We start from the raw sequence: 57671 nt of genomic DNA, 5'->3' as shown, positions 1-57671 counted from the left end.
AAGACAGAGAAAAAAGAACTGATAACCTATGTTTCACCAGATGAGCGGTATGCCATTACTAATGGACAAGGTAAATTTCAAATAACGTTTAATGATAACGGGGAATGGACAAAACCGAAAGAAATACCATTAAAATACGAAAGCAACTGGCGCTATTATTGCCCGTATATGTCTTCTGATGGAAAATATTTTATCTATTCCAGAAAATATAATAACCCTGAAAAAAAAGGATGGGCAGGTGTTGAAAAAGGAGAAGTGTATTGGGTAAATGCGGACTTGCTTTTCAATACAATGAATAATTAACTATTTGCTGGCAAATTTATGAATCGATTTGTTTTATGAACTTACAAAGGTGCAATGTTTGCAGAATGTAAAAGTTAATAACCAATGCTAAAAAAATCGAAAAAAGGTAACTTTTTCCTCTACTACAACATATACATTAAAGTTAACACTAAACTAAAAATGAATAGAAAAATATCTTCTGATATAACGAGAATCTTTCAGATAGCATTAATGGTGAAATTTATCATTTTATCAATTGTAGTTTTTATCCTGCTATTCATTTTTGACTTAAAAATAAACTTGATATTGTTTGCTTGTTGGTTGATTGGTATCTTCGTCTTACGTCAAATGGGGATTACCAAACTCAAAAGCGTCTATTGGAATGACCAATCTTTAATCATTGGACATGTGAAATCTAAACATTTAGTTCCATTAACTGATATAAAAATTGTTGAACGGACTTTTCTTTTTGACGACTTTCCTTATAGAATAAAGTATGAAGCATCTGGACAATTAAAAACATTATACTTTCTTCCGAAAAGTAAATTTTTTCAAGATTTTATCAGTGAAAATGAACTAATTGAACAACTAAAAAAGGAAATTAAAAGATCTAATACTAATAACATATAAACGTATTACAATAGGGTTTACACAAAACGTAATAGCTAATTATACCAAAGCAAATTATGAAAAGAGCATTCTTCATCACAATCGTTACTTTTTTTGCGTGCGCTATAAGTGCGCAAACCACAAAAAATCCTTCATTTGAAGAAGTGATTTCTTTGAGATCAGTATCCAATCCTGTCATATCACCTGATGGTCAACATATAGTGTTCGAATCACAATCTGTGGATTGGAAAGAGAATAAATATGATAGGGAATTGTGGATATCCAAAAATGGAGATACCCCTTTTCAATTGACAAACAATGCTGAAAGCAGAAGTAATAACCCTAAGTGGTCGCCTGATGGCAAATGGATTGCTTTTTTGTCTAAGAAAGGAAAAAACACGCAAATACAGGTGATTAGATCGGCAGGAGGAGAATCTTTTCAGGTAACCCATACCAAAAAAAACATTTCTAATTTCGAATGGTCACCAGATGGACAAAAAATTGCTTTTCTTCAATCCGAGGATAAATCCAAAGAAGAAGAAAAACGAGAAGACAAATATGGTGGCTTTGCCGTAGAAGATGCCGAATATAGCTTACGGCAAATTTGGGTTGCAGATTTTAATCCTGCGTTGTTAACTCAAATGCCGCTGCCAGAGCAGATTAAGGACACCGTGTATTCTGAAAAGTTAAAAGCCAAGTTACTAATCGATAGTGTTGCGTTTTCTATAAATAGTTTTAAATGGTCGCCAGATGGGCAGAAAATTGCTTTTGGACATCAACCTAACCCTACTATAAATGGCTTTTTTAAAGCGGATATCTCCATTTATGATATTGCCTCCAAAAGCCATAAGGTTTTGGTAAATAATCTAAGCTATGATGGATTGGAGGGGTGGTCTCCGGATAGTAAGTCAATACTGTATGAATCAAGTCTAAACGATAGTACTTCTAATTATTACAAAAACGGCAAGCTGTTTAGAATCGATTTGGATGGATCCAATACCAAACAATTAGCTAAAGATTTTGATGAAAATATCAGTAGAATTGTTTGGAATAAGAATGGAATATTTGGATTAGCCTGGCAAAAGACAGTTAGGCAGATGGTAAGAATAGATCCCAAAAATGGAACTACGACAATACTAACCAATAGCCCCAAAAGAATATGGAGTTATTCATTCTCTAAAGACGGAAAAAGAATAGCATATTCTGGAGTAAACGACGAAGATCTATCAGAGATCTATCAGAGCGAATATCCTATAAAAAACCCAAAGCGATTAACTCAATCCACACAGCAAATCCAGAATTGGTTAGCAGCAAAGAGTGAAGTTGTCTCGTGGAAAAGTAAAGACGGAGCTATAATAGAAGGTGTGCTACACAAACCTATGGATTATGATCCAAACAAGAAATATCCACTTTTGGTGATTATTCATGGAGGACCTACAGGAATTTCAACGCCAAGTGCTACACCTGCTTATGTTTATCCTATGATTCAATGGCTTAATAAAGGTGCACTGATATTAAGACCCAATTATAGAGGTTCTGCAGGTTACGGTGAAAAGTTCAGGTCATTGAATGTCAAAAATTTAGGAGTTGGAGATGCATGGGATATAATTTCTGGAGTGGATTACTTAGAAAATAAAGGTATCATTGATGGGAATAAGGTAGGCGCCATGGGATGGAGTCAAGGGGGATACATATCGGCTTTTCTAACGACAAACTCTAATAAGTTTAAAGCTATTTCTGTCGGTGCCGGCATTTCTAACTGGATGACCTATTATGTAAATACCGACATTCATCCGTTTACAAGACAGTATCTTAAAGCAACACCCTGGTCAGATAAAAAGATATACGAGAAAACCTCACCAATGACAAACATACGTAGCGCTGCAACACCAACACTAATTCAGCATGGAGAGTTTGATAGAAGAGTTCCTACGGCAAATGCCTACGAGTTATTTCAAGGGCTTCAGGATGTAGGAGTACCAACAGAGCTTATCATTTATAAAGGATTTGGACATGGTATCAATAAACCAAAAGAAAGGCTTGCTGCTATGTGGCACAACTGGCAATGGTTTGGTAAGTATATCTGGGATGAAGAAATTGAATTACCAGAAAAATAAAAAATGATATAGAACTAATGTATCAGGAAATAGAAAAAATGTCCTGAAACCTAATGTAACCATTAGATGGTATGGTTTAACAAAATTCGATATTAAGATAAATGATACTCAATATTTGGAAATGAACATTAGAGCAATTTGGAAATACTATGTAGACATTAATATGTTTAATATACCTTTTTCTCTGTTTTTTGGATTTACGTCCGGTATTTTCTGGAGCTTAATTATGTTTTCTTCCTTCGGTATTTTAATGGGATATATCGGATTTCATGCGTTTAAAAAGAATGAGTATTTTGGATATTACAATTTAGGTTTTACTAAATTCAACTTGATAAAAAAAGTATGGTTGATAAATGCTTCTATATCTTTTTTAGGGCTATTAATTTTTATGATATTCAGATAAATGAATGTGTTAGAAGTCACTGGTCTTAATAAATCCTATGGTAAAAAAGTAATCTTAAAAGACATTTCTCTTCAATGTAAAACAGGAGAAATAATAGGGGTTTTTGGACGAAATGGAACTGGAAAATCTACCTTGTTACAAGTGATTTTTGGTACGGTAAAAGCTGATTCAGTTCAGATCAAAATTAATTCGGAAATAATCACTCCCAAAGAAATTATTCCGTCCAAACAAATAGCCTATTTACCTCAAGATACATTTTTGCCCAAAGAGAAAACAGTACGAGAAATTATACCCATGTTTTTTCCAAATGGAGACGATCAGGATAAGATTTTTTATGCTCCAAAAATCGCAAGTTTAGAAAAAATAAAAGCAGGAAAATTATCTATGGGACAACTACGATATTTTGAGTTATTACTTATTGGAAATCTCAATCATCCATTTATGATGCTGGATGAACCTTTTTCAATGATCGAACCTCTCTATAAGGATATCATCAAAAACCTTTTGTACGAACTTAAAGAAACAAAAGGAATAGTTTTAACCGATCATTATTACAACGATGTTTTACAAGTAAGTGATCGAAATTTTGTCATCAAAGATGCTCAAAAAATTGAAGTAAGGTGTAAAGATGATTTGGTCAAATATGAATATTTAAACTCCAAATAGGAAAAGAAATTTTGCCTAACAAATCGTATCTTGCATAAGCTTCTTTTAGAGAGCAAACACTTCTTATGATATACTTTAAGAATAATTCGAATAAAGGTAACAACAGGATTACATACATCAGCAAACATGAAGAAAGACAATTGGCAGTTAGAGAACACTTATACCGAATTACCGGAGATTTTTTATAGCCTTCATCAGCCTGTACCCGTAACCAAGCCAGAACTGGTGTGTTTTAATGAAGTACTGGCTGATCAATTTGGTCTTGGGTTTTTAGATCAGGAGAACGAAAACATCGCAGATTATTTTTCAGGAAACGTAATCCCTGATGGAGCAAAGCCTTTGGCCCAAGCTTACGCTGGTCATCAGTTCGGCCACTTTAATATGTTGGGAGATGGTAGGGCTATTGTATTAGGCGAACAAATTGACACAACAGGCAAAAGGTTTGACATACAGCTAAAAGGATCTGGACAAACCCCTTATTCAAGACGTGGTGATGGTAGAGCAACTTTATATTCTATGTTACGAGAATACCTGATTAGTGAATCTATGTTTCATTTGGGGATACCGACAACCCGTAGTTTGGCGGTTGTTACTACTGGAGAAAAGGTTTTTCGTGGGCAGATGCATAACGGAGCTGTGCTAACACGCACAGCAGAAAGCCATATACGAGTGGGTACTTTTGAATATGCACGTCATTTTGGTAGTACAGAAGACTTGCGTGGGCTAGCTATGTATACCATAGAAAGACATTACCCAGATAAAAAAGATACAGACAATCCAGGGCTTGAGTTGTTAAAGACCGTAATGCACAAACAGATAGACCTGGTTGTGGATTGGATGCGGGTAGGATTTATTCATGGGGTGATGAATACCGATAATATGAGCATTGCCGGCGAAACCATTGATTATGGTCCCTGCGCTTTAATGAATTCTTATAACCCGAATACGGTATTTAGTTCAATCGATACACAAGGGCGATATGCTTTCGGTAACCAAGCTCATATCGCACAGTGGAACTTAACTGCATTTGCCAATGCATTGTTGCCTATAATTTCAGAAGATCAGAAAAAGGCTGTACAGCTTGCTCAAGAGGTTATAGATGGATTTCAATATAAGTTTACTGAAAGATGGTACAAAATGATGTTTGATAAGTTGGGTATTTCACATCCTGAAGAAAAGGATAAAGAATTGGTGGATAACCTACTCGCCCTAATGGAAACTCATAAAGCGGATTATACACAAGTGTTTTTAACGCTACAACAAGATACACTAATAGAAAACGCTCTTTTTAAGTCCGAGGATTTTAAAGATTGGAGACAAAAATGGGAAGCTACCTACTTACGTGAAGGTCTTGTAGGGCCTAGCCTAGAACTTATGAATCGATCGAACCCCAAAGTGATCCCGCGCAACCATTGGGTAGAACATGTACTGAATACAGCAGCTAGAGGTGAGATGGAACCCTTTAATGAATTATTAGAAGTACTCTCCAAACCCTATGATGATCACCCGGAGGATCTCCAATTTCAGCAAATACCAGAAGACTTCGATGCTGGTTATCAAACGTTTTGCGGAACCTAAAAAATAATCAGATAAAAAGATAAAAGTAGATGCCAAACTCTTTGGGTACTTATGTTTAAGTAATGGGAAAAAGGAAAAAATCAAACTGTATATTGACCCCATAATGTTAAAATAATATTTGGTATTTTTAGAGAGGTTATAATAGACACACTTAATGAAATACTTTAAACTTCTCATTTCCTTTGCACTCACCATTGGAATTTTTTACGTTTTAAATACCAAACTCGGCGCCATTCCTCCCTTAGGTAAATTTTTGAATCCAAATTCGGGCATTTGGCAAAATGAAACCGATGAATCCTTAACAGGAGAAATAAATGTCCATGGCCTAACAGATAAGGTAACAGTGCATTATGATGAATTAATAATTCCGCATGTTTTTGCTCAAAACGAGCAGGACCTGTATAAAGCCCAGGGCTACCTCACCGCAAAGCACCGTTTGTGGCAATTGGAGTTCCAAACCCATGCTGCTGCTGGACGCTTATCCGAGATTTTTGGTGAAAGAGCTTTAAATTATGACAGAACAGAACGCAGACGTGGTATGGGCTTTGGTGCGGATCAGGTGATGAAGTATATGGAGGACCATGATCCCAAAACCTTAAGTTTTGTGCAGAGTTATGCAGATGGGGTAAATGCATATATTGATCAACTTGATCCTAAAGATTATCCTGTAGAATACAAACTTTTGGATTATCAACCAGAAGCCTGGACAGCAAAAAAAACAGCCCTGTTGTTAATGTATATGACCAAAATGCTGGCAGGTTATGATGATGATCTTGAATACACCAATATGCTACGTATTGTTGGAGAAGAGAATTTTAATTTGCTCTTTCCTGACTTTTTTGATGTTACTGATCCGGTAATTCCCAAGGAGACCGATTGGAGTTTTATTGATGTGCCTCAGACAGAGTTGCCTGCCAGCCAAGCAGTTTTGGATACCATTGCCGAAACTATAGAAAAGCCTCATCCCGATAATGGAAGTAATAACTGGGCGGTTTCTGGAGCGAAGTCTGAAACTGGTAACCCGATACTAGCGAATGATCCGCACTTAGGGCTTAAATTACCTGCTATCTGGTTTGTGATGCAATTAAGCACACCAGATCACAATGCGTTTGGGGCTACGATTCCTGGTGCATTAGGAGTAATTTCTGGCTTTAACCAATATATTGCCTGGGGAGAAACCAATGCTACAAGAGATGTTATCGATTGGTATAAAATAGAATTCAACGAGGATCGTACGAAATATAAATATGACGGTCAATGGAAAGATGTTTCGGTTAGGATAGAAGATATTAAGATCAAAGGTCAAGAAAGTTATAAGGATTCTGTGCTTTATACCCATCATGGTCCTGTAGTGTATGATAAAAACTTTAAATCAGATAATGAGCGCTCAGGATATGCGATGAGGTGGATAGGTCATGATGGGGGGAATAACCAGAAAACATTTTTAGAACTCAATAAAGCAAAAAATTATGAGGACTACGTTAGTGCTTTACAATATTGGAATGCACCCGCTCAAAACTTCGTATTTGCATCAACCGAAGGAGATATAGCGTTATGGATACAAGGGAAATTTCCAAATAAATGGGAAGGGCAAGGGAAATTTTTGATGGATGGTAGTAATCCAGAAAACGATTGGCAATCCTATATTCCACAAAAATTCAATGCACATACCAAAAATCCCGAACGTGGTTTTGTGAGCTCTGCTAATCAGCATCCTGTAGATGAAAACTATCCCTATTTCGTTTTTAATGATGGGTATGAAACGTATAGAAATCGTGTAATTAACACCTTTTTTAATGCTAAGGATAAGTTTAGTGTACAGGATTTTAAAGATTTACACAATAATAATCTTAATCTTAAGGCTAAGGAACTCCTTCCATATATGTTTATACATATGGATATCACTTCCTTGTCAGAAGATGAAATAGAGATCTACGAAGAAATTAGAGCCTGGAATTTTAATAATGATATAGATGAGGTTGGGCCAAGTATATGGAGACAGTGGTATGGCAAATTGTACAAAATGCTTTGGGACGAATTTGATGTAGAAGATATGGCTTTGACTTCGCCGTATACCTACCAGACGATTTATCTGTTAAAAAACCATGGTCACCACGAGTTTATGGATATTGTAGCCACTAAGAATACCACTGAAACAGCAAAAGATTTATTCCTATTGGCTTTTAAAGAAGCGGCGAAACGTTTGCAAGAAATAAAGGAAGAAGAAGGAGACTACACCTGGTCCAATTACAAAGGAACTTATGCAGGTCACTTATTACAAGCCCTGCCGGCCTTTTCAAGATTTGATATACCTATTGGGGGAGACCGTAATATTGTCAATGCCACTTCTGAAGATCACGGACCTTCGTGGAGGATGATCGTAGAGATGACCTCGCCCCCAACAGCTTTGGGGATATATCCAGGAGGGCAGTCAGGTAATCCCGGGAGTAAGTACTATGATAACTTTATCGACGACTGGGCCGCTGGGAAGTACCACAGCCTGAATTTTTTACAATCTAATGAAGCCACTAGTGCGATTATTGGGACACAAACTTTAATACCAGCCAGCAATGACTAAGAATATCATCAATTTTATAGCCACTATTATATTGGGAGTAGTATTATCATTATTTCTACCGTGGTGGTCGGTAATGACAGCGGCTTTAGCTACATCTTTATTTATACCGCTTAAAAAAGCAGCTGTATTTTTTGTTCCCTTTTTGGCGATATTATTTTTTTGGGCTGTGTATTGTTTTATGTTAAGTAGTGCTAATGACTTTACACTGGCCAAAAAAATATCACAATTGTTACAGATAGGAGGTAATCCATATCTACTTATTTTGATTACAGGAGTGATAGGAGGATTAGCAGCTGGTATCGCCGCCGTTTTCGGAAAACAAGTCGTTGCAATTAGTAAAGGTAGATAAGGCTTTTAGAGAAACTGGCAATGCTACTTCAAAAGTAATCAAAGCGGTTTTTGTTTAAAGAGTGTAATAGTAGACAGGAATGAAATGAACGAAACAAACCGAGAGTACCTTAAAAGAATAAATGGAGTATTAGATGTTATTGAAAAAAACCTCGATACAGAGCTCTCGTTAGAGTATTTGGCTAAGAAAGCTAATTATTCGCCATATCACTTTCATAGAGTTTTTCTAACTGTGGTGAACGAAAGACTCAATGCATTTATTAATAGAAAACGAATAGAACGTATTGCTTCCATTCTACTTACCGAACCGGATCTTCCTTTAAAAGAATTGATTTACAAATATGGTTTCAATAGTGACAGCTCGTTTTCAAGAGCTTTTAAAAAATACTATAGGGTTACTCCAACTAGATTTAAATCAGAAGGTAAAAAAATACTTAGCAAGATTGGTATAGTTCCTTTTTCTTCTGAAAAATACATTTGTTCCATTGATAATAGTAAACAATGGATTAAAATGAATGGAAAAATTAGTATACAAGAGCTTCCCGAATTACAACTTGCCAGTATATCCCGTATAGGAGAATTTGATAAAGCAGGTGATATGTTTCAAAAATTGATGGAGTGGGGACATCAAAAAGGAGTATTAGATATTTCAAATTTCAAAGCAGTTACGGTCTATCACGATAACCCTAATGTTACAGAAGGATCAAAAATAAGATTCAGTACAGGTGTTACTATTAAGGAGGGTATCAAAACCGATGGAGAAATCAGACAGCTAACATTGAATAAAGGGATTTATGTCGTTGGACATTTCGAAATTAAGGCCGAAGAGATTTCCAAAGCCTGGAAAAGTATGAATGTTTGGGTCCTTGAGCATGATTATAAATTTAGAGATGGGGATTATTTTGAAATCTATCATAACGACCATAACACACATCCTGAACGGAAATTTATCATTGATATTTGTATTCCATTGGAAAAAACCGAGAATGTTAAACTCGAGGAAACTAAAACTATACATTTTTCGAACGGTAACGTCAATAATGATCACCAATACGCAGAAGGTTTAGATTATCATGAGTTAATAGCGTATATGAAAGAATTAAGAGCTTTTTTTGATAAAGAATATGAGGCCTTATTTAAACTCGGAAGTATTTATAAAGGAAACCCAGCGTATTCCTATTTTTCGTTAACAACAGAGCAGTTAAAAAAACAAAAACTTAAATTTGTTATGGTCTTGGACCATAAAACCTTATGTTTTTCGATTTGCTTGTCAGGTCAAAACAAAAGTATCCGGAAGAAGTATTGGAAAATTTTTAAAGACAGTGATTGGAATACTTATCATTTGGTTGAATCGATTGATAAAAGTTTATCGATCATAGACCATATTATTGTTAAAGAACCAAATTTCAGCAATAGAAGAAATTTAACCGAAAAGATCGAAAAGGAATCGATGAAGTTTATTCGGGAACTCAACGATATACTTGATTAATACAATATGATCATCTATCATGATGTCAATGTTTTTATCCAAAATTTCTCAGCACAAATGTTAAAAATACTTTCCAAAATGAATAGTAAAAAATTAATACTTGCGATCTGTTTATCGTACGGCATCACCTTTTCTTGCGCGCAGACTAAAAGTTCGAAAGATAGGTATAACGCTACCGCATTAGCTGTGAGCAAAGATAGCCTAAAGATATCGGCACAACGGCTTATGAAAAAACATAAAATCCCTGGGATGAGCATGTTATTGATGAAGAGTTTGGATACTATACAAACCTTAACATTTGGAGTACAACAAAAAGGAAAAGAAACACCGATCGACCAAGAGACGGTATTTTCGGCGGGCTCTGTCAGTAAAGTAGTTACCGCAATTTTAGCACTAAGGTTGGTAGATTCTGGGAAATTAGCGTTAGATACTGATATCAATACCTATTTAAAAGATTGGAAAGTCGAGAAAAATCAATTTAATAAAGATCAACCAGTAACTATAAGACATATCTTGTCTCATACAGCAGGATTTTCGGTCCATGGTTTTGCTGATTATTATCCGGGAGAAGCACTGCCAACATCAACGATAGCTATTCTGCAAGGTAAAAAGCCAGCAAAAAATAACGAAGTAAAATTAATCTTTTCAGTAGGAGAAAAATATCAATATTCTGGTGGGGGAACAACGGTCTTACAGAAGATCATTGAAGATGTTACCGGTTTACCTTTTCATAAGGCTGCCGCAAAAGAAATATTTGAACCATTAGGACTTAAAAGGTCAAGTTTTTTAAATCCGCTTCCAGAGGCATTTGGAAATATTGCCAAAGCCCATGACGAAAAAGGAAAGCCAGAAGCTTTGCCACGAGGTTATCAAGCCATGCCAGAAGCAGCCGCTTCTGGGTTGTGGATAACTCCTACGGATTTGTATGTGATTTTGAAAGCAACGATGACATCTCAACAAGACACTGGTTCCAAATTTTTGTCAAAGGGATTAGTTGAAGATATGATCACAGCAGAAGAAAATTCACATCATGGACTTGGCCCTAGAATCAATACAGAAAATGGGAAACATATCGTCGAACATGGAGGAGCAAATGATTCCTATAGATCTCTTTTTTATTTATTTTGGAAGCAGAAAGTGGGGTTCATTATAATGACCAATGGTAATAAGGGGAGAGACCTTATTTATGAGTTAAAACCATTAATAGAAAAACATTTAATGAAAACAAAAGTGAACACTTTGTAATATTGATTTTATGACAACAGTTATCAATCAGTAGGTAATGAACGATATAGAAGACTACATACCATTTATCAAAAAAGTTCTGAATACATACAGTGCGGTAAGCGATACGAATGTCTCATTGATTGCGTCAATTTCTGAAATAAAGCATTTAAAGAAAGGAGAAATGTTACTTGAGATCGGGAAGACTTCAAAACAAAAACACATTTTGTACAAAGGAGTCATTGTCTCGTATTATATCAGTGATGAAGGAAGTTTGTACCATAAAAATATCTTCCTAAAAGAGAATTTTGTGGGTTCTATGGTTTCTGCTTTAATAAATGAACCTTCAAATTTTGCGCTCGAGGCAATTGAACCTTGTATACTCATTAGTTTTGATTACAAACAATATCGCCAACTTATTGAGGAACATACTGAACTCAAGGACTTTTATATAGCCTATCTCGAAAAAAAATGGGTGCTCGATAAAGAAAAACGAGAGATCAATATTGTTTTAAAAGATGCCGAAGAACGATATCTTGATTTTATCAATGCCCACCCTAAGATTGAAGAGCGTATTCCTTTACATTACATAGCTTCTAATCTGGGGATTACCCCCACGCAATTAAGTAGAATTCGAAAAAAAATAAAAAAACACACCTGAATCAACATATGTAAAGGAAAAAGAACTTGTTCTTCTTGAACTTTGCAATATGAAATCAATATTAATATACACACTTGCATTTACGGGCGGGGTTTTTCTTGCCGTTCAAGCTGGATTCAACACACAGTTGGGTTCAATTCTTAAGCAACCTATTATTGCAGTAATATCAACTTCTATAACGAGTGTTGTTTTTGGTTTACTTATTTTGTTAGTTATCAGTAAAGGAAATATTCAGCTTCAAATCTTTGGCCAAGTACCTTGGTTTTTATGGTTTATCGGCGGATTATTTAGTATGATTGGTATAACACTTTATTTCTATACCATCCCAAAACTTGGAATTTCAAAAATGATTGCACTCGGTCTGTGCGGACAACTTATTTTTTCGTTAATAGCAGGGAAATTTGGTTGGTTAAACCTGCCTGTAGAACCCTTAACTGCAAAACGTCTGGTAGGTGCATTTGCAATGATTGTAGGAATCATCTTAATCAATTCAAAATGAAAAACGTAAAACGAAATATCAATAATTTGACCCGTTTATGGGGATTAGCAGGGAAAGCTTTTCAGGGATTTGAAGAAAAGTTAACGTATACCATTGCTAAAATAAATAATACGGAATGGCCTAATAGAATTTGGTCGACTTCAACACTATCTGAAGAGTCATTAAAAGAAATAAGTGTAAAAATGAAAGAATACCCTGAGTTGACCTTCTCCTGTTTTAATGAAATTCAGGAAGATAATTCCTTAGAGACTCAGCAGCTTTTTGCACTTAAATCGCTACAATACGGTATGAGTTTGCCTCTTAACGGAAAAAATGAAATCAAAAGAGAGCTAGAATGTATACTAGTAGATGATGAAGCCAAAGCTTTGTTATGGAGTACTGCTTTTTCTGAAGCTTTTGGATATCAAATCGCAGCAAATGTTGTAGTAAAAACTTGTGATGATGTGCGCTATTTTCTGATATATGATCATGGGAATATTGTAGGAACTGTAATGCTGGTAATCACTAACAACGTAGCCGGAATCCATAGTTTGGGCATTATTCCTGCTCAAAGAAAAAAAGGTTATGCATGGAATATCATGCAATATGTTTTGAATAGGGCAATTGACCTTAACTGTAATATAGCTACGTTACAAGCATCAGAGATGGCAAAAAACATGTATTTGAACATGGGATTTACAATTGATTTTTTAATGCAGAATTATACGCTAAAGGAATGAATACTGAGCGATATCAAAAACCCAAAATGCATATATGTTACAAAAAACTGCTATCTGAATAAAAAAGTATCTATTAAGCATTTAAACGGAAATGAATTTAATAAATTTATAATCCTATAACATTGAAAAGTTAGTGAAGGGAAACCCCACTGTTTTTCATATGCTAGTCCGTTATAAAACTTTGGATGCTATTTATTGAATATGGAGGTTGATCACATATTTATATTTTCCAATACCGGAGATAAAGAAGCAGATAGCTTGATTGATTTTGGTTTGACCGAAGGTAGTAGTCGATTGCATCCTGGACAAGGAACAACGAATCGAAAATTCTATTTTGAAAATTTCTTCCTCGAGATTTTATGGGTGGTTAACGAAAAGGAAATTCAAAGTGAATTGACTGCTCCAACAAAACTATGGGAACGCTCTCAATTCGAGAACAATGAACATTCACCGTTTGGCTTGTGCTTGGTAAACGATGCATCCACGGATCAACTTTTTGAGTCCAGCAAAATTTACCAACCGAATTATTTTCCCAAAGGAATGTCAATAGACATTATCCCCAACCAAGAATATCCAAAATTACCTTGGACTTTTAGACTTCCTTATCGTGGCGAAAAGAAACCTCATACAGAACCTACGGGACATGCAAACCAAATTGAGTTACTCACTCGAGTGGAATTTGAAATGCCCACTCTTAATTATGGAACCAAATTTGTCAACTATTTTCAAGATGTAGATCTCATCGAATTTACAACAGGAAATAGAATGCACCTAACTCTCGAATTTGACAATATACGTCAAGGAAAATCAAGGGAATTTTTGGAGTTGAATTTGACGATTAAATATTAAAACATTATCATCATAAAAACAGAAAGCAATAACCATGGAAATTATTACAGCCGATCTTTGGGATCAACATGCAGAACGACTTACCCTACTCAATGTAGATTTTAAACATTTTGGTAAAAAAGAAAGTTTTGCAGGAGAGGTGGTCACCTTAAAAGTCTATGAGGATAATACCTATGTTAGAAAAATGCTTGAAAACGATGGAAGTGGTAAGGTCTTGGTGATTGATGGAGGAGGATCTCGGCGTTGCGCCCTGGTAGGAGATAATATAGCAAAGCTGGCTATAGATAATCATTGGGAAGGAATATTGGTGTATGGTTGCATTAGAGACTCTAAGGAAATTAATACTATGGATGTTGGCATTAAAGCAATAGGAACATGTCCAGTAAAAAGTGTCAAAAGAAATGTAGGTGTATTGGGTGAAGAATTGATAATCGAAGGCACTAGAATTAAGAATGCACACTACGTTTATGCCGATTTGGATGGGGTGTTATTATCATCTGAAAAGTTGGTTAACAATATATAATATGATGGATTATCAGACATTTAAGCCACATCCCGATCTAAGTGCTTTGGTCAAATTTTATTGGACTTTGGAAGTCCCTTTTGATCCAAATAATGAAAAGCAAAAAATCATTCCAGATGGATGTATCGAGATGACCTTTAACCTGAAGGACAAAATCAAAAAATATATCTCTGAAGATGAATTTGTAGTGCATCCTGACGCCATGATAATGGGACAAAGAACAAAATCCTACTTTATAGAACCCTTGGGTGATGTCAAGTCATTTGCAATTTGCTTTTATCCACATGGGTTTGCAAATTTTGTGAATACTCCTCTCGAAAAGCTTGTTGATAAAGAGACCCCGATCAAAGATTTGTTTGGAAAGATGGATGGGCAAGTATTGGAGCAGAAGATAGATAATGCGTCCGATACCGAAGAACGTATAGAGATTATTGAAACCTTTCTTTTTGACAAATTGAATCAGCATTCAACTATTGAAAACTTAGTGAAAACTACCGTAGATGCCCTTCTTATTACCAATGGAAGTAGTTCTATACATCAAATATTGAAAGAAGATCTATCAAAAAGAAGACAGCTCGAAAGAAATTTCAAAAAACAAATAGGTATTAGTCCAAAACAGTTGGGTAGGGTATTGCGTTTACAATCGGCTTTACAAATGTTGCTCGATGATAAAGAAAGCTTGACCACAATTGCCTATGAAAGTGAATATTTTGATCAAGCCCATTTTAATAAGGACTTTAAAGAATTCGTTGGGACTACGCCAAAGGAATTTTTAGGAAACAAAAACATGGAGCTTTCAACCCTTTTCTACAAATAGGAGGTAGGTGTCGCATTTTTACAATTTCAAATTGTTGATTACCATTAATTTTATGATATAAACTTATTTAAAAGAATGAAAAGAAAAATACTAGGGGTTTCAGTTTTTTTGATCTTAAGCGTTATTAGCTGTAAAGATCAAAGCAAGTCTAACCCAGAAACCGAAATCCAGCCGACAACAGCAGAAAAAAATGTAAATGATATGAATAGTTTTGTTTCCCTTTTTGAGATTCCGGCTACAGATATTTCGCGAGCAATTCGTTTTTATCACACAATTTTGGAGTTGGATATCGAAAAAATGGAAATGCCAGGAATGGAAATGGGTATATTCCCGTATCAAAACCAAACGGTGATGGGAGTCATCATGAAAGGAGAAGATTTCAAACCCTCTGCGGATGGAGTAACTATATATCTAAATGGCGGTAATAATCTTCAAACCATACTCGATAAGGTTGAGAAAAATGGTGGCAGCATCATTGTCCCCAAAACTGCTCATGCAGATGAAAGTGGATTTTTTGCCTTGTTTTTGGACACGGAAGGAAATAAACTAGGGCTACATTCTCCTCATTAAAAGATCGTATAAAATTTATAACCACAATGACGGTTCGGGTGTAAACTCGAACCGTTGTTATATCTAATATTTAGTATCTTGTTATCAAAAAACATCAGTTTTTAGTATGTTTTATATTTATTAGGAAACGTTCTAAAAGTTGACAATTGCTAAATCATGAAGTATTTAATAACTATGATTATCATGTTTGCTTCGCTATCATCACAAATCATTTTTGATTTTAATCCAAATACGGATTTAAAAGACTGGCTAGTAGTCGATGATGTGGTGATGGGAGGAAGATCATCAGGCTCTTTAGAGTTAAGTCCTGAAGGTCATGGAGTTTTCAAAGGAAATGTATCCCTAGAAAATAATGGAGGGTTCTCTTCTGTAAGACATAGATTCGAAAGAATATCGGTGAAGGGTTACACTAAGATTGTTCTTAAAATAAAAGGAGATGGTAAAAAATATCAATTTAGACTAAAAGCCAATTCGAGAGATTATTATTCTTATATCTCTTACTTCTCTACAAATGGTGATTGGCAGGAAATTCAAATCCCTTTAGAAGTTATGTATCCAACATTTAGAGGGAGAAAACTTGAGCAACCAAATTTTTCGGGAGAGTATATTGAGGAAATTGCTTTTTTAATCGGGAACAAAAATGAAGAAGAATTTCAGTTGTTCATAGATACCGTAGCATTGAGATAATTCAACTTATGAAAAAAATAGTTATAAGAAGATTAGTAGCGTACATGATTGATTATATCATCATCGCCATCTATGCCATTCTTTTATTTGGTATCGCGACTATCTTCAATTTTAAAAAAATCCCTTTAACACCTATTAGTGCTCAGCTGGTGGGGTTCATTTCATTAACATTGCCAGTGTTCTTTTATTTTTTCTTGTCAGAACAAAGCAAAACTAGAGCTACAGTTGGAAAAAGAATCTTAAATATTTCAGTTCGCTCTGATTCTCAAAATAGTAAACCACATGTTCTTACAAGAAATATCTTAAAGCTGTTGCCTTGGGAAATTGCGCATACTGGGGTACATTGGATTGTTTTCTATTCAAAATCTGATCAAAACCCTCCGGTTTGGGTTTGGATTACTCTCATATTACCCCAGGTTATTATTGTGATTTATCTAATCAGTATTGTTATTTCGGGAGGGAAAAGTAGTTTATACGATAAAGTATCAAATACAAAAATTGAAATGAATCAGCCCATAGAATAGTCAAAAGAACAACGTAACATTTTAACTCGTTACAACACATATATTAAACATCAAAGCCAATAAAACTGAATTAAAAAATGAATCTAAAAAGTGTTGTTATAACTGTTTTCTACCTTTTGGTAATTAGTCATTCTTCCTGCCAGGAAACACCTAAGAAATCATCAAATAATCATCTAATCTCAAAAGAAAAAAAATTATCCAACGAAGAACTACAAAATTGGCATCATAAGGATTATGAAAATGACACAATACCGGGAGTTGGTTTAGATAGGTTATACGAATCAGGTTTGTTGGATAAGTATCCAAAAGGAGATGAAGTTATAGTAGCTGTAATTGATACCAAGGTCGAGATAGATCATATTGATTTAAAAGAACATATTTGGGAAAATAAAGATGAGATTGCTAATAATGGAATAGATGATGATAACAATGGTTTTATAGATGACAAAGTGGGTTGGGACTTTTTGGGAAATTCAAATGGGAAATATGTTAAGTTTCAAAGTGCCGAGGTCGTAAGAGTCATTAAAAAATATGAACAAGTATTTGAAGGAAAGGATTCAACTGATATTGACAAAGAAGAGTTATCAAACTATAAACTTTATGTAAAAGCCAAAAAACAGCTTCCAAATGACATTAATAAATTAAAGTCTTCAATAAATTATTTTAAGGAATGGTTGAAAAGGCATGAATCAGCTTCAGCGAGTATTAAGCAACTAACAAAAAAAGAGGAGATTAGCGTTGCAGATTTGGATAAAGTATTGAGTTCAACTAATGACTCTATTACTAATGACCATGCAAAATTTCTTAAATCTGCAAAACAAAATGATCGAACAGAAAAAATGTTTAAACATTACATCCAGTGGTATAGCGATATGCTTGAAACAACTTACCATCTGGATTACAAGGAACGAGAAATCGTTGGTGATAATCTCAATAAGATAACGGATTCAATTTATGGAAATCATATTGTTTCTGGGGAAGTACCTTTTAATCATTCAATAGTTGTTTCTGGTGTTATTGGTTCTGATAGAAATAATAGTTTGGGAGCTATGGGCTTTTCAGAAAACATTAAAATTATGCCTATTGTCATGGTTGCGTCTGGGGATGAACATGATAAGGATATCGCAATGGCAATTCGATATGCAGTAAATAATGGGGCAAAAGTAATTAACATGAGTTGGGGCAAGCAATTCTCTTTACATCAAAATTGGGTCATAGATGCTATTAAATATGCCGAAAGTAACAATGTACTCGTTGTACATGGAGCAGGAAATGATGCAGTTAATACAGATAAACACTTATATTTTCCAAATGATTATATGGACGGTCCAGAATTAGTAAATAATTTTATCGTTGTTGGGGCTAGCGGTTATGAAGTCAATGAAAATCTTGTGGCCAGTTTTTCTAATTATGGTAAAAACACTGTAGATGTTTTCGCTCCTGGAGTAAAAATTTATACGACTAAAGAAAATAATAATTTTGGGTTTTCTAGGGGGACTTCTTTGGCGGCACCTATGGTTTCAGGATTGGCAGGGCTTCTATTATCTTATTTCCCTAACTTATCTGCAGCCGAATTAAAAAAGATTATTATGGAGTCTGGAACTTATTTTGAAATTCCAGTGAAAATAAATGATGATGATAATACCCAAAAAGAGGTTTCTTTTACAGAATTGAGCAAATCAGGTAGGATAATAAATGCTTATAACGCCTTTTTGATGGCATCCAGGTTGCAAACCACAAATTAAGCTAGGATTGGCTTACTTAGAAGTTACTCCTATTGCATACACTTACCCTGAGACCACGAACTGTAACAATTATCTAAATAATGGATCTATACGTTTGAACACTAATCATCAAAAAATGAGAATTGTAACGTTATGGGCCTTGGTGCTTTTTCAATTGGGCGTATTGTTTGGACAAACTTCATTAGAAAAAATCAATTTAAATCCAGGTAAGTATGCTATAGGATTTAAACACTATACCACTGTTGATAGTACAAGGACCTATCAAATCAAAAATGAGTTTAATAATCAATTCATATACAGGCCCATTCCTGTTAGTATTTGGTATCCTGCAGATCTCAAAAAAGAAAATATCAAGCCACTTACTGTTTTAGATTATTTGGAAGTGTTGAAAGAAGAGGAAGAATGGGAAAACTTACCCAATGAGTTTCTGCTAGATTGGTTTCCTTACTTGTGGAATACACCTCAAAACAAAGCGCATCTATCCGAAAACGCGAGAGCTTTTCCTGAAGTCCATTTTTTGGACGATACATTTCCTGTAGTAGTGTACGCCCCTAGTTATCAGGCATCATCGATAGAAAATTTTGCACTTTTTGAGTATTTGGTGAGTAATGGATTTGTAGTAATATCAAGCCCATCCAGAGGTACAGATACCAGACAGTTAGAAGGTGGAACAACCAAAGATATGGAAACGCAATCTCGTGATGTGGAGTTCCTGTTAAAAGAGATTCATAAATATAAAAGCATAGATCCAGATAAAATAGCATTAATGGGATTTAGTTTTGGCGGGCTCTCTAACGCAATTACGGTGATGAAAAATCGTAACATCAAAGCCTTAGTAAGTCTTGATGGAACTGAAAGATATCGATATGATGTATTGGAAAAATCTGCTTACTTTAATTTAAACAGATTGAATATTCCCTATGTTCATTTTGCCCAAAAAGAAATTCCTGAAATCGTTTTGAAGGAGGATAAGATTCCAGAAGAATTGAACTATAAGTTTCAACTGTATGATTCTTTACAATACAGCAATGCGTATAGTTACAAATTCCATGATCTATCTCATTCTTATTTTAGTTCCTATGGCGTTTTGTTTGGGAATAGAGATAAAAGGCAAGACAAAAGTGATGATAAAATAATGGCCTCTTACAACCTGCTTTCGATGTATACCTTGCAATTTCTCAATGCTACATTAAAAAATGAAGTTAGCGCCAAGAAATTCATTGAAAACACCCCGGAAAGCAATGAGATTTCAAAAAAAATGAAGAAATCCCTCACAAAAGAATTCAACTATAAGGATTTTAATGATTTGGCATTGGGTCAAGGATATCAAGATTTGATTCCTTTGTATCAACAAACTTTGACAAAACATCCAAACCTTGAACTACAAGAATGGATGCTCAATAAACTAGGGTTGAGATTGTCTTTTGGCCAAAAAAGAATAGAGGATGGGATCAATGTGTTTTTGTTAGCCTTGCATATATATCCAAATTCGGCAAATTTGTACGATAGTTTAGCCGAGGCTTATTTGATCAAAAAGGATGCAAAAAATGCCATTGCGAACTTCAAAAAATCCCTGGAATTGAATCCCGAAAATCAAAATGCAATTCATAGACTACAGCAGTTAAAGAATTAGGAATTTTGGTACTACACATACCTAATGAGATAGCTAAAGGTAAAAAATAATTGTCGGAAAATTATATCTGGCAAGGTCTCCCATTTGATACTTTATATTTAATGCAACTTTGTTGCTTTTAATGAAATTAGTTTATCTTTATAAGATCTAATAATTAAAACATCGTAAAAAAATCACTGAAGCATGTTACAAAGAAAATTTGACGAAGTAGTAAAAAAGGAATTCCCTAATGCCAAGGATGCAAAAGATACTTCTATTCACTATTTAGGGAAAATGCAAATTGAGCATCAACTTGATATTTCAAAGGTACTTATGGCAACTTCTGTATGTTCTGACGATATCAATGTGCCATCAACTACGTTCTTTAATGTCTTGTTTGGACCGTTTGTAATGGGAGGACTTGGGGGAGTCCCTTTTGTTGGACAAACTGGAATGACAGCATTTGCCCATCATATACCTGATAATGGAAGTGCTTTTATTTTTTATGGCCCTCATATAGGAATTACCTTAGAAGGAGATTTAGGTAAGATGTATCGACCAAGAATGGAAGAAACAGGAAACTCTTGTGGAGCTTTGATGCTTGCTTTAAGCCGTTTACAGGATAATGACTACACTCCTGTGATCAATGATGATGATTACCAACAAATGAAGTTGGAAGAGAGTTTATTGCCATACAGAGACGAAATACTGGGTAGTGATAATCAGGCAAAAGCCATTACAGAAGCTACTTACAAGATTATTGATAAGAAGATCCATGAGTATATAAAAACCTGTAAAAATGAATTCCATGTAGACAAGGTAACCTTATTGGGAGGGGTCATCATTAATACCGATTATGGATTAGATGATTATTTTGATGCAAGAAATTTTGAAGTAATCGATTTGAAAGGTCTATAACTTGAATGATTCATGATGACGTAATTTCATCTTGAAGAATCAGTTTGAATTAAAAACGCTGAAGATCACATTGTATAAAGGGCATTTAATGCCCTTTATTATTTATATTACATCAAATTAAAAGAGAATGAATAAAATCCTGGTTGTATTAATACTGATAATCATAGGATGTACATCCTGCAATACTTCTGAAAAGAAAAAGGGTAAAGAAATTACCAAACTCGAAATTGCAAAGCAGTATTATAAGGCTCTTGATCGTTCTGATGTCCCCGGAATGGTAGCGATACTAGGTGATAGTATTGTGATACGAGAAAATGCAGACAACTACGAAGAGCGTTTTTCTCAAGAAGCCTATACTGTATGGTTAGAATGGGATTCGGTATTCGAACCCACTTACAAGCTCCTTGAAATTGAACAAGAAAATGATGTGGTGAAAGCCAAAATTTCAAAAATTGATAAAAGAATCCTTTTTCTTACCGAAGAACCAATAGTATGGCGTGAAATGGTACGATTTGAGGATCAAAAAATAGTCAAGGTTGAAAGGGTGGAATACGAGGTTTTTAATGTCGCAAAATTTCTTAAAAACAGAGATATCCTGGTAAATTGGACCAAGGCAAACCATCCTGAACTGGATGGATTTCTTTATCCGCAAACAAAGGATGTAGGAAAGAAATACTTACAAGCAATCGAATTGTACAATACTAAAAAATGATAATTGTATCTCGATTTGACTGTTGACGAGGTAGAAAAATCAAAAAATAGAGGTAACACTTTGCTTTGGTAGAACATTTACCGAAAACGTTAGCCACACTCAAGGAAATGAAACAAAAAATAGATACAGTTAGCAAAGAACAATACCAAGAAGTAGTAGAGGTTTGGGAAGCTTCGGTTAGAGCTACACATCACTTTTTAAAAGAAGAAGATATAACCTATTTTAAACCATTAATCTTAAATACCTATCTGGATGCGGTAACATTAAGATGTATCAAAGATGAAGATCAGAACATAGTCGGGTTTTTGGGGGTCGCCGAGGGGAATTTGGAAATGTTATTTATAGCCCCTAAGTATCGAGGAAAAAGAATTGGAAAAACATTATTGGATTATGCGATCAACAATTTGGGCGTAACCAAGGTAGATGTGAACGAACAAAATGAACAAGCTGTTGGTTTTTACAAGCATTGTGGGTTTGAAGTTATAAATCGTTCAGAATTAGATTCTACGGGTAAGCCTTATCCTATTTTACATATGAAGTTAAAAAAATAATACTACTTCAAAAGAGACAAAGCTCCTCTCAATTTTGTTATTTTAGTGCTCAAGGGAAGTAACTTAATCATTCTACGCGTTAAAGTTACTATTGATAAAAAAACAAAAAAATGAATACTATTCCTGATCAACAACAGTGTGAGGAACATAAAAATTTAGAACCTTTAGAGAGAATCGATGGTGCCTATATCCTAAAAGAAATTGGTGGTGTTTTGAACTTTGAAAAGGGAGTGTTATATACCATCAAAGAGTTGTTTTTAAGACCGGGAAAAGCCGTCTTGGAATTTATTTTATATGATAGAAAAAGATTGGTAAAGCCTATCATTTTTGTGATTTTCAGTTCGTTGTTTTTTGTGATTACTCAACAAATATTAGGTTTTAATACAGGCACAACACCAGAGAATATACAAAGCCCTGGGGTGCTAAAAGCATTTGAATGGGTTGGAGAAAATTTTGGGGTTGTAAATATTCTATTGGGTTTTTTTATTGGGCTTTGGACTCGGTTATTTTTTTTAAACTCCAAGTATAATATCTATGAGATATTCATTTTGATATTTTTTACTGTAGGAATCGGAAATCTAATTTTCACATTCTTTGGAATCGTAGAAAGTATAACAGGTTTTGAAAGTTATAACTTTACTTATTTTGTGGCACTTGCATATTCTGCCTGGGCTATTGGAAATTTCTTTAATAAAAACAAAGCGATGAGTTATTTCAAGGGCTTGTTAGCATATGTTTTTGGAACAACAATGGGTTCATTCGTTATCGTCTTGATTGGAATTTTAATAGACGTGTTTAACAAAATTAAATAGTACAATGTATAAGCTAATTAAAAAAGGAAGTATGAGACATAAAATATATTTATCACTCAAAAATTAATAAGTATATATTCCTACCAATCATAAACTAAATCTCTACATTCACACAAAAAATATGACAAATAAAAGATCACTTATCTTCTTCATCCTTTTCTTAATTTTTACACAAGGATATTCTCAAAAAATAGAAACATTACGACATAAATTAGGAGATATTATACAGTCCAAAAACGTTGTTGTTGGAGTGGCAATTCATGGAATGGATGATAAAGACACATTGAGTATCAATGGGCACAAACACTTCCCGATGCAAAGTGTATTCAAATTCCCAATTGCGTTGAGGGTGTTATCTGAAATCGATAAAGGAAACTTTTCTCTGGAGCAAAAAATCAATATTAAGAAAAGTGAATTGTTGCCAGGTTTATGGAGCCCAATACGAGAAAAATATCCAGAAGGAGCTACACTAACCCTGGCCGAAATTATGAAATATACGGTTGCTGTAAGTGACAACGTAGGGTGTGATGTGCTATTAAGACTTATGGGAGGTCCTGAAGCAATAGAAAATCATTTTTCTAAGCTTGGGTTTAAAGATTTTGAGGTTAAAATCAACGAAGAAACTATGCAAAACAATTGGGATCAGCAGTTTTTGAATTGGACAACGCCTCAAGAAGCAAATAGGATTCTTAAAGCATTTTACGAAAACAGCAATAGCCTGCTCACCAAAGAAAGTCACCAATTTGTATGGGATGTTATGAAAGGAACCAAAACAGGTAAAAACCGATTAAAAGGCCAATTGCCAAAGGAAACTGTAGTGGCGCATAAAACAGGTTGGTCGGGAGCGGATAAGGAAACAGGGATAACCGCTGCAGTAAACGATATTGGACTCGTTTTTCTTCCCAATGGAAAGTACTTTGCCATAAGTGTCTTTGTCACCGAATCGTCAGAAAATTTTGAAACCAACGAGAAGATCATCGCTGATATTACCAAAGTAGCTTGGGATTATTTTGTAAAAAAATAAGTAGTATTCAAGACTTTAGTAAGGGGTGTTTGTATCTCCATCTATGTATTGGTAAATGTATTGAGTAGAGGTGCTTGCTCAAGATAAAAACGAGGAATCAAAGAGTAGTTTTCTCTAGAGTGAGGTAACACTTCACTTTTCTAAGACATATATGTAATATTGAATCTCATTAATAAAGGAATAAGTGAAAGAACAAGTATTGAAATTCTCGGTTGTACTATTTTTGATCCTTTCTACCAAAAGTATTCATGCTCAAAAAAACATAACGAATCTTGCAGGTTATGAGGTTGCTATCGATTCTATAAATGAGTTTTTGAAGTCCCGGATGGATTCATTAAATATTCCTGGACTTTCGATTGCTGTGATTAATGAAGGTAAAGTAGTTTATCATAAAACATTTGGGTATGCTAATCTAGAGAAGAAGCTTCCTGTTACTCATAAGACCATTTTTGAAGGAGCATCGATATCAAAATCTGTATTTGCATTTTTTGTGATGAAATTTGTAGAAGAGGGGAAATTGGATTTGGATAAACCTTTATATGAATATTTGCCGTACAATGATATCGCTTATGACGATAGATATAAGAAAATAACGGCAAGAATGGTTTTAAGTCATAGATCGGGTTTTCCAAATTGGCGAGAGAATGAAGAAGATAAAAAATTGAAAATAAAATTCAATCCGGGAACTGGTTATGAATATTCTGGAGAAGGATATCAATATCTTGCTATGGTATTGAAACATATTGATAAGACCGATTGGAAAGGACTAGAAGCACTTTTTCAGGAAAAGATTGCACAACCTTTAGAAATGGGAAACACTACATTTATTCCAACACCAACTATTTATAAAAACAAGGCAGAACCGTACACCAATCAACGGGAATGGATCGATTTGAAAAACGATTATTGGTATAAAAAAGAACTTGGAAAATTTATTGCCCCATCTTCTATTCATACTGAACCCATAGATTTCTCGAAATGGATGATTGGGGTGATGCAAAAGAAAATCTTATCCAAAAATAGTTATAAAGAATTGTTCAAACATCATTCAAAAATATCTACTTCCTCAACAGGAATCAATGTGTATTACACTTTGGGTTTTTTGACTGCAGATCAAGATTATAGTCAAACCTACTTCCATAACGGGAATAATGCAGGATTTACTTGTGGTTATCTCATGGATGTGGAAAAAGACTGGGGCTTTGTGCTCTTTACCAATTCAGAATATGGTGAAAAACTTACCGATGAAGTATGGAATTATTTTGAACAAGAAAATTAATTTATAATCAAAAATGGAGTGTGATGCAAAATGAATTTTGCAATAGTATTTCAGGAAACTCTATCAACTATAATTCGAATTAAATTAAAAATGATTTCAGAACTTTTTGTAGAAAACAAAAAAGCGCCTCAAAAAACCAATATATATATATCCAAATCTTATTATTACTGGCAAATCGCGTTAGCGATATTTTGGATCACTGTTGGGGTTTATTTCCTATTTGCTGTCCACTGGATAATTGGGGTGGTGGTTATTTTATATATGCTATTAACGATGAGAGGCATTCCGGGGTATTTAAAATTAGCAAAAGAGAATAGTATACAAATAGAACTATCCGATAAAGGAATTGCATTGGAAGGGAGAAAGGCGATAAGTTGGGAAGCTATCTCTAAGGACCAAATCATAAATGAAGCTAATTACGCTTCTCCATGGAATGCTGATGAATATTTGACATTTACAGCCAGATCCAAAGAATTTAAAATATTTCTGAATCATCTGGATACAAATTCATCAAGGATAGAATACTTATTAAAGATCTATCGTAAAAGAAGTGAGAAAAACTAAAACATTACTTTACAATAAGCATAACTTGTCTCAATTTCATTACCTTAGTATTGATAAAACTTCAAAGGATTTAATACCCTTACATTAGTCAAAATCAACAGCCGAAAATCAAATAGTTTATGCCACACTTTGTTATTGATTGTTCACATCACATTATACAACTAAGGCCTCCACAAGAAATTATTCAAAAAGTCTATGACACTGCAGTAGCATCTGATCTTTTTGATCCCGGAGATATTAAAGTTAGAATCAATCCTTTTGAATATTATATGGTTGGCAATACTCAAGATGATTTCATCCATATTTTTGGTAATATTATGGAAGGGCGAACCGTTGCTCAAAAAAAGAAATTATCGGATAGTATCATCATCGAGTTGAAATTGCTATTTCCAGACGTTCCGATTATTTCAATCAATATCAGAGACTTCGAAAAGGCTACCTACTGCAATAAAACAATGGTGTAAGAAAGAATGAATACGTATTTTTTAATTGCTGGAAGCCTATGTTTTCTTTTAGGATTTGTACACTCTATTCTTGGAGAGTATTTAATATTTAAATCCAAAAGAAGAAAAGGGCAGATTGTTCCTACAATAGGAAATACCGACTTGAAAGGAAGACATTTAAGAATACTTTGGGCGACCTGGCATTTAGCTTCATTCTTTGGATGGTGTATTGGAGCCTTTCTGGTAGAAATAGCATTGGTACAAGAGCAATGGAATGCAGAGGTTGTTAGTTTTACGGTTTATGCTACTGCAATAACCATGTTTGTTTCTTCACTACTGGTGTTTGTGGCTACCAAAGCAAAACATCCGGGATGGATAGTGTTGTTATTGATTGGGATTTTGGTGATTGTAGGGAATTAGAAAACATAACTGCTCACCAATTTGATATACGTTTCCTCAAAGAATAATTACAAAAGCAACAAAGTTGTAAAGGAAAAACCATAAAAATTCTATAGAGAAAATAGGGTGGTAACTCGTTGAAATTTATTAACTTAGAGTTAAGCAATCGTCAAATACCCCGTATCCGGAACTAGTAAGGATATGGGTTTTTTATTAATTGCTAAACCCTTTCAATATGTTTTTAACCATATGTTATATCAGTAACGCCTCCGAAAAGTTAACTGATCAAGATATAGAAACATTGTTGCTAGATGCCAAGGTATTTAACAATCAAAACAATATTAGTGGAATTCTTATTTATTCCGATTTCACCTTTTTCCAGGTAATAGAAGGTGAGTACAATATCATTAAATCATTATTTGAAAGAATAGAACAAGACTATAGGCATTATAACATTTTGAAAATTTTAGAAATTAAATCAGAAAAAAAGGAATATCATAAGTACAACACAAATTTCATTACGCACAACAAGAAAAAGGCCAATCAAGAACTTCTAAAAGTGATTGAAAACAATCAACATATATTTAGTCAAAAACTACATAATTTTATTGTATACCAGTCCAAATCACTTATGAGTATCTATTGACCTTTTTTAGGCTGTAATTTTCTATTATTATCTAGATTTATCGAATACTTAAAAATTATACTTCAGCCCAAACTGTGCTCTCCATCTCGAGTTAAACAAATCAGTTACGTAAGGTTCTGTACCCTCAGGGATGTTAAATTGAAATAAAGGTTCGTTATTTTCGATTCCTCTAAAATTTAAAAGACTAAAACTGGAGTTCACTACATTAGGTACAAACACCAAACGGCCCCAATCTCTATTGATAAAGTTGAATACATTAAGCATATCAAAAGAGAAAGAAATGCCATCCCCGTTTTTCAGCTTCATTGCATATTCCAGTTTCATGTCTAATTCATGATTCCAGGGAGTACGGGCTCCGTTACGTTCTGCAATTTGCCCTCTTCTGTCCCTTAGATAAGGGTCTGCTTCTATAAACGCATTAAGACGTTGCCACTGTTCTGCAGCACTTACCGTAACATTTCCAGCACTATCGGTGATATCAATCAAATTAATTTCTGAAGCATCTCTTGGTACATAGATCACATCATTTCTGGAGGAACCATCACGGTTCAGATCCCCTTGGTATACATAAGAAAAAGGGGTTCCAGCTCTTCCATTATATAAAAACGAAATGAAGCCTGTACTGGATTTTCCTATGTTAAAATTATAAGAATGACTGCTTACAAATTTATGTCTGAGGTCAAAATTGGAATAAGACAAGCCAGGATCGTTTGCCACTAATGCTTGGTTCCACTCAAAATTAGCCGCAGGAGAACTACGTACTGTACTTGAAATATCTCGACTACGACCATAGGTATAGCCCAAATATCCACTATAATTTCCTGCTTGTTTGCTGAGTCCGAAAGTTAGGTTATATCGAAACCCTTTGTCGGTATTGGTGAGTAAAAACACGTTGGTGAAATTTGGATTAATTTTGATGGCATCACCCGTTTCTAAAAAATAGGGTCTGTTGTCTGCTCCATCAAAGTTACCGACATTATCTCTTCTGTTGATCGACTGGAAAAGGAGTCCATTAACTACTTCGGTATAAGTGCCTTCTACATCCACGGTCCATCGATGAGGTAATTTTGCTTTGAAAGCGATATTTGTTTTCCAATCTCGAGGTAGACTAAAATCTGGATCCAATAGATTGATTTCGGTCAAATTGGGCTGTACACTTCGCAGATCTTCCAGGTTTTCAGTGAGTGCAACAGTATTGTCAGGTCTTAGATCGATATTGAAATATTCTGTACCCGAAATATATTCTGCATAAGCAAACCACAGATAGGGGATACGTCCAGAGAATAAACCGGTTCCACCTCTCACTGTGTATTTGCCATTGGCATCTATTTTGTAGTTGAACCCAATTCTTGGATTAAGTTGTGGGGCTTTGGATATCGTATTATCGAATCGAGAAAACTCTGGAGTGTTGCGTACGGCTGCGCTGATGGGTAGTTTTTGAGTCAGATACTGTCCGTCAAGTCGCACTCCGGCGATTACCTCTAGATGTTCACCAATCCGAAAATTATCCTGAAAGAAAGTCGCAACTTCAAAGACTCCAATGGTAGCAGAAGGGCGACTACTCACAAAGCCGAAGTCATTGTTGTTGATGTTATAAACTCCCCGTATTCGAGCGGGGCGATCATTCAAAAAATCATCTACAGAACGGTATTCCCAGCGACCATTCCATGCCGAAAGAAATCCATAATCTACATCATGCAACTGTCCAAATACCCCTGCAGTAAAGTGATGCTTATCGATATCAAAAGTATAAGTGTCGGCAATCTGAAGTGTTGAGAAATCGGTATTGTAAACCGAAGCTTCTCGATAAGTCCCGGCAAATATACGACCCGCAGACGAAGTTGCGATTTGAATATGCGGAAACACGCGTCCGTCAAAATCCCGATCTTCTTTTACAATATTATACCCAATAGAAAGCTTGTTGGTCGCGCCATTAGAAAAGTTGGATTTAAGTTCTAACGCCAGACTATTGGCAACGCTATTATGTCGGTATCCCTGGTTTCCAAAATTAAAGAAAGTGCTATTCCACTCTAAATTATCTGCAAAACTGTTTACATAATTATTACGAAGTGTCAACTTGTGTATTTCAGAAAGGTTATAGTCTAAACGAGCAAATAGTTTGGTGCTTGCGGTTTGTAAATCAGCACTCTCGAATGCACCAGGATCATAATTGTATACGTTGAGTAATCTGTTTCGGATTGCAGTAACATCATCCAGCGAAATGTTTGAAGACTCGCTTCCTGGAGCATTTAATACAGGGGCCTTGGACAACGCCTGCTCAAAATTTACGTAGTAAAACAACTTGTCTTTGATAATAGCACCACCAATTCCACCGCCAAACTGAACATCGTAAAAGGATTGTACATCTTGTTCTATACCACGGGCAAACTCACCTATTAGATTTTGATTGTTACCATAACCATATACTTCTCCCTTTGTGGTGTTTGTACCATTTTTTGTAACTAAGTTGATACTTGCTCCGTTAAAATTTCCGATGCTTACATCAAACGGAGATAGTTTTACACTTACTTGCTTTACTGCTCCAAGTCCAATAGGTTGACTCCTGGACAGACTACCCGGAGTCCCATTAGCCGACGAACCTGATGCTCCGCTAGCAGGTTCCTGAAATCCAATAATATCATTGTTTGCAATCCCGTCAATATTTAAATTATTAAATCGGTTACTGGCACCCCCAAAAGAGTTTAGATTGTTCTCGGGTAAGTTTTTAGTAAGATCCTGGATGCTTCTATTGATGGTAGGAGTAGCTTTAATAGCTTTGCGATTGAGTAAAGTTTCATTACCATTTTTTTTGGGTGTAGATTCTGCCAGAACAACCACTTCCTGTAGTGCAGTACTTTCTTCTTGAAGTATAAAGTCTCTTATAGTTGCGCTCCCCAAATTGATGACGAGATTACGCTCTTCAACGGTTTTAAAACCTAAAAAAGAGATGGTAACAGTATATTGACTTCCAGGGGGTATATTGTTAAATCTATAAAACCCGTTTTCTTGAGAAATAGCACCATAGTTAAAATTCGTTTCAGTATCTGTTAATATAATATTGGCAAAGGGTATGGGATTATTTTGGAGATCTTTTAAACTTCCTTGGAGGCTACCCGTAGTCTCTTGGGCAAAAGTAAACAGGTTAAAAAATAGTATTGTAATGATAATGAAAAAGCGATTCATGCGGTTATGCTGAATTAATACTTATAAACACTAGAAAAAAAGTATCTAGAGTTTAAAGTAGATGATTAAAAAATAAATAGGAATAACTAGAGGGAGTATTTAGAACAAATGACCTCTTCTTATAACTGAATTAAAAATGGCAATGGAGATCCCTTATTAAAAGGAGTTTGTTGTAAAAATTGAAGTGTAGTTAGATCACTTGGACTATAAAATGGTGAGGCAAACTTTTGTATCGCATGTATACTTTTTCGTAATGCCTCATTAAGAATATATCTAGTGGATATGTTATAGATGTCCGATAGGAAATCAATATCCTGAAGCTCTTCAAGTACGGTACAAGAAGGATTGCTATAGATGATGTTGTCCAATGCTTCCTGATATACCAATGCTGTATTCCAGCTAAAATCCAAAAAAGAATGGTAATCAAAGTCATCTTTGGAAATACCCAATAAATAAAAACCACCATCAGTAGTTGGACCTATAGCATTACCATTATTGTCTAGCGCTTTTTTTGCCTGTTGGATATGCCTTACATCAAGTAGAGGGCAATCATTACCAATAGTGATGATTTTATCGTATCCAGCTTCAAAGACATCTTGTAATGCATTAGAGAATCTTTCTCCAAAATTAACACCTGATTGTTGCTTCTCGTCAAAATAGAGGACAGGTAACCCACTCTGATTTGCAATTTTTTTGGTGTTGTCGCTTAGGGATTTCCCTAAATTATGTTGTCCAAAAAATGCTTTGTTTTTCAATTCTTCTTGAAGCGAAAGAGAAAAAACAAGTAATGCTGTGTTTGAATTACGCATGCAGTAGGAAACAATAATTTAATGATATAAGTAATGCTAAGTCGTGTAAAAATGAAGATCATTACAAAACTTCCCTATAAAATACATATTAATATTTTAAAATTTTGTTAAAGAAGAAGATTGTGTTTCATTATTTCTGATCTTGCAAGCTATGTTTCGACGCGGGCTTACACATATTGCTATGATATGGTTTGCAGTGGCTTTTCTTGTACCTAGAATAGCTAATCTGCATGCGTTGAGTCATTTGTCTGAGGATGAAGACACACCAATTTCCTGCGAACTTTGTGATTTTGTGATGCAGTCTGATCAATTCGATTTGATCAATACTAATTCATCATACTCAGAAGTTGAACTTCACAGCGTTCCAAGTACTCTTGTAGTATTACAACACTATCATACTCCAAAGGAAAAGATTGCTTCCCCTAACTACATTTATAATAAGCCTCCACCTCTTTTATAGGAAATATCAGTTGTAATCTTTTGTACGATAACAATTCGCACTTACGATTTGATGTTGTTATTCTAATTTGTTTGATCCAATAGATCATTGTGGTTAGAAAGGATAAATGACAACCATATCATGTTATTTTAAGAGGTGTATTACTATTGAGATATTTCTTCAAATCCCTGTTTTTCTTGGTTTCTGCCAAGATAGAAAACGCATATCGTCAGTTTTAATTTTTACGTAACACATTATGCTTAAAGCAGTAAATCTTACCAAAACATATGGTAAGCACGAAGCACTTCGTCAGTTAAATTTATCAGTTGATAAAGGTGAAATTTTTTGTTTACTTGGTCAAAATGGAGCGGGTAAAACCACGACAATTAATCTCTTTTTAGGTCTTATTGAAGCGACCAGCGGTGAAGCTTTGGTAGATGGCATTGCGGTACAACCCAACAATAATAAAACTACTCAAATGATCGCGTATATTCCCGAAGTGGTCCAATTGTACGGTAATCTTTCTGGAGTAGAAAATCTTAATTTCTTTAGCAGATTGGCTGGATATAAGTATGATCATACAACGCTAACCGATTTTTTGTCAAAAGCAGGGCTTCAGGAAAATGCTTTTCACAACAAATTGTCTTCTTACTCTAAGGGAATGCGTCAAAAAGTGGGTATTGCCATTGCTCTAGCCAAAAATGCCGATTACATTTTTATGGATGAACCTATTTCAGGTTTAGATCCAAAAGCCACGCTGGAGTTTACCAAAATCTGTAGGGAGTTAAGCGCAGAAGGGAAAGCCATATTTATGGCAACTCACGACATTTTTAATGCTGTAAATGTTGGAACCAAAATTGGCATTATGAAAGAGGGAGAGTTGGTACATACTTCAGATACAAAAGGCATTAACGCGACAGAATTACAAGACCTTTATTTAAAAACCATTTAAACATCAAATAAATAATTCACACAATGAATCTCAAATCAATTCACACACTAGTAGTACTCTTACTTAGTGGTGTCACTTTTGCACAAGTGCAAATCACAGGTACTGTGATCGACAATCAAAACACCCCAATAACCGGAGCTACAATTTCTTTAAAAAGTACAGCCAATACCTACGGTAAACTCACCGATGGAGCTGGGCAGTTCGAAATTAGTGCTCCTGCCGGAAACTATACAATCGAAGTTCGATATTTAGGGTTTCAATCATACAAAAATACTTTTGAAGTTGCAGAAGGAGCCTCTTTTGATGCAGGAACTATTACCCTAGAAGAAGGTACCGAACAATTACAAAGTGTTGAGGTTATTGGTCGCCCTAGGACCGACTATAATAGTGATTATTCCTTTTCGTCAACCAAAGTGGCGATCAAGAACAAAGAACTTCCGCAGGCGGTTTCTACCATTACCAAAGAGTTGTTCAACGACCGACAAGCTTTTCAAATTGCAGATGCGGTAAAGACTGCGAGTAGTGTTTCTCATACCGGATTTTATAATCACTTTAATATTCGAGGATTAATACAGGCAGAAGATGGCCAATTGATCAACGGATTGAGAACACGTCAATATTACTTTTTACAACCCATTACTTCTCATATTGAAAGAGCAGAGGTGATCAAAGGGCCTTCTTCGGTTACGTTTTCTAGTGTGGATCCAGGGGGATCTGTAAACCTGGTGACCAAAAAACCATTAAAAGAAAGTAGAAACGAAGTAAGTGCCACCGCAGGAAGCTTTGGTACTCTAAGAGCAACTGTTGATTTTACCGGGCCATTAAACGATTCTGGAACTTTATTATACCGTTTTAATGCGGCTGTTCAAGAAGCAAGATCTTTTCGTGATTTGGTACAGAACAATCAATTCTTGATCACACCTTCGATCACATTTTTACCCAATAGTACTACAGCGCTTAATGTAGAAATGATCTATAGTAGCGGAGTAGGAAACCTGGATCGTGGTCAACCTCTTTTTGGAGCTATTAATGGAGAGTTTGATTTAAACAGTACTGATATTTCTACTAATGTTGGTGCAGCCAATGACTTCTATGCTTCAAAAGAATTTATGGTGATCAGTAATTTTAGTAAAGAAATTACAGAAAACATTGGTTTTAATGCTTCGTATATGAAGCAAACCTGGGACGAAGACCTGGCCGAGCATCGTGTGGCGGGTTCTGCTGCAGTAGATATTGCAGGAAATGCAATACCAATCTTGGCTGAGTTGCGTTACACAGAGCGAAAGCAGTTTTGGATTACCGATAATTATACAGCTTATATCAATTTTGATCTTGAAAATGATACGTTTACCAATAAGATATTGGTGGGATATGATGGAAGCCGATGGGAACGTACTATTGGAGGATCGTCTAATGGAGCACGACGTTATAGAAGGTTAGACGGTAGAGCAACTTCTTTTGATCCTGCAGAGGCCGATCAGTTTGAAACGATAGAAATTAATGGAGTAACTGCTCCAAGACCTAATGTAGACCACTTTAATCTTGCTGACCCAAATAATACAGCTAGAGAAACGTCTGGTTATATCATTTCAGAATTTGCAATTCCTGCAAACCTTACCACTTCTGATGGGATCTACATTCAGAATCAGTTCAAAATGGGAAAATTCTCTGCTTTGCTAAACTTGCGTTACGACTGGTATGAAGATATTTTTGATTACGAATCAAACGATGAGCAGTCATTTAAGAATGAAGCTTTTATTCCTAGGATTGGACTTACATACGAAGCTACCAAAAATGTAAGCGTTTATGGGTCATATATTCAAGGTTTTCAACCACAGTCCAATACAGTTACACTATCGCCGTTTACAGGTGACTTTTTCTTCGCAGGTACACCGGCAAGTTTTGACCCGCTGGAAAGTAACAATATAGAATTTGGTGCTAAGGGAGAGTTTTTTAATGGGAAACTAACCATGAATGCTTCTATCTATCAAATCACACAAAAGAACTTATTGTTACAGGATCCTAATGACGAATCTGTCTTGGTAGAAAGAGGAGAGCAACGTAGCCGAGGTTTTGAGTGGGATCTTAATGGATATATCTTACCTAATTTCCAAGTAAGTGCTTCGTACGCATTTATTGATGCCGAAATCGTTGAGGATGATGATCCTGCACTTGTGGGAGAGCGTATAGGAGGAGCACCAGAACACAGCGCAAACTTTTGGGGGCGATATGATTTTATGAGAGGAGCACTAAAAAACATTGGTGTAGGTTTAGGTATGGAGTATAGAGGAGATCGTTTTTCATGGTTTGGGGATCGTTTAGAATTACCATCATACACCGTATTTGATGCGGCCGTGTACTACCGTCCTACAGGAATCGACATGCAGATAGCAGTAAAATTGAACAATTTGTTTGATGAAACCTATTGGACAGGGGCCTTAAACGCGACACGACTTTTCCCGGGAGCTCCGAGAAATGTATTACTGACAACAACTTATAAATTTTAAAAAATGAAGTGGGCTAATGTGCGACTATTTGCATTGAATTTTTGGTCCAATGCAACAAAACCTAAAACTTTTTTTCTCTTATATGCAATTTTTATGCTACTAACAGCCTATGCGGCTGTTGGTAGTATTCAAAAGCATATCACCCAAAATGATATTCGGTTAGAACATCAGAAAAAAGCTAGACAAAGTTGGGAAGCTAATCCAGATAAGCATCCCCATAGGATGGCCCATTTTGGAACATTTGCTTTTCGAATTAATCCTTCTTTGGCGATGTTTGATTATGGAATTGAAAGTTTTACCGGGAACACTGTGTTTTTGGAAGCACACCGACAAAATAGTGTCAATTTCTCTGAAGCAACCTTCTCGACAGGGACCTTACGTTTTGGAGAGCTAAGTTTGGCGCTACTACTGCAATTAGTATTGCCATTAATTCTATTTTTTATTGGTTTTTCTGGGGTGGCCTTAGATAAGCAAAATGGAACCTTAAAAATATTGCTGTCCCAAGGGGCAACCTGGAAAGAAATTCTTTTCGGAAAATCTATTGGGCTATTTGCGGTTTCTATGATCTTCTTTATTCCTATTATTTTGATTGTGGCGATTTCCCTTTTGGTATTTACAAGTCAAATAGCAGATGATTTTCTCTGGATGCGAATGCTACTCATCTCTTTGGGATATCTTATGTTTTTATTTATCGTTTCTTCTATAACGATTGTAGTTTCTACCCAGAGCAATAGCCCCAAAAATGCATTATTGAAGTTATTAGGAGTATGGTTGTTGATGGTCGTACTTTTACCGAAGTCTGCACAGGCTATGGGGAATTATTGGTTCCCAACACCTACGAAGCTGGCTTTTCAATCCACCATAGAGAAAGAAGTGATACAAAAAGGGGATAGTCATAACCCAGATGATCCTCATTATAATCACTTACGTGATTCTGTTTTGACAGTTCATAAAGTGAGTAAAGTAACCGATTTACCGTTTAACTATTCTGGTTTTGTGATGCGAGAAGGTGAAAAAATTACCTCTACATTGTATCGAAAACATCATGCTAATTTGGTTGAAGTGTATCAAAATCAAAATGATGTTACTCGATTTACAGCTTTTGTGAATCCGTTTACGGCGATCAAGCAGTTATCGATGATCATGTCGGGAACAGATTTTGCTTCCTACATAGATTTTCAAAATCAGGCCGATGACTACCGTTATAAATTAGCTCAAACCATGAATGAACTGCAGATGGAATATATCAGTCCCAAAAAGAAGAGTGGTTCTGAAGGGAAAGTCCATGTAGTGGATCATGAGCACTGGGAGGAGTTTTCAGATTTTAGCCATCAACCCATGTCATTTAGCAATTCTATATCGGCAGGATTGCCGGCATTAATGGCTATGTTACTATGGATCGGATTGGCCTTCTTACTATTGGTGTATACTTCTAAAAAAGCAAAAGCAATATGATCAAGTATAAATTATTTTTTCAGCAATGTATTCGATCAAAAGAAGTTTGGATTAGCTTGGTATTGATTACGATACTAGGTATTGTTGGAATCATTATTGGAAGCAAACATTTAGAACGGCAGCAAAATGCGATTGCCGAGGTGCGTGCTCATCAAGAAGAACATTTTGACAGACAAGTATCGCTTCATAATGAAGATTTAGGGTTGTTGTTGTATTATGCCAAGTTTGCGTACATCAATGATTTGGATCCACTTTCTGGATTATCTATCGGTCAGGCGGATGTAAACCCTACGGTACAACGTATTACTATCAAAACCTTCGAAGGGCAAAAGTTTGATACCGATTTGGTAAACCCTATGAATTTGCAATCGGGTAATCTAGACTTGTCTTTTGTGATTATCTATTTGTTTCCGTTGCTGGTCATTGTTTTGACATTTAACCTTATTTCAGAAGAGACAGAAACAGGTACATGGAGGTTAGTATCGATTCAGGCACGATCAAAATTAGGGTTTATCATTAGCAAACTTTTGGTTCGATTCGCTCTATTATTTGTAGTGTTGATTTTCCTCTTTTTGGTAGCAAAATTTATGCTGAACATTCCCTTGAATAGGGATTTTTTATTGATGATCGGACTGTCATTCTTATATCTGGTTTTTTGGTTTAGTCTATCCTTTTTTGTGATTATTTATAAAAAATCGACGGGATTTAATGCATTATTGCTATTGTCGATCTGGTTGGTGCTGATTATTCTTTTGCCCGCAGGTATTAATGCATATGTGTCTTCAAAATATCCTGTGCCCGAGGCAATGAGTACAGCCATTGCACAACGTGATGGATATCATGTAAAATGGGATACTGATAAACTTGCAACGATCAAAAAGTTTTATGCGCATTATCCACAATTCGAAAAGTATGGATACCCAACTGATGGGTTTAATTGGTTGTGGTATTATGCAATGCAACAAATGGGAGATGATGATTCTAAAAAAGAACGAGAAGCATTAAGCAGTAAGATTGAACTTCGTGAACAAACCAGTAGGTGGATTGCATCTGTCGTACCTAATATGCACTTGCAGTTGTATTTTAATCAACTAGCAGGTACTAGTATGGGGCAACATATGAACTATCTGCAGGATACAGAAGCGTTTCATGAAAGTTTGAGATTGTTCTTTTACCCCAAAATTTTTGAGCAGCAACATGCGGATACTGTAGACTGGAAACAATTTAAACCTGAATATCATAAAGCAAAAGCTGATTTGGTTCCGATGCAAGGAATGTTGCCACTTCTAGTAGCCTCGATATTACTTATAGCACTTGCTGTACCAAAGATTAGGAGGCTATGAATGCGGCAAGTAGTACAGTGCTGAACTCTTTTGGCAGCAGAATGTGAATGTCGAGGTATTAACGGAGATTTACAATACGCTCTAGGAACAACTCTTTTTTTCTAGGCGAAAGGTTGATATGATCTCCGTTATTCATGATGATATACCCACCTTCGGATTTGATGTATTTTTTTACCTCTCTTAAATTGATGAGGTAGCTGTTGTGTACCCTCATAAAGTCGTACTCCTGCAAAAGCATTTCAAATTCTTTTAGGTTTTTACTCACCAATTGATCCGATTGTCCTTTTATAGAAAACAAGGTATAGGACCCATTGGCTTTGCAATATCTAATATCTAATACTTTTACAAATTCGATTCCTTCGTGAGTGGATAAACATATCTTTTTGTTGGTTACATCTTGTATTTCGAGATTTTTAACCAAATTTTGCACTTGTTGGATGTACGCTTTATCTCCTTTTCTACTACGCACCTTTGACAAAGCACTTTGTAATTCATCCAGATCAATGGGTTTGAGTAAATAGTCTACAGAACTGAACTTTATGGCTTTTATCGCATATTGTTCAAAAGCAGTGGTAAATATCACTTCAAAAGCAATATGATCAAGTTTTTGAAGAATGTCAAAGCCAGTTCCCGAATGCAGCTCAATATCCAAAAAAACCAGATCAGGATTGGTTTCCTTGATGAGAGAGATCCCTTCATTAACATTGTTGGCACTCCCCAAAATGGTAACACTCTCGCAAAAATCTAATAACAGATGAGATAGGGTATCCAGACTATTCTTTTCATCTTCTATGATAACAACATGTAACTCCATACTCAGTTCTTATAAATTTTGATCGTTACTTTGGTCCCATTCGCTTTCCCATCTTGGGTATAAAGATCGTCCACATGTACATAAGTATTCATTTTGTCCTTATGTTTGCTGATCAATTCTAGTCGTTTTTGTGTAAGTGACATCCCTTTGGATTTTCGGTAGATGCTCTTGGTTTGTTGCAACTTATATGAGGCCTCACGACCAATACCGCTATCCTTAATAGAACAAGTAATAAACTCATCTGCATCAATAAATGAAATTTTCATTGTTTTGTCTCCTTCTTTTTTGGGCGCTAGGCCATGAATAATGGCATTTTCGATATAAGGTTGTACCAATAAAATAGGAATTTCAATGTTATAAATATCCAAACCTGGATCAACATCAAAATCGTACTTAAAACTACCATCAAAACGAAGGCTTTCCAGTTCTAGATAGCGTTTTAGCAATTCGATCTCTTGTTCTAGTGAGATTACTCCATTTTCCGAAGTGTCCAAAATTTTACGTAAAAGGGTAGAGAAGCTGGTCAGGTATTTAATAGATTCCTTCTTTTTGTCTTTTAAAATAAAACCTTGTATCGAATTTAATGAATTAAAGATAAAATGTGGATTCATCTGTGCTCTCAACGAATGAATTTCATTTCGTAATGCATAACGTTCTGCTTCAGATTTTTCAAAACTGAGTTTTTTAATTTTGTATCCCAAACCAAAAGAGAAAACAAAATTCTCAAGACCAACTCCATAAACCATAAAATGAAAATCCCTGGTAAGCCAGGTTACAATGGCTCCACCGGCATACAGTAAAGATGCTGCAATGACAAAATAAACCAATTTGTTTTTTCCATAACGAAAAAGATAAAAGGTGTTAAAAATGACAAAAAGGGACAATACTAATCGCTGTATATTTAACAATTGTATCTGATTTGCATGCGAATTACCTGTTAATCGTAAGATAGTATGCATACTCATGAAAATAATCATAGCGATTGCAACTACTTGAAGAAACTTATGAAACTTCGTATAGTCCTTTTTTGTATTCAAATATGCCATAGAAAAAAGAAGATAGCATAGGTTGATACTCATTTGCGAGGTGTCGTTAACTATATGTGCAACTAATGAATCCTGATTCTCATAAATCATTGCCAGAATAAAATCACTTTTATGAGAAAAATATACTATTACGCAGAGGAGATAACCTGCGTACCATAGGAATTCTGACTTTTTGTTTACAGCATATATCGCAATAGAACATATCAGAAAGGCGAAACTGGTTCCTAGAAATAAATGAACAGGAAACTGAAATGACGACTCTTCATGTATATACAAATCAAGTAGTAACATCCTCTCTAAAGATAAAGAAACAAAGATTTACTTAAAAGTGATACTTATAATATTACTAATTGGGGATTCATTTCCAAACGAATCCGCCCATTGAATCCGATACTGATAGCCTTTTTTGGTTTCAAAAAAAGAAGTATCAGAAAAATTGGTGTTTCCGGTATTTATGGTTTGATACAAGGTAAAACCATTACCGTCATTTCTGAAAATTAGTGTTTTGATAGCGCTATTCCCAGAAGAGCTCCAATTGAGATCAAAGCATTTAGTTTTTTTGTTGAATCTACCTCCAAGTAAAGGGGTTTCTAAGGTTTGAGAAGTATTGTTGTATGAAACAACGTTTCCAAAGATACTCTCATTTTTGTTTTGATCAATAGCCTTAAGTTTATAGAGATAGGTAGTATTAGAGGTTGTATTGTCATCAGTATAACTTGATGTATTTGATGAGATCTCTGCTATGACCTCCTCATCCTTTTGTCCATATGTTTTGCGATACAAACGATATGTAACTACATCTTTACTGGGGCTTTCTTTCCATCGTATTTGAATTGCACCGTTTTCTTTACTAACCTTCACTATTTTTGGAGCAATTGGCTTTACAAAATCTGGTCGTTTCAACACTAATAGTTCTGAATGTTCTGAAGGATTATAATTATAATCAAATGCAGCAATTTTGTAGTATACATTCTCTTTTAGAGATGCCAATGCCAATGTATCACTGTAATAATTGCCAGGAACAGGGGTTTTTGTGAGCTGCCGAAATTCTTGTTGGGGATCATCGGTTCTGTAAACTCGATACCCTTTTAGGTCTTTTTCTTCACCAAATTCCCATGAGATAGCGACTACACCCAAAGAATCTATGGTGCCCGTTAATCCTTTTGGCCTTGCTGGAGCTTTGCCATCGGTCAACATTCCCGCAGAAGATGAAGATTCTAGTAGTTTTCCGTCTTTTCCTTCACTTATCACTTTGTAAAAATAAGCTCGTTGTGTATTGGGAGGTGTATCCGTAAAAGAAGTAGTACCAACAGGTAAAATTGAAGTAGAAACTCTTTCGTAACGTCCTTCCTTGGTATCATTTCTTGTAATGTGATAGCCTTTTGTATGCTCTTGGAGCTCAGGTTCCTTCCAACTCAAGAGGAATGTGGTATCATTTGAAGCGGCAACCTTCAAGTTATCTATGGTTGCAATCATCATTTTGGGCTTAGGTGTTGCAGATACAATTTCAGAATATAACCCGTAATCGCCAAAAGAAGTTACTCCAATAATTCGGTAACTATAGGTAACCCCAACCTTTACATCTATATCTGCGTAAGATTGTTGTTGTGTATAGGTTGCTTGAGAGGTAGCCTTTATAATAGAGCTTGATACTCGATTAAAATTCTTCCCTTCAGTCGCACGCTCGATATAATATCCAGAGAATAGTGAATTATTTCTGGCTTTTGACCAATAAATATGTATTGCTCCTTCTTTAGTTTCTATTCGAACATTACTAACTTTATTGGGTTTCCAAATATCTTTTGATCTTTGAAATGCTTTGTTAGAAACGGTCTTTCCTGCTACTTGCAATTCGTAATTATAACTGTTATTGCTTTTTACTGAAGTATCAACAAAACGGAAAGCAAGCCCATCTGCAGCTTGTGTTGAAAAATCGGCACTGTAAGCAGCAAACGCCAGAGTGTTATTCTGCTCTTTTGAAGCCAATAAGCGCATACTAAAATGACTGTCTGCAATTGTTGAAGTCACTTTGGTTTTGCCCAAAAGGCACTGTGCGGCTGTGGCTACAAAAATATTGGTAGTATCTGTTTTGGTTTTCCAGGTAGATAAGGTGTAGGGAAGCAATGGTCGCAATGTTAGTATTTCCTTTTTATCAGTAGCCATATTGGTACGTAAAACTGTAATTCCGTTCTCATTGATGTCATGCCATGCTTTTAAATCTTTAGGTACCCAGCGCAGTACAATGCTGTCTTGATAAGCTCTTGTTTTTAGAACCATTTTTTGAGAAGCATTATTATTTTGCGAATAAGCAAGTTGTAAGCTAGTGCAAATTAGAATACCTATAATAATATGGGTTAATCGTTTCATAAGCTTATTCTTTAATTGATGTTTTTATTTAAATCTGCGGGCACAGTATATGTTCGTTCTATGGTAGCACCTCCACCATATTTTTTAATTTTAAATGAAGGTGAACCGCTAGTACGTCTATGTTGCCAATAGGGCATTTTTTCTAATATCCATTCAGAAACCCCTTCTCTTACTTCCAAGAACTGCATATTACTATCATAATCTGCTTGAACATCATTAAATTGGATTTCTTCATTGTTTATTCTATAAAGGTGTCGTTTAAATCTGTGCCAATCCTGTATGGCTAACCACTCTGTGTAATCTACAACTGCAAAAAATGCATTTTTAGATGGTGGATTTTGGTTTTGCCATTGATTATTTTGAATCCACATACCTCCATTATTGTTATTTGGAGGGCTGTAGTTCAAAGGGGTAGTAGTAAAACCTACTTTTTTCCCCTGATGATATATGTTTTTTATGGTGTAGTTCCCTGCGTACAACGCCAACAAAGGCTCTTCTTTTTTGAGGGATAAGACATCATCAACATTGGGATAGTGCCTATCATTAAAAGGTTCGTATAAAGCATTATCAAAATATCGGTTTGCACCCCAAATCGAGTTGTTCGTACGACTGGGTAATAGTTGACTCCAATAATCTTCTGATGGATAGGTGTAATCATTAGTTTCCAACACCAGAGCCCAATCACTTTGATTCTGTGGTACATGGTAGTTCGTTTTTAAGGCTGTGGCATTGTATCCAGGATATGCTTTCCAGAAATTGTTCCTTAATTCAGGATATTGCTGGTTGCCAACACCCCATTGAATACTGGTACCTGTAAAAGTTGCTTGTTTTGCTAGCTCAATAAGTGGTGGTTTTTGAAAGCTTAGTACCGTTAGCTTATTATTTAAAAATCCGATTTTAGTTTCTTTTTCTGGGAATAAGGTCTTTTCATCAAAATTTTCATCACATTCAAGTACTATAATAGGTAAATTAATAGTTAAAGGTTTTAGGGAATTATCTGTAATATTTGCCACATTGCTTGGGAATTGTTCCACTTTAGTAGTTTCGTAAGTGATGTTACCCATTTTTTGTGATAGGCTTTTATATTTGCTGGTTTTAAAATGAAATTTAAATCCTTCAAATATGGGCCACTCTACTTTATTTGAGGTTTTTGTAGCACCTAGCAAAGCTCTATGTTTTCTTTTGATAGCTAAGTTTTGATTACCGCTATTGGCGTTTGCCAAAGAATTTTGAAAAACCAGATTGGGTTTGGGTTTTGGAGTTACAAAATTGGCATTAAGGATATTGTTGTTATTAAAATTAAGATTGGCTTGCAATACTTGATAACCTTGTCCATTATTATTACCTCCATTTTGCTGTCCAGATCCGCCCAAGAGTACATTTTTATAGGTGTCTTCCGAGTTAGATGTTGCAACATAATTATTAATAGAGGGGGTGTAAATAACCATAAGCTGTAGTTCGTAGATCTTACCTGTTTCTAGTCGCTGCGGGAAATCAAATACCAATTTACCACCGTATACACCTTGTGCATCAGCATTATTGATCTGATAGGGGATATCGTAATAATCTTTACTTTTTACATCAATGAATCTTGCTATAAATTCAAAAGTTCCACTCGCCATAGGACCTTGGTAAGTATTTCCTAATTTAAAAGCATCTACATACCAAAAATTAGGATCTGTCCAATGCGGTAGTACCACGGGCAATGTGATATATCCTTTAGGGAAGTTAGTGGGGATAAAGTAATTTTCTCCTATAAATGGCGTGCTAAACCAAATACTTTCTTTGGTAATTTTAGTAGGAAAAGCTCCCGTAGTAAAAGTTCCGATTTTAGTTTCTTTAACTCGTTCTTCTTTTTCACCATCTACCAATTCGTAGCCAGTGACACCTATGCTATAGGTAAATGTGGTTTTTGGAGGGAAATAGAAGTCTAGATCTGTAAACGTAGCAGAATATCCGTCTTCTCGATAGGCAGGGAAGAAATCTTTGGATTTATTTGTATTACTTTCTTCATCAAACCATTCTAAGGTAAAATAGTCTACATTGTATTGAAACTCACGTGTCACTTTTTTCCCTTTCTTGTCTAATTCGGTGTATTCAAAAGGTCCATTTGGAAAATTAAAGGAGACCTCCATTTGACGTAAAATGTCAACATCTTCTTCCTGATCTTCTGGTAGCACTTCAGCGATTATAGGGTATTCATCAAATGGACCACTGGTTGGATTTTTACATTCTTCTCCAAGCTCAACTTCAAAATCTACATTAAAGTCCAATAAGCCCTCTAGAACTTGTCCATTCACATTCACATTCCCATTTAAATATATTGGATTTGGCAATCCTGCTTGCAAAGCAGCAACAGCTTCCAGCTCCATAAGCTTTGCTTCCCCTTTCCAAACCCACAGATCTAATTTCACTCCGGCTTCTCCTTTAAAATACCCATAGGCTTGCCCTCTGGCATACCAACCGTTTAACCCAAAATCTCCAGCACATAGTCCTGTTTCATCCCGAAGGGTAAAATCAAATCCGGAGATATGTTTTGCTTTTAAATAAAAAATAAGAAAATCCAAATCGGTATCCAGGTGTAAACCACTACCTAGTGCTACCCCAGAACTGGAGTTAGGACCAGTAAAAACCTGATAACGCTCATTATTCATTTCCCAGTTTTTTGGGTTGTTATTTCGAACATCTAATGGCATTTCTGGTAGTCCTGGGATATCGGGTCCAAACATAAAATAGCTATATAATCCTGTATCCAAATTGTTGTTGTTCACTTGTGTGTCTAGCCCTTCAAACTCACCAAGGCTCAAATGAACACGCTTTTTATCTTGCCACGGGAAATCTTGATATTGTTTCTGCCAATACCCTAATTTATGAAACCAGGTATCTTTATCTGCGTATAGGTGTAAAGTACCTTGCCCGGTAACCAAACCGTCTAAAAGGTCAATAGTGACTGTAGAAGTATTGTCAAAAAAGATGTTATTCTTTTCTTCTTCACCCAAATAACCAATGGTTAGGTCTACATCACCTTTAATAAATGCAGATCCCCGGTTGCCATCTAATTCTTGTACGATATATCCATCACCAAACATTTTCATTTCTCCTTTTAGACTGCCATTGAGATTGAAGTCCATCAAAAAGCCTAAATCTGCATTAAATAGCGTTTCTGCACTATTGACACCAACTATGATAGATTGAGAAAAACCAATACCTCCTTGGGCCGGGATCTTTTTATCCTCTTCAAAACGAGTATTTCCAGCAGGTAGCGATATGGCCAGATCATCGTTCATTTCTTTATCCAGCTTTAACTGATCAATAGTTTTGTGAGGAGCATTTGAATCAGGTTCATTGGCCAAATTCATATTTACCCAAAAACCACCACTTCCACCATACACCGCAAATGGAGTAGGAGGAATCGGGATCCCGCTCCCACCTATTTTTAGATACGAATCTGTATAGAAATAGCGATAATTTTCTTGTTGGGTTTTAATGGATCCAAATTGCATAAGGGCTGCAAAATTCATGTCCATTTGATTAAGTTTTACATCAAAATCACCTTTAAAACCATTTCCGTATACCTCATCTTTCTCAAAAAGGTAGAGGTTTCCATTTATAGTAGCGATATTGATATCAACATCAGTTAATGATATTCTATTGAGTTTGGTTTTTTTATAGATGTACTTTTTGTTTTTATATGCTCCCCAAATCGTAAAAGCTGTGCTGCCTCCGACTGAGAAATCACCTTCATCAAGGTGTACAAAAATGTCCAGTGTTAGTCCGAGATCACCGTTGGGTTCGTTTATGACTTTGATATCATTAAGATCAAAACTAAAGTCTGCGATAGTGGCTTGTGCATTGGTTATGCCTAACTCACCAAAGTTGATATCTGGAATATTGTTTTGCCCTGGAGTAATGGTCAAATTGGTAAAGTTTACTTCGGGAAGTTGGAAAGAAGACACCAAACTATCATCGGGAGTATTATTAACCCCCCAGTCTATCTCGATACCACCATGCAAATTTGCAGAAGGTTTCCAGGTATTCCCTTCTTTAATGATGTTCACTTCTGACCCTTTTTCGAGGTGTAATTGTGCAAACCACATCGGTACAGCGTAGGCTTCCTGGGTGACAATATCAAATTTCATGTCGAAGCCGTCTTCAGGATTTTCACCCAGAGTGAAAAGTACTTCGTAACCTAACTCAGTATCCGCGATTGGAAGTTTGACGTTACCAGTAATCTCTGCCCCATCCAAGTTGCTATCCTCCAAAATAATAGAAAATGTATCGACAGAAATGGGCCAACCCCCAACAGCTCCTTCGTTGATAGAAATTAAGTTGTTGAAAGGACCAATTTTTCCTGAAACCCCGTTTTTGTCGAGGATAAAATGACTAACTTCTTTTTCTATAGGAGTATCATTAATTTGAAAGAACTCCGGGAATTGCACCGAAATATTTTCGGCATATACGCCTTTCCAAAAGGCATCCTTGTTAATAGGATTTGGAGTTGTGGATAGGGATTGATCAATAATAATAGCATTGGCGTCAAGAGAAAATCCTACCAAACCAGGAATGGTAAACGGGTGACTTAACTTTGGAATCTCCAGTGTCCAATCATGAAAGTTAGTAATGTCGGTTTCGTAGTCTGCAGTTACATTTCCTTCGATAACGTTTCCTTGTTCATTTAAGGGCAATGCTATATTTCTTCCAAAAGTTAATGTGCCTTTCAAGTGAATATTACTAATTCCGGAACAATCATAGCCTACCGAAGTTTCTGGTTTGAAAGTATGCGTAAGTGCATTCGAAATCGGAATCGAAACTGTGTTTTGAAGTTGCAATTCTCCAGTTGATCCAAATCCATTAGGTCTTAGACAATTACTTCCAGTAAGGAGTACATGATTATTTTCATTATTTGATGGGTAAACTTCAAAACCAGTAGCTAAATTTATATGCGCTTTTTCAGGAGTAAAGATCATCCCAAAAAATGTGAGGGTGTTAGCACCATTTTCCCAGGAAATAGGAACTCCAAAGGCTTGATTTTGTCCCGATAGCAGATGTACTTTTCTCCCTTCGTTTTCGATATAGGTTATTGCATTTTCAAAAACAGCTTCGGAAACCTGCGGCATTTGTAGTTGCTTAGTTAAGAATTCCAGATTATTGGGTAAACCTGGTTCAGCTTTAGCATAAGCAGCTCCTGCATAAACTATCTTATCTGTATTTACTTTTAGATTGTTGAAAGTAACCAGAATAGGAATTTGTAAAAAGTTAATATATATTTTTCCAGTACCAGAGAAATCATTACCGTTATGTTGTGCCTGGATTATCTCCATCAAAAATTTACCTAAACCAACTTCTTCCCCGGGAGATAGATTTGAAATAAGGGTAGTATTTTGTGGAACTGATTGTATACAGTCTGAGATACAATTTGGGGAGTCGTCAGGATCAGGGGGCGTATTTTGATTTTGGGGATTTGCTAATACATCATCTCCATCAATATTAATTTGTGTAATGGCTACGTCGGTATTTTGAGGAGTAGTCGAAGTGATATTAATTTCTGGGCTCTTACCGTAGGTAAAAGTACACACCTCGCTGCTTCCTCCATTCCTAAAATTAAGAGGTCTGGGGTTTCCTAGTTTGTTTACAGCGGTCACTCTATACGCATAAGTCCGTCCAGGTTCAAGCGGAGGATCGCTAAGGGTATAATTATATACATTAATGGGTACGGTCTTTTGAAAAAAAGGAGTGTTCCCGAAGGATAAAAAAGCCTGATTGGGATCCATATTATTAAAAAGCTCTATTATGGCCAATTCATATTCTACTTGGGATGGATTAGTGCCAGCAGGCACTGCCCAGGAAAAGAGAATGTTTTGAGGTGTATTGCTATCCAGAGTTACTCCACACGATGGCTGTAATAGAATGGGAGGTTCGATAGAATTGATATTGAAAAAACTACATCCGCTCGGTGCAGGAAGGGAAAGTGGAGTCCCGGAGCTGTAATCAAGTACTCGTATACATAACTCATAATTTCCTTCAGGAAGCCCATTACCCAAGATAATTTCTGAAGCAGATATTCCTGAGACATTCCAGGCGTTAATATCCCAATAATCCTGTAGTTGAATACCGGTAAGTCTGGTTACTCCCATAGGCGGTAGCGAAATGGGGACTGGAGGAATAAAAGTTGGTGGTAATACTAGTGACACACCATTGTCTCCAGTTATGGTTGCGGTTAGTCGTACATCTCTTGTTATTCCACCTCCACTGGCGTCCACAGTATTGATAAGTTGAATTACCAAACGGTTTTCATACGATATGTAGTCCGAAAAATAGGGAGAATAGGGAGGGAGTACTTGAGTAACCACTTGCACATCGTTTTGGGCATGTAAAGAGGGATTAAAAACCATTAGTAAGAACGTGGTGCTACAGGCTATAAGTTTTTTAAAAAATTTCATGACTATCCTATTTTTAAAATCGTAATACATAGTTGATAAACCCGGTAAATTCATCAAAGGGTCCCGTAATTAATTCTGTTTTCAGGTAATTAGCACTTAAGCTGATTTGATGTTTCTTTAATTGATAAGAGGATGACAAAACAAAACTTTGACTCTCATTTTCCTGCTGTTTAGCATAGCTAAAAGCTGATGAGATATTCCATTTTTGATCAAAGAAAGATTTGTTCCCTCCTATGGAAAAGCCATTTCCTGGAAGTTTGCCAGTAAATGTTTGTAGATCATTGTAATTGTAGGATACATAAACTCCATAATGCTGCTGCATTTGGGTAAAATTGTAGGTTGTATTGATCGAGTTTCCTACATACTCTGAAAATTGTTGCGTAAGAGGATTCCCGTCTTTAAGCTCGCTTCTGCTACCAAATAAAGAGATAGAATGAGAACGTATAGTATCGCTTTTGATATAATTGGCCGTAACTGTGTAGATTGGATTTTTTTGATCTTGTTTAAATGCATTGTCTAATGGGATAACCCCTTCTTCCATTAATGTGGTCAGGTTGGTGTAGGACCCGGTGAAATTTAAACTAGGAGAAGGTGCTACGACAATGTTTACGGTAGGTATAGTTCGTTTGGAGGTGGCAATTTTTTTATTATTGAGATTATCTCGTTGAAAAGTAATCCCACCATTAATTCGTATTTTTCTTTTCCAAATGATAAATGAAGGATTGATACTATAGGCTAATACATCATTATTAATGAAATAAAGGCCCATGGATCGATAATCTGCATCTATTCGCTGAGCTTGAGTTAGTAGTCCAAATGTTTTTCCCTGATAGCGTATACCTGTTTTAAAGGCAGTATACATTTGAGTAGAGGCATTTGTCGTAATAAAACCTGAAGCTAAGTTGTCTAAAAAATCAACCTTTGGGATAGCTACACTTAATGTTTTATCCAACGTAAAAGCACTTAACGCTCCATCAAAGTAAAAAGACAGTTTTTTTTTGAAAAACGTTTTTCTGGTATTCAAACCAATGACCAAATTTTCTCCCGGGGTGATTGTTTGTGGGGATTCTTCTGTATCCAAAGAGTTTTCGTCATCCTCTGCTTTGAATACAATAAGATCAATAAAATCCGTACCAGTACCATATCCGATTTTTGCACCCATTCCGCGGCGTTCGTAAGCAGGTCTTCGAAGGGATACCAAGGTGGTATCTTCAGGTACAGCCCGTTGCAATCTCCCGTACATAATGCTTGCTCTAAACTTTCCTGGGGTAACTTCAACCCCAGCTCCAAACATTTGATGGCCGGCTAAGGTGAATTGAGATAGCACAATATTACGGTGTCCCAAATGCGCCCTTACCCATTTATAAGATGGACTGGCGCCTATTTGATTAAAAGGTTGACTGAATTGAAATTGTTGATTGGCAAAAGTGAAATTGAAAGGGATATTGAAATCATAAATGCTCACAGCCGCGTTGCCAGTAAGTAAATAGGTGAAAGGTTGTCGTCTTTCTGGACCGCCTTTGGCACTGTAAAATATAGTACGAGCCCCCACGGATCCCGAAAACTGAACGGCAGTAGAGTCTCCTAGTTTTGATAAGTCTTGAGCACGACTAGTAGTGGCCAATAGACCAAATAGTGATAGAAGTACTATTAATTTTGACGAATCCATTCATCAATATTACTATACCACTTTATATATAGGATGTAGTAATTTATGGATTCAATGTATGAATTGATGAATCTTAGTTTTGAATTTATGTAGTTGTTGCGATTTTCAAATCTAAGAACAAAATCTTCAAGAATACTCGTTTAGAATTTCGGTAATCTCTTTTCCGTCATTCAAATATATTGGATAATGAAAATTATCTAGTTTTTTAAGGAGTTGATGCAACGTCTGTTGTTCTTTTTTGGATAGATTACCGCTTACAAGTTTTGCAGCCTTTCCGGCCTCGGCATAGGCGAGGATTACATTTTCTTCGCCTTTTTTTGTTAATCGTAATAATTTACCCCTCTTATCCTCTGGGTTGGGAAACTGCTCGATAATTCCATTTTTTAATAATCGTTTAATTACTTCCATTCCTGAAGATTTATCATACGCCATTTTTTTAATCAAATTCGTTTTTCCGATAGGTTGAGATCTGTGTAAGATTGCTGTAAAGGCAAAATCCATATCTGTGGTAAAGGGCAGTTCTTCTAAGGCAGATTTGATGTAGAAATTAGAATATCTACTCATCCTTCCAATATATGCAGCTATTTCGGCATCAATACTATGTCCTGTAATGCCAAAATCGTCATTTTGTGCTGTATTGTCCAATTGATGATCTAACCAATTTGAAAAATATTTCAGATCAATATCCTCTTCCTTGTTATTCTTTATAAATACTCCAACCAGATCAAACACCTGTTTTATAAAGTCAAAAACTTTCATTATGTATTATTTAACACTAAATTAAAACTATATATTATGATAAAATACCTTTTTGTTTAATATTTGTAAAAAAATGTTATACAAACTTAAAGCTCTTTTTAGGTGTTTACTAAAATAGGACTAAAACATTAACTCTTACTACTATGAATTCTAAAAATGTTTTTATTGTATTTTTCATGATGATAATTTCGAACATACATGCACAAGTGTATGGAGAACTTTCTGGAAATGTCACAGACAAAACCGGGCAACCGATTTTGGGTGCTTCAGTCTTTCTAGAGGGTACCGAAAAAGGTGCGCAAACTGATTTTGATGGGAATTATCGCATCACCAACATTACTCCCGGATCGTACAACCTAATTGTGAGCTATGTAGGTTTTGAAACACAAACCACATTTAATGTTATTGTAAGATCAAAAGGAACTCCAGCTTACAATTTTGTTCTTTTAGAATCCACAGAATCCCTGGATGAAGTAGTTGTTACCAATGCCAATAAAATAAGTAGACCAAAAGAAACGCCCTTATCTACACAGTCATTATCTGCTGTAGAAATAGCAACATACCCTGGGAGTAACAATGATGTAGTACAAGTTGCACAAACGCTACCAGGAGTATCTCCTTCGATAGGAGGGTTTAGAAATGATTTAATCATCAGGGGAGGTGCACCCAACGAAACGGTGTATTATCTGGATGGTATGGAGGTGCCGAATATTAATCATTTTAGTACCCAGGGTAGTGCAGGAGGACCGGTAGGTTTAATCAATGTTTCATTTATAGATAATGTCACCTTGTCCACTTCTGCATTTGGTGCGCAATATGATAATCCATTATCTGGAGTGTTACAATTTAGTCAACGCACAGGAAATAGCCGATCGTTAAGTGGAAACTTCAGAGTTAGTGCGAGCGAGGCGGCTTTAACCCTAGAAGGCCCCTTGTTTAAAGGTGTTCTAGAGGATGCAAAGACTACTTTTCTAGTATCTGCAAGACGTAGTTATCTGCAATTTTTATTCGAAGTGATTGGTCTTCCTTTTAGACCTAATTATTGGGATTATCAATACAAAATCAATCACAAAATTGATGCTTATAATGAAATTAGCCTTACAGGTCTGGGATCTATTGATGATTTTTCTGTAGAAGCTCCAGATGACTTTGATGCCGAACAACAAGCACAATTAGAGCAGGCCCCTTTTATTGAACAAACCACCAACGCAATTGGGATATCATGGAGAAACCGTTTCAAAGATGGTTCTGGTTTTATGCAAACTACATTGAGCAATAATACATTAAACAATGAATTTACAAGATTTGAGGATCCAGAGAATGAAACAGGAGTTATTTTTAGTAACGATGCTGTAGAGTCTGAAACGAAGTTCCGATATCAACTCACCAAGTTTTTGGGGGATTGGAAACTCACTACTGGGTTCAATGCCCAGTATTCGTATTACGAAAATAATACTGCTAATCTAACGGATAATAACTTTTTTAGTACCGAGATTGATTTTTTTAAATATGGGCTGTTTGCTAACGTGACCCGTTCTTTTTTTAATGAGAAATTAGACGTGTCTTTTGGATTTAGAGCAGACGATGACAGTTTTGTAGAAGATAATACTCTGTTTTCTACTTTTTCCCCACGACTTTCCTTATCCTACGAATTTGCTGAAGACTGGAGAGTAAATGGATCGTTAGGGAGGTATTACAAATTACCACCATATACAATCTTAGGATTTAGAGATAACAATGATGTTTTGGTGAATAGAGATGTAGATTATACGGTGAGCGACCATTATGTTATTGGATTGCAACATTATTTTGGGCCATCTGCCAGTATTTCTTTAGAGGGATTTTACAAAAGATATGATGATTATCCGGTATCCGTGCTGGATGGAGTTTCACTAGCTAACAAAGGGGCTGATTTTGAAGTGTTAGGAAGTGAAGACGTAGCTACCGTAGGTCAGGGAAGAAGCTATGGCGTCGAATTGCAATTTCAACAAAAATTGTCGAATAATTTTTACGGAATCTTTGCCTATACTTGGTTTTATAGCGAGTTTACTGGCTTTGATAGAAATGAATATTTGCCTTCGGTATGGGATAGTCGTCATTTGGTGTCGTTTACTGGAGGATATAAACTTCCCAAAAATTGGGAAATAAGTGCTCGTTATCGTTTTGCCGGAGAAACTCCCTTTGTGCCAACAGATCAGGAGGCTACGTTGGCAAATTATCCTGAAGTGATTTTGGATTATTCGAGGCTGGGAGAGGAGAAATTAGATGTTTTTAGTCAATTAGATCTTCGAATCGATAAAAAATGGAATTTTAAAAATTTATCTCTTGATGTATTTATAGAAGCCCAAAATGTGTTGGGTCAGGAGATTCCTCAACCTACGCAATTCGGACTTAGCAGAGATAATACGGGAACAATAGTCAACCCAAGAAGCCTTACTCCAATTGAAACCGACTCAGGACAGATTATACCGAGTATTGGTGTTGTTGTAGATTTCTAGTAAGATAATAGAATTGGTAGTATAAAACTTATCAAAGACTATTTTTCTGATCAATAGCCCGTATTTGGAGAGTTCTAAATACGGGTTTTTAAATGGTTGTTAATTATTCATAAGATAAAGAACAGTTTTCAGGTTTTTCTAAAACCTTACTTTTTAAAAACAGTGCTAGATATCGAAAATTACCACATTATGTCAATAGAATTGACTAAAAAGTAAAAATTCATCAATTTTTTATGGTAAATATTATTATATTAACAAAACTATTTTTCAAAAATAGTTTTGTTTTGCAATAATTAACCAATTTGAATGATGAGAGAATTTGACGTAATAGTAGCTTATGAAGACCCCCTGAAGAGATTAGGAATAAGAGCAATGCTTGAGGCCCCAAAGGAACTTAAATTTATACTACACGATGATATAAGTGACCTGGATAAAATGAGAGCATTGATTGTAGATTTACAACCTGATTTTATTGTTATCGATGCTACTTTAAATTCTAATAATTCAGGTATAGAGCTTGCCCAGTTTACCAAAGCAAATACAAAGAAAGCTAAAATAGTGATCATGACTTTTGATCTAGATATTCGTTTGAAAAGGATATTAAAAAAACTGGAGATCACCTGGATATTGTACAAAGCAGATACGGTAGAGAGCATGAAAAAATGCGCATGGAGAGCTATTCATGATAAACCATATATAAGTAAAAAGTTTAGAGAAAAATGGTATGCCGAGGACACCGAAGAAATGCAAAAGGACAATCCTTTATACAAATTATCAAAGACAGAAATAAAAATTCTTCAACAAGTGGCTCAGGGGAAAACCAATAAAGAAATTGCTTTAGAATTTTTCAAGAGTGTAAAGACGGTAAAAAACCATAGGCAAAACATATGTAATAAACTAAATCTTCAGGGAAGCAATGCTCTTTTGAAATATGCATTAGAAATAAAAAAAGATATCATACCTCCTGGTGTTCCTATTTGGTAGAAGTATACATATAGAGAATTGCTACTACATTTTGAAACGAAATGGTCTGCTTTTTATCCATGATTATTAACCTTTTGTAGAAATAAGAACATGTGCCTATTTTTTTTAGGTTTGGGTATAAGTACTTTAGCATTATTAAATACAACGATGCATCAAACTTAAAACCCAATCTATGAAAAACTCCTTATCATTTTAGTATTTATTTGACTAATCCGTAAACAAACCAATTACTAGACTTTAAAATCCCTAAAAAGACAATTACAGATTGTCATTGCAGCTTATTTGTTTCAAGTAGGCTAGGCATACTATTAACTGATCTTAACTACAAACTCATCCCTAATGAAATCTCTTATTCAAACATGTAAGTGGTTGCTATTGCTCTATGCTTCAGTGATACACTCTCAAGAATTGATCTTTCAAAAACAACAAGAAATAGTGGTTATGGATCCTACGACAGGAAAAATTAACCCAACCATAGCAAAAAACGAAGTAACGCCAGATATTCAACCTATGTTTTTGGATAATATCGCTTATTCGGTTACTCAGATAACTCCAAATATAGAGGTCACCAAAGCCTATGATTTTTTTCAAGGTCTGCAAAGTCCGTTTGATCCAAACTTATGGGTATATATGGAACGTGAGCAGATTGGAGGTGCATTCAATGTGATCAAAACTAATCTCCAGCAGAAACAAAAAAATGTGTTGTTGCATAAAAAGAATCCTGACCGAAAAGAAATGGCTTTCAAACCGATTGCTTGGACTAATGATCCCAATAAAATCTATGTAGAGGGAATTTTTCTGGATTCCTCTGATGAGCATAATGGTATTTGGATATTAGATCTTTTATCCAAAGAGTTCGAAAAGTTGGACATACCATTTGGCTACATGAAAACACCATTATTGTCTCCTGATAGAACCCGGTTTTATTTTTTGGGTACAATGGATAAGAAGATAGATGTATTGCATGGGCATGCTGATAAGATCATTTCTTACGGTATAAAATCTACACAAGCTAATACACTGTTAGAAGCAAAAGGACAATATTTACAATTAATAGGTTGGAAAGAACAGCTTACTCAAAAGAATCGTAAACAAAACCAAACAAAATTTTCTAACCTAAGTTATTATTTGCCATGGGATGCGGGAGTAGATTTATGTGTTTCCAGACATGGTACTCCAGGACCAGTTGGATCTCATACTAATGTTGGTCGATGTAATATATTTGGACCAGGAGGGCATCATTCGTATCCTGCTATTGATTTTGCAACATCTTTGTCTAGTGACCAAAATGTTAGGGCTTCGGCAAGTGGTGTCGTATCTTTTTCTGGCATAAGTGGTAGCCTTACTAGTGGATATGGGAGGTTAGTGATTATCCGTCATAGTGATGGTACAAGAACCTATTATGCACATAACAAGGTTAACTTAGTTAGCCAAGGTCAAACCGTTAGCAGAGGTCAGGTAGTGGCCAAAGAAGGTACCACAGGTGGATCAACAGGAGATCATATTCATTTTGAATGGCGGGCCGCCGGAGGTAATGCTTCTACCACAGGTCGTTTTACAGGAATTGGACAACCAAGACAAGATTACCGTTATCGCTCTAACAACAATACGGGAACTCCACCACCCCCGCCACCTTCGGGAGATACTACTGCACCAACCACTAGTATTAGTGCTAGTGGAGGGACTACGCAAGCTGGTGATTTTACGGCCAACTTTACGGATAATGATAATGTTGGGGTAACGAGAAGGTTTTATCAGGCTTTAGAGAAATATGGTGATAACTGGTATGCTAATCGGGGTAATGGATTTTTTAATGATAACTGTAATGTGCTCTATTCTGGCTATACGATTGGAGCAGGAAACTGGTCGATTAGTAATAAGCATCTTCGGCAATCCAACACAGGTTCTGATAACACTCAACTTAGCTCGTTTTTATCTCAGAACTCAGGATTGCCCTATTTGTATGAGTTTGCCGCCAAAGTAGAATCGACCTCTGGTTCTCGTAAGTTTGGGATACATATCATGGCAAGTGATGGTAGTTTATCTCAACGGGGTAATTCTTACCTGATATGGTTTAGTGGCGAAGATAATAAGGTGCGTATTTATGAAACGGTGAATAATGTCCTTAATACCAGAGCTATTGGTGATGCGCCACAGGATAACAAATGGGCGAACTACAAAATTACCTATAGCCCAGCATTTGGAGTATTAGAAATCTTTAAGAATAATAGGTCTTTGTTGAAATGGACAGATACTTCTCCGATCAAGAATGGTAGTTCTATTTCGTTAAGAACCAATAAAACGGTTGTAGAGTTTGATGATCTTAAGGTGTACAAATTCAGAGCTGGAAATAGCCAAGTCATTACAGCAGGAAGTGCAGTGACCAAGGATATGAGGAGGAGAAATGGTAAGGTAAAAAGTCTGGTAAGAGATGCAACAGGAAACTGGTCTGCACCAGGAAATCTAGATGTAACGATTAGTAGTTTGTCTAAGCAAAACAATACGATAATAGATGATACTTTTCTTACGAATACCGTGGTGGTTTATCCTAACCCTAC

At 35.7% G+C, this 57671-nt stretch carries 46 protein-coding genes (1 of these 46 running past the window's edge); 38 read left to right on the top strand and 8 right to left on the bottom strand.

Features of this window, described 5'->3' with window-relative positions; genetic code table 11:
* The 30 genes from BUE24_RS07655 to BUE24_RS07505 form a co-directional block, all read left to right on the top strand.
* Nucleotides 1–303 carry the 3' end of a TolB-like translocation protein gene (locus BUE24_RS07655; RefSeq protein WP_073315420.1) on the top strand. Its footprint begins 627 nt before the window's first position, so only the last 303 of its 930 coding nucleotides appear in the window; its start codon lies off the left edge, out of view; it ends in the stop codon at nucleotides 301–303.
* Nucleotides 304–462: 159 nt separating this feature from the next.
* On the top strand, nucleotides 463–912 hold the full coding sequence (locus BUE24_RS07650) for a hypothetical protein (RefSeq protein ID WP_139241937.1): 450 nt from the start codon (nucleotides 463–465) through the stop codon (nucleotides 910–912).
* A gap of 56 nt (nucleotides 913–968) precedes the next feature.
* Entirely contained in the window at nucleotides 969–3008 is a 2040-nt protein-coding gene (locus tag BUE24_RS07645; protein ID WP_073315418.1) for a S9 family peptidase, read from the top strand.
* 403 nt (nucleotides 3009–3411) lie between these two features.
* On the top strand, nucleotides 3412–4077 hold the full coding sequence (locus BUE24_RS07635) for an ATP-binding cassette domain-containing protein (RefSeq protein WP_073315416.1): 666 nt from the start codon (nucleotides 3412–3414) through the stop codon (nucleotides 4075–4077).
* 126 nt (nucleotides 4078–4203) lie between these two features.
* A complete protein-coding gene (locus tag BUE24_RS07630) occupies nucleotides 4204–5655 on the top strand; it encodes a protein adenylyltransferase SelO (protein ID WP_073315415.1) in 1452 nt (483 codons plus the stop codon).
* A gap of 154 nt (nucleotides 5656–5809) precedes the next feature.
* Complete coding sequence (locus BUE24_RS07625; protein ID WP_073315414.1) at nucleotides 5810–8233, top strand: penicillin acylase family protein; 2424 nt, start codon at nucleotides 5810–5812, stop codon at nucleotides 8231–8233.
* Complete coding sequence (locus BUE24_RS07620; protein ID WP_073315413.1) at nucleotides 8226–8582, top strand: hypothetical protein; 357 nt, start codon at nucleotides 8226–8228, stop codon at nucleotides 8580–8582. The genes BUE24_RS07625 and BUE24_RS07620 overlap by 8 nt, the downstream gene beginning before the upstream one ends.
* 84 nt (nucleotides 8583–8666) lie before the next feature.
* Nucleotides 8667–10070: an AraC family transcriptional regulator gene (locus BUE24_RS07615; RefSeq protein ID WP_073315412.1), complete on the top strand. Its 1404-nt coding sequence runs from the start codon at nucleotides 8667–8669 to the stop codon at nucleotides 10068–10070.
* Between the two features lie 225 nt (nucleotides 10071–10295).
* A complete protein-coding gene (locus tag BUE24_RS07610) occupies nucleotides 10296–11315 on the top strand; it encodes a serine hydrolase domain-containing protein (protein WP_073315411.1) in 1020 nt (339 codons plus the stop codon).
* A gap of 37 nt (nucleotides 11316–11352) precedes the next feature.
* On the top strand, nucleotides 11353–11955 hold the full coding sequence (locus tag BUE24_RS07605; protein WP_073315410.1) for a Crp/Fnr family transcriptional regulator: 603 nt from the start codon (nucleotides 11353–11355) through the stop codon (nucleotides 11953–11955).
* 49 nt (nucleotides 11956–12004) lie between these two features.
* The gene (locus tag BUE24_RS07600; RefSeq protein ID WP_073315409.1) at nucleotides 12005–12454 is read left to right on the top strand and encodes a DMT family transporter; all 450 of its coding nucleotides are present in this window, start codon (nucleotides 12005–12007) and stop codon (nucleotides 12452–12454) included.
* Nucleotides 12451–13173, top strand: coding sequence for a GNAT family N-acetyltransferase (locus BUE24_RS07595; protein WP_073315408.1), 723 nt, complete (start codon nucleotides 12451–12453; stop codon nucleotides 13171–13173). Before BUE24_RS07600 ends, BUE24_RS07595 begins: the two co-directional genes overlap by 4 nt.
* A gap of 201 nt (nucleotides 13174–13374) precedes the next feature.
* Nucleotides 13375–14022, top strand: coding sequence for a VOC family protein (locus BUE24_RS07590; protein WP_073315407.1), 648 nt, complete (start codon nucleotides 13375–13377; stop codon nucleotides 14020–14022).
* A gap of 34 nt (nucleotides 14023–14056) precedes the next feature.
* Nucleotides 14057–14545, top strand: a complete 489-nt coding sequence (gene rraA, locus BUE24_RS07585) for a ribonuclease E activity regulator RraA (protein ID WP_073315406.1) — start codon at nucleotides 14057–14059, stop codon at nucleotides 14543–14545.
* 1 nt (nucleotide 14546) lies between these two features.
* Nucleotides 14547–15362, top strand: coding sequence for a helix-turn-helix transcriptional regulator (locus BUE24_RS07580; RefSeq protein WP_244548132.1), 816 nt, complete (start codon nucleotides 14547–14549; stop codon nucleotides 15360–15362).
* A gap of 75 nt (nucleotides 15363–15437) precedes the next feature.
* Nucleotides 15438–15932, top strand: a complete 495-nt coding sequence (locus BUE24_RS07575) for a VOC family protein (protein ID WP_073315405.1) — start codon at nucleotides 15438–15440, stop codon at nucleotides 15930–15932.
* Nucleotides 15933–16088: 156 nt separating this feature from the next.
* Complete coding sequence (locus BUE24_RS07570; protein ID WP_073315404.1) at nucleotides 16089–16619, top strand: CIA30 family protein; 531 nt, start codon at nucleotides 16089–16091, stop codon at nucleotides 16617–16619.
* 8 nt (nucleotides 16620–16627) lie between these two features.
* Entirely contained in the window at nucleotides 16628–17143 is a 516-nt protein-coding gene (locus tag BUE24_RS07565) for an RDD family protein (RefSeq protein WP_084549448.1), read from the top strand.
* Between the two features lie 77 nt (nucleotides 17144–17220).
* Entirely contained in the window at nucleotides 17221–18888 is a 1668-nt protein-coding gene (locus tag BUE24_RS07560; protein ID WP_084549447.1) for a S8 family serine peptidase, read from the top strand.
* A 115-nt stretch (nucleotides 18889–19003) separates the two neighbouring features.
* Nucleotides 19004–20521 (top strand): prolyl oligopeptidase family serine peptidase, encoded by a 1518-nt coding sequence (locus BUE24_RS07555; protein WP_073315402.1) that lies wholly within the window; start codon nucleotides 19004–19006, stop codon nucleotides 20519–20521.
* 183 nt (nucleotides 20522–20704) lie between these two features.
* A complete protein-coding gene (locus BUE24_RS07550) occupies nucleotides 20705–21418 on the top strand; it encodes a hypothetical protein (RefSeq protein WP_073315401.1) in 714 nt (237 codons plus the stop codon).
* 127 nt (nucleotides 21419–21545) lie between these two features.
* Nucleotides 21546–22130 (top strand): hypothetical protein, encoded by a 585-nt coding sequence (locus tag BUE24_RS07545; RefSeq protein WP_073315400.1) that lies wholly within the window; start codon nucleotides 21546–21548, stop codon nucleotides 22128–22130.
* A 107-nt stretch (nucleotides 22131–22237) separates the two neighbouring features.
* Nucleotides 22238–22681 (top strand): GNAT family N-acetyltransferase, encoded by a 444-nt coding sequence (locus BUE24_RS07540; RefSeq protein ID WP_073315399.1) that lies wholly within the window; start codon nucleotides 22238–22240, stop codon nucleotides 22679–22681.
* Between the two features lie 110 nt (nucleotides 22682–22791).
* Complete coding sequence (locus BUE24_RS07535) at nucleotides 22792–23493, top strand: DUF3667 domain-containing protein (RefSeq protein WP_073315398.1); 702 nt, start codon at nucleotides 22792–22794, stop codon at nucleotides 23491–23493.
* 121 nt (nucleotides 23494–23614) lie between these two features.
* On the top strand, nucleotides 23615–24517 hold the full coding sequence (bla, locus tag BUE24_RS07530) for a class A beta-lactamase, subclass A2 (RefSeq protein WP_073315397.1): 903 nt from the start codon (nucleotides 23615–23617) through the stop codon (nucleotides 24515–24517).
* Nucleotides 24518–24701: 184 nt separating this feature from the next.
* Entirely contained in the window at nucleotides 24702–25796 is a 1095-nt protein-coding gene (locus tag BUE24_RS07525) for a serine hydrolase domain-containing protein (protein ID WP_073315396.1), read from the top strand.
* Between the two features lie 30 nt (nucleotides 25797–25826).
* Complete coding sequence (locus BUE24_RS07520) at nucleotides 25827–26360, top strand: hypothetical protein (RefSeq protein ID WP_073315395.1); 534 nt, start codon at nucleotides 25827–25829, stop codon at nucleotides 26358–26360.
* A gap of 119 nt (nucleotides 26361–26479) precedes the next feature.
* Nucleotides 26480–26824: a 5-carboxymethyl-2-hydroxymuconate Delta-isomerase gene (locus tag BUE24_RS07515; protein WP_073315394.1), complete on the top strand. Its 345-nt coding sequence runs from the start codon at nucleotides 26480–26482 to the stop codon at nucleotides 26822–26824.
* A 6-nt stretch (nucleotides 26825–26830) separates the two neighbouring features.
* The gene (locus BUE24_RS07510) at nucleotides 26831–27223 is read left to right on the top strand and encodes a hypothetical protein (RefSeq protein WP_073315393.1); all 393 of its coding nucleotides are present in this window, start codon (nucleotides 26831–26833) and stop codon (nucleotides 27221–27223) included.
* A 214-nt stretch (nucleotides 27224–27437) separates the two neighbouring features.
* Nucleotides 27438–27848: a BLUF domain-containing protein gene (locus BUE24_RS07505; protein WP_073315392.1), complete on the top strand. Its 411-nt coding sequence runs from the start codon at nucleotides 27438–27440 to the stop codon at nucleotides 27846–27848.
* 48 nt (nucleotides 27849–27896) lie between these two features.
* Here the strand turns inward: BUE24_RS07505 and BUE24_RS07500 are convergent, their stop codons facing one another.
* Together BUE24_RS07500 and BUE24_RS07495 are read right to left on the bottom strand one after the other, a co-directional pair.
* On the bottom strand, nucleotides 27897–31031 hold the full coding sequence (locus BUE24_RS07500) for a TonB-dependent receptor (RefSeq protein WP_073315391.1): 3135 nt from the start codon (nucleotides 31029–31031) through the stop codon (nucleotides 27897–27899).
* 119 nt (nucleotides 31032–31150) lie between these two features.
* Complete coding sequence (locus BUE24_RS07495; RefSeq protein ID WP_073315390.1) at nucleotides 31151–31840, bottom strand: DUF2064 domain-containing protein; 690 nt, start codon at nucleotides 31838–31840, stop codon at nucleotides 31151–31153.
* Nucleotides 31841–32021: 181 nt separating this feature from the next.
* Here BUE24_RS07495 and BUE24_RS07490 point away from each other — a divergent pair, with 181 nt between their 5' ends.
* The 5 genes from BUE24_RS07490 to BUE24_RS07470 all read left to right on the top strand — a co-directional run bounded on the left by BUE24_RS07490 (nucleotide 32022) and on the right by BUE24_RS07470 (nucleotide 38536).
* Nucleotides 32022–32300, top strand: coding sequence for a hypothetical protein (locus BUE24_RS07490; RefSeq protein ID WP_139241935.1), 279 nt, complete (start codon nucleotides 32022–32024; stop codon nucleotides 32298–32300).
* A 235-nt stretch (nucleotides 32301–32535) separates the two neighbouring features.
* A complete protein-coding gene (locus BUE24_RS07485) occupies nucleotides 32536–33231 on the top strand; it encodes an ABC transporter ATP-binding protein (RefSeq protein ID WP_073315388.1) in 696 nt (231 codons plus the stop codon).
* A gap of 23 nt (nucleotides 33232–33254) precedes the next feature.
* Entirely contained in the window at nucleotides 33255–35738 is a 2484-nt protein-coding gene (locus BUE24_RS07480) for a TonB-dependent receptor (RefSeq protein ID WP_073315387.1), read from the top strand.
* A gap of 3 nt (nucleotides 35739–35741) precedes the next feature.
* On the top strand, nucleotides 35742–37193 hold the full coding sequence (locus tag BUE24_RS07475) for an ABC transporter permease (RefSeq protein WP_073315386.1): 1452 nt from the start codon (nucleotides 35742–35744) through the stop codon (nucleotides 37191–37193).
* Nucleotides 37190–38536, top strand: a complete 1347-nt coding sequence (locus BUE24_RS07470) for a DUF3526 domain-containing protein (RefSeq protein WP_073315385.1) — start codon at nucleotides 37190–37192, stop codon at nucleotides 38534–38536. The genes BUE24_RS07475 and BUE24_RS07470 overlap by 4 nt, the downstream gene beginning before the upstream one ends.
* A 58-nt stretch (nucleotides 38537–38594) precedes the next feature.
* Here BUE24_RS07470 and BUE24_RS07465 read toward each other — a convergent pair whose 3' ends face one another.
* The 6 genes from BUE24_RS07465 to BUE24_RS07440 all read right to left on the bottom strand — a co-directional run bounded on the left by BUE24_RS07465 (nucleotide 38595) and on the right by BUE24_RS07440 (nucleotide 51631).
* Nucleotides 38595–39350 carry a LytR/AlgR family response regulator transcription factor gene (locus tag BUE24_RS07465; RefSeq protein ID WP_073315384.1) on the bottom strand — a complete coding sequence of 252 codons (756 nt, stop codon included), beginning with the start codon at nucleotides 39348–39350 and terminating at the stop codon, nucleotides 38595–38597.
* Between the two features lie 2 nt (nucleotides 39351–39352).
* Nucleotides 39353–40687, bottom strand: a complete 1335-nt coding sequence (locus BUE24_RS07460; protein ID WP_073315383.1) for a sensor histidine kinase — start codon at nucleotides 40685–40687, stop codon at nucleotides 39353–39355.
* A 27-nt stretch (nucleotides 40688–40714) separates the two neighbouring features.
* Complete coding sequence (locus BUE24_RS07455) at nucleotides 40715–42763, bottom strand: fibronectin type III domain-containing protein (protein ID WP_073315382.1); 2049 nt, start codon at nucleotides 42761–42763, stop codon at nucleotides 40715–40717.
* Between the two features lie 11 nt (nucleotides 42764–42774).
* Nucleotides 42775–49203 (bottom strand): hypothetical protein, encoded by a 6429-nt coding sequence (locus BUE24_RS07450; protein ID WP_073315381.1) that lies wholly within the window; start codon nucleotides 49201–49203, stop codon nucleotides 42775–42777.
* 13 nt (nucleotides 49204–49216) lie between these two features.
* Nucleotides 49217–50872: a hypothetical protein gene (locus BUE24_RS07445; RefSeq protein WP_139241934.1), complete on the bottom strand. Its 1656-nt coding sequence runs from the start codon at nucleotides 50870–50872 to the stop codon at nucleotides 49217–49219.
* A 126-nt stretch (nucleotides 50873–50998) separates the two neighbouring features.
* On the bottom strand, nucleotides 50999–51631 hold the full coding sequence (locus tag BUE24_RS07440) for a MarR family winged helix-turn-helix transcriptional regulator (protein ID WP_073315379.1): 633 nt from the start codon (nucleotides 51629–51631) through the stop codon (nucleotides 50999–51001).
* 143 nt (nucleotides 51632–51774) lie between these two features.
* Between BUE24_RS07440 and BUE24_RS07435 the strand changes: the two genes are divergently transcribed.
* The 3 genes from BUE24_RS07435 to BUE24_RS07425 form a co-directional block, all read left to right on the top strand.
* Nucleotides 51775–54129, top strand: a complete 2355-nt coding sequence (locus tag BUE24_RS07435) for a TonB-dependent receptor (protein ID WP_073315378.1) — start codon at nucleotides 51775–51777, stop codon at nucleotides 54127–54129.
* 306 nt (nucleotides 54130–54435) lie between these two features.
* On the top strand, nucleotides 54436–55113 hold the full coding sequence (locus BUE24_RS07430) for a response regulator transcription factor (protein WP_073315377.1): 678 nt from the start codon (nucleotides 54436–54438) through the stop codon (nucleotides 55111–55113).
* A gap of 339 nt (nucleotides 55114–55452) precedes the next feature.
* On the top strand, nucleotides 55453–57671 hold a 2219-nt coding region (locus BUE24_RS07425; RefSeq protein ID WP_139241933.1), incomplete at its 3' end, for a M23 family metallopeptidase.

Source organism: Aquimarina spongiae (assembly GCF_900141785.1).
Lineage (GTDB): Bacteria > Bacteroidota > Bacteroidia > Flavobacteriales > Flavobacteriaceae > Aquimarina > Aquimarina spongiae.
Note: the sequence above shows the minus strand (reverse complement) of the source record. Positions and strands in the feature narration are given on the sequence as shown.

What these genes read in the sequence shown, in the direction of transcription:
- BUE24_RS07600 (WP_073315409.1), top strand. Translation starts at nt 12,005, where the DNA reads ATGAAATCAATATTAATATACACACTTGCATTTACGGGCGGGGTTTTT.
- BUE24_RS07550 (WP_073315401.1), top strand. Translation starts at nt 20,705, where the DNA reads ATGTTACAAAGAAAATTTGACGAAGTAGTAAAAAAGGAATTCCCTAAT.
- BUE24_RS07625 (WP_073315414.1), top strand. Translation starts at nt 5,810, where the DNA reads ATGAAATACTTTAAACTTCTCATTTCCTTTGCACTCACCATTGGAATT.
- BUE24_RS07560 (WP_084549447.1), top strand. Translation starts at nt 17,221, where the DNA reads ATGAATCTAAAAAGTGTTGTTATAACTGTTTTCTACCTTTTGGTAATT.
- BUE24_RS07535 (WP_073315398.1), top strand. Translation starts at nt 22,792, where the DNA reads ATGAATACTATTCCTGATCAACAACAGTGTGAGGAACATAAAAATTTA.
- BUE24_RS07440 (WP_073315379.1), bottom strand. Translation starts at nt 51,631, where the DNA reads ATGAAAGTTTTTGACTTTATAAAACAGGTGTTTGATCTGGTTGGAGTA.
- BUE24_RS07540 (WP_073315399.1), top strand. Translation starts at nt 22,238, where the DNA reads ATGAAACAAAAAATAGATACAGTTAGCAAAGAACAATACCAAGAAGTA.
- BUE24_RS07620 (WP_073315413.1), top strand. Translation starts at nt 8,226, where the DNA reads ATGACTAAGAATATCATCAATTTTATAGCCACTATTATATTGGGAGTA.
- BUE24_RS07505 (WP_073315392.1), top strand. Translation starts at nt 27,438, where the DNA reads ATGTTTTTAACCATATGTTATATCAGTAACGCCTCCGAAAAGTTAACT.
- BUE24_RS07635 (WP_073315416.1), top strand. Translation starts at nt 3,412, where the DNA reads ATGAATGTGTTAGAAGTCACTGGTCTTAATAAATCCTATGGTAAAAAA.
- BUE24_RS07510 (WP_073315393.1), top strand. Translation starts at nt 26,831, where the DNA reads ATGAATACGTATTTTTTAATTGCTGGAAGCCTATGTTTTCTTTTAGGA.
- BUE24_RS07650 (WP_139241937.1), top strand. Translation starts at nt 463, where the DNA reads ATGAATAGAAAAATATCTTCTGATATAACGAGAATCTTTCAGATAGCA.
- BUE24_RS07565 (WP_084549448.1), top strand. Translation starts at nt 16,628, where the DNA reads ATGAAAAAAATAGTTATAAGAAGATTAGTAGCGTACATGATTGATTAT.
- BUE24_RS07445 (WP_139241934.1), bottom strand. Translation starts at nt 50,872, where the DNA reads ATGGATTCGTCAAAATTAATAGTACTTCTATCACTATTTGGTCTATTG.
- BUE24_RS07605 (WP_073315410.1), top strand. Translation starts at nt 11,353, where the DNA reads ATGAACGATATAGAAGACTACATACCATTTATCAAAAAAGTTCTGAAT.
- BUE24_RS07490 (WP_139241935.1), top strand. Translation starts at nt 32,022, where the DNA reads ATGATATGGTTTGCAGTGGCTTTTCTTGTACCTAGAATAGCTAATCTG.
- BUE24_RS07475 (WP_073315386.1), top strand. Translation starts at nt 35,742, where the DNA reads ATGAAGTGGGCTAATGTGCGACTATTTGCATTGAATTTTTGGTCCAAT.
- BUE24_RS07590 (WP_073315407.1), top strand. Translation starts at nt 13,375, where the DNA reads ATGGAGGTTGATCACATATTTATATTTTCCAATACCGGAGATAAAGAA.
- BUE24_RS07465 (WP_073315384.1), bottom strand. Translation starts at nt 39,350, where the DNA reads ATGGAGTTACATGTTGTTATCATAGAAGATGAAAAGAATAGTCTGGAT.
- BUE24_RS07495 (WP_073315390.1), bottom strand. Translation starts at nt 31,840, where the DNA reads ATGCGTAATTCAAACACAGCATTACTTGTTTTTTCTCTTTCGCTTCAA.
- BUE24_RS07515 (WP_073315394.1), top strand. Translation starts at nt 26,480, where the DNA reads ATGCCACACTTTGTTATTGATTGTTCACATCACATTATACAACTAAGG.
- BUE24_RS07575 (WP_073315405.1), top strand. Translation starts at nt 15,438, where the DNA reads ATGAAAAGAAAAATACTAGGGGTTTCAGTTTTTTTGATCTTAAGCGTT.
- BUE24_RS07450 (WP_073315381.1), bottom strand. Translation starts at nt 49,203, where the DNA reads ATGAAATTTTTTAAAAAACTTATAGCCTGTAGCACCACGTTCTTACTA.
- BUE24_RS07580 (WP_244548132.1), top strand. Translation starts at nt 14,547, where the DNA reads ATGATGGATTATCAGACATTTAAGCCACATCCCGATCTAAGTGCTTTG.
- BUE24_RS07610 (WP_073315411.1), top strand. Translation starts at nt 10,296, where the DNA reads ATGAAAAAACATAAAATCCCTGGGATGAGCATGTTATTGATGAAGAGT.
- BUE24_RS07455 (WP_073315382.1), bottom strand. Translation starts at nt 42,763, where the DNA reads ATGAAACGATTAACCCATATTATTATAGGTATTCTAATTTGCACTAGC.
- BUE24_RS07545 (WP_073315400.1), top strand. Translation starts at nt 21,546, where the DNA reads ATGAATAAAATCCTGGTTGTATTAATACTGATAATCATAGGATGTACA.
- BUE24_RS07485 (WP_073315388.1), top strand. Translation starts at nt 32,536, where the DNA reads ATGCTTAAAGCAGTAAATCTTACCAAAACATATGGTAAGCACGAAGCA.
- BUE24_RS07430 (WP_073315377.1), top strand. Translation starts at nt 54,436, where the DNA reads ATGATGAGAGAATTTGACGTAATAGTAGCTTATGAAGACCCCCTGAAG.
- BUE24_RS07555 (WP_073315402.1), top strand. Translation starts at nt 19,004, where the DNA reads ATGAGAATTGTAACGTTATGGGCCTTGGTGCTTTTTCAATTGGGCGTA.
- rraA (WP_073315406.1), top strand. Translation starts at nt 14,057, where the DNA reads ATGGAAATTATTACAGCCGATCTTTGGGATCAACATGCAGAACGACTT.
- BUE24_RS07630 (WP_073315415.1), top strand. Translation starts at nt 4,204, where the DNA reads ATGAAGAAAGACAATTGGCAGTTAGAGAACACTTATACCGAATTACCG.
- bla (WP_073315397.1), top strand. Translation starts at nt 23,615, where the DNA reads ATGACAAATAAAAGATCACTTATCTTCTTCATCCTTTTCTTAATTTTT.
- BUE24_RS07460 (WP_073315383.1), bottom strand. Translation starts at nt 40,687, where the DNA reads ATGTTACTACTTGATTTGTATATACATGAAGAGTCGTCATTTCAGTTT.
- BUE24_RS07470 (WP_073315385.1), top strand. Translation starts at nt 37,190, where the DNA reads ATGATCAAGTATAAATTATTTTTTCAGCAATGTATTCGATCAAAAGAA.
- BUE24_RS07435 (WP_073315378.1), top strand. Translation starts at nt 51,775, where the DNA reads ATGAATTCTAAAAATGTTTTTATTGTATTTTTCATGATGATAATTTCG.
- BUE24_RS07595 (WP_073315408.1), top strand. Translation starts at nt 12,451, where the DNA reads ATGAAAAACGTAAAACGAAATATCAATAATTTGACCCGTTTATGGGGA.
- BUE24_RS07645 (WP_073315418.1), top strand. Translation starts at nt 969, where the DNA reads ATGAAAAGAGCATTCTTCATCACAATCGTTACTTTTTTTGCGTGCGCT.
- BUE24_RS07615 (WP_073315412.1), top strand. Translation starts at nt 8,667, where the DNA reads ATGAACGAAACAAACCGAGAGTACCTTAAAAGAATAAATGGAGTATTA.
- BUE24_RS07480 (WP_073315387.1), top strand. Translation starts at nt 33,255, where the DNA reads ATGAATCTCAAATCAATTCACACACTAGTAGTACTCTTACTTAGTGGT.
- BUE24_RS07520 (WP_073315395.1), top strand. Translation starts at nt 25,827, where the DNA reads ATGAATTTTGCAATAGTATTTCAGGAAACTCTATCAACTATAATTCGA.
- BUE24_RS07500 (WP_073315391.1), bottom strand. Translation starts at nt 31,031, where the DNA reads ATGAATCGCTTTTTCATTATCATTACAATACTATTTTTTAACCTGTTT.
- BUE24_RS07570 (WP_073315404.1), top strand. Translation starts at nt 16,089, where the DNA reads ATGAAGTATTTAATAACTATGATTATCATGTTTGCTTCGCTATCATCA.